We start from the raw sequence: 55676 nt of genomic DNA on the forward strand, positions 1-55676 counted from the left end.
GAAACTTCCGTTGCTCACTTAGCTTCCACTAAGCTCCGCTACTCAGTTTCTAGCTTCATGCCATCTTCTTGGCACTGAAAACCGGACTTTTTGAACTTGATTTGAAGCGGAGGTTCAAAAAGTCCGCTTTCCATTGCTGGTCATGACTAGTGTCATGGCGGGCGGCGAATATGGCATTCAGCCGAAACACGGAATTGACTTCTTGCGGACATCCGTGACCTTTAGGAGTCTCTTTTTGCGGAATATCATTTTGTAAAGGACAATGGCGTCCGTTAAACCCAATATTTGCGCCCGAATGCGCAATTTTGGAGCGATAAAGGACAGCGGTGTCCGCTACACAAGTCAAATCCAGCTATTTCGGTCTGTGACGGTCATCCATGACCGTTAAATAATCATTAACTCATTCATCACTCTTTGCTTCCGTAATAATATTTTTCATTAAATTGTACGCTGGGGTGGCCAGGGTTATAGCTTTTGGCCTGCTCATGATGGTGCAGGGCGTTTTTTTTGTCGCCCAGGCGGTCGTAGCATACCGTCAGTTGAAGATGGGGCAGCCAGGTCGAGGTTGCACGGTCCGAAAAACCCATATGCTGGGCTGGACGCTCCACCGAAATCGCTTGCTGGAACCAGTAGATGGCCTGCTGATATTGCTTTCGGTTGATAAACACGGCGCCTATCTCGCAGCAAAATTCTGGCCGCGGCGTATCGTAGCTCAAGGTTCTCAGAATCGAAGTCATCTGCTTATCATGCTGGAGAAGACGGCCGTAGCAATCCCCCTGCTTCAGGCAGGCGTTAATTTCATCCTCTACCCAGCCTTTGCCGGAGTTCAGAAACGTTTCGTACCACTCAGCCGCTTCGGAAAAACGGCCGTTGTCGCGCAGTTCATTGGCGAAGTAGTATTGATCGCGAGGCGAAAAGGTTTCGCCGCTTGCCTGCCGCTTGAGATAGATGCGCAAATTGCGGTCGGTATGCTGCCGCTCCTTGCGATGGGTGACGGCAACATCGCTGTGATGAGTATGACCGGATACCGCAAGATATTCATGCACAGGCCCAATCCACTGGAAGTTGCGGCTTCGGCGCACCAAGCGGTTTCGCCGCAGGCTGAATACAGGATTCCCCTTATGGTCAAAGGTTAGATGGTAGTTCATAGTGACACTGTCAAAAGGGAAAGGATTAACCTCCTTTAATGCTTTAAGCTTCCGCAAATCATCGGGTTCTATCACATCATCGGCGTCCAGCCACAGAATAAATTCTTTTGTCGCTTGCCGGAAGCAGAAATTGCGCGCCGCCGCAAAGTCGTCAATCCATTCAAAGTCATGAATAACAGCGCCAAATGACTCTGCGATTTCTTTCGTTTTATCCGTTGAACCGGTATCGGTAATGACAATTTCATCAACAGCGTCGGCTACGGATGCCAGACATCTGCCGAGGCTTTCCTCTTCATTGCGCACGATCATGCACAAGCTGATGGATATCATGGATGATCTTCCTTTCGCCTTTTCATTGGTACCATACTATTAAGCAAAAGAGCTCTTGGTGCGATGAGGCGCCGTTTTGGAAGCATACATTTTGAACGTAAACAGTTTGGAGACAAAAATAATGAAGCAAACCTTGCTCCTGTCAAAATTAAACTGGCATTCCTCCGCATATTTGCTATAATGATGAATGATTGATCAAGCCTATATTGCACCGGGGAGCTGGATTAGCTGGCTGAGAGGGAATGAAGCATCGTTCCGACCCGTATACCTGAACCGGATAATGCCGGCGTAGGAAGGAAAGCTACCTTTTTCAAAAGAGTGATTGCGTTTTTTGGCGTATGCCGGAAATGGGTCGCGTTATGGAAAAATTGGCGGCGAATGTTAGCGTCCTTCGTATGGAGGACGTTTTTTTGTTTTTTCCAGGGTATTCAGGGTATAAAGCTTAGGATGATCGGTCTAAAACGAAGACGATACAGAGAAGGAGAGATCGGCATGACGAAGCAAGGAAATACGAAGCGCAGCCGCTGGACGCTGGCGCTGATGGCAGTGACGGCAATTGCGCTGACACTGGCAGGCTGCGGGGGCAAAGCGGTTAACAACACAAGCAAAGAGGGACAGGAGACGGGGGAAAAGGGGGAAGTGTTGCAGAAGGTGCAGGTTGTATTGGACTGGTCCCCTAACACGAATCACACCGGCCTTTATGTAGCCAGGGATTTGGGTTATTTCAAGGAGCATGGGATGGATGTTGAAATTGTGCAGCCGGGTCAGGACGGCCCGGACGCAATGGTGGCTTCCGGCGCCGCAGAGTTTGGCGTTAGCTACCAGGAGTCGGTCACCATGGCCAAAATCGCCGGGGTGCCGCTTGTTTCGCTTGCTGCCGTTATTCAGCATAATACCTCGGGTTTTGCATCGCTTAAAGAACAAGGCATTGATTCTCCTAAAAAATTTGAAGGGAAACGTTACGGCGGCTGGGGCGCTCCAGTTGAGGAGGCCGTCATTAAGGCTTTAATGCTTACAGAGGATGCCGATGTCAGCAAGGTGGATATTATGAGCATCGGAGACAGCGACTTTTTTTCGGCCGTTGAGCGCGATATTGATTTTGCCTGGATCTATTATGCCTGGACCGGCATTGAGGCCGAGCTTCGCGGCGAGCCAATTAACATGGTATATTTGACCGATTATAGCGACAAGCTGGATTATTATACGCCGGTGCTGATTACAACCGAAGAGATGGTCAGCGGCTCCCCGGAGCTGGTAAGGGCCTTTACCGAGGCAGCGGCGCAGGGCTACCAATATGCAATTGAACATCCTGAGGAAGCGGCGGATGTGCTGATTAAGGCTGAGCCGGATTTGAACCCGGAGCAAGTAAAAGCAAGCCAGAAGTGGCTGAGCAGCCGTTATCAGGACGACGCTCCGCGTTGGGGCGAGCAAAAGCTGAGCGTATGGCAGAACTATGCCGACTGGATGTTTGAAAACGGATTGCTGGAGGGCAAGCTGGACGCGGAAGCGGTCTTTACTAACGAATTTCTTCCGAAATCATAATCCAAAATCCTACTACTATAATTAAGGAGATGAATACGATGGCAAACGCATTGGTCAGCATTCAAATTTTGCCCAGCACGCCTGGAGGAGCCAGCGTTCTTCCTTTTGTAGACGCCGCGATTGATGTTATTAAAGCCTCTGGCGTAGCTTATCGCGTAGCGCCGCTGGAAACGACAATGGAGGGGGAGCTTTCCCGGCTGCTGGAGGTTGTTCAGGATATGAATACCGCTATGACAGATATGGGCTGTGCCTCCGTTATTTCGCAAATCAAAATTTACTATAACCCGCAAAACGGGGCTTCGATGGACCGTCTGCTGGAGAAATACCCTGATGGGCAATAAAAAAAATAGCAGCTGGAGCGCGATTTGGCCTCCCGCTGCCGTGCTTGCGGCGCTTTTGCTTTTCTGGCAAAGCGCCGTCAGTCTGGGCTGGGTGCAGGCCTGGCGCATTCCGGCGCCGATAGCGGTGGTGCAGGAGGCAATCGCTATCTGGCCCAGGCTGATGATGCATGCAGGCTACACGCTTCAGCTGACCTTGATCGGCTTTGGCGGCGGCGCGGCGGCGGGTTTTGTGCTCGCCGCCTTGCTGCATTTGCTGCCTGGCGTGCGCCGCGGCGTATATCCCCTGTTCGTTCTGTCGCAAAATGTGCCAATTGTTATTTTGGGGCCTATTATGACGATGCTGTTTGGCTATGGCCTGCTGCCAAAGGTGCTGCTTGTCATCATGGTTTGCTTTTTTCCCGTTGTGGTGGCGATGTTAAGCGGTTTGTCGCATGCCGATCCCGCGCTTAGACATTATTTGCAGATGATCGGGGCGGGCAAATGGACTTTATTCTGGCGTTTGGAGCTGCCGGGCTCGCTGGTGCATTTATTTTCCGGCTTGAAAATAGCCGTTTCCTACAGTGTAGTAAGCGCCGTATTTGCCGAGCTGCTGGCTCCCAAAAACGGCCTGGGCGGCTTTATGGTGCTGTCGTCGAGAGGTTTTATGCCGGAGCGCTCCTTTGCTGCGGCTCTGCTTATTATTATAGTCAGCCTGCTGTTGTTTGGTTTGATCGTTTGGTGCGAGCGTTTTGTTGTGAAATGGCGGCCAAAAGCGGAGGGAGGAAGCAGTCATGCTTGACGTTAAAGGGATAAGTAAATCCTTTGGCGCTGGAAGCACCGCCAAGGAAGTATTGAGCGGTCTCTCGCTTTCCGTTGCCGATGGCGAATTTGTTTCGCTCATCGGGCCGTCCGGCAGCGGCAAATCGACCTTGTTCAGCCTGATCGGGGGATTGCAAACTCCATCAAGCGGGCGCATTGCGGTAGGCGGAGAGGACATTACGGGCAAAACCGGCCATATTGCCTATATGCCTCAGCAGGCCTCGCTGCTGCCCTGGAGGACGGTATCAGGCAATATTGAGCTTGCTTTGCGGATTGCGGGCCATGGCGACAAAGCCTCCATTAAAGCTACAGCGCAGAAATGGCTGGAGGCGGTTGGGCTCGGCGAATACTGCAACGCTTATCCGCATGTGCTTTCCGGCGGCATGGCGCAGCGCGTCTCCTTTCTGCGGGCGCTTCTGTCGCCTCAGCCGTTAATGCTGCTGGATGAGCCCTTTGGCGCGCTGGATGCGCTGACACGCCTTCAGATGCAGCAATGGCTGCTGTCCATTTGGGAAAAGCATCGGCGTTCGGTATTGCTCATTACGCACAGTATAGAAGAGGCGCTGCAATTGTCGGATCGTGTACTTGTTTTGTCGGCATCCCCAGGAACAATAGTTGATGAAATCATCGTGCCTTTTGAACGCCCGCGCCGGGAGGACTTATGGACCGATAACCGCTGGAGCGAGCTGAAGGGACGGATTTACAACGGGCTTCAAGGCGCTGGAGGGGGAGTGTAAGATGGGCGGTCAAAATGATAGGGACGAAAATGTTGCCGCTTTGGAAGAGATGTCAGTCTCAGATAGGGCTTCTGCCACGACTGATGCACACGCACTTCGCAGGTTTCCCCAGTGGGGAGCGGCAGCAGACTTGCGGTGCATAGACGCACATCTGCATGCCGATCAATACAGCGAAGAGGAACGACATGGTCTGCTGGAGCAAGCATTTGAGGGAGGCGTGGAGGCTGTTGTCGCTGTCTCGATGGGTCTGCGGTCCAGTCAGGAAAACCGCCGTCTTGCAGAGCGTTATCCCGGCCGAGTTATGCCTGCATACGGCTGGCATCCCGAACAAGATCCGCTTAATCCGTCAGACAGAGACGAGCTGATCCGGTGGATTAAAGCGAGACATGAGGCAGGCGAAAGCTTTGCGATTGGAGAGGTTGGGCTGCCTTATTACAGGCGAACCGAGGCGGAGTCAAACAGTGAAGCCTTCGATGAAGGTCCGTATTTGGAAAATCTGGAGGTGTTTATTTCACTAGCGGCAGAGCTTGATCGTCCTTTGGCTCTGCATGCCGTTTACGAGGATGCCGACAAGGTGATGCGGCTGCTTTTGGCCAACGGCGTCACAAAAGCCCATTTTCATTGGTTTAAAGGAAGCGCAGATACGATAAAAGCTATGGCTGCTGCCGGATATATGATCTCCATTACGCCGGATGTAGCTTATGAGGAGGAAATTCAAAGCTTGGTGAAGGCGTATCCTCTGGAGCTGCTGATGGCGGAAACGGATGGCCCCTGGCCCTTTGAGGGACCTTACTCCGGGCACGCAACTGTGCCTTCCATGACGCGCGGCGTTATCCGTGATATCGCCGTCATCAAAGGGGTGGACGAGCGCCTTGCCGCGGAAACGCTCCTGTCCAACACCAGAAGATTTTATGACATCGCCAGCGAGAAATAAAGCTGGCGATTGTTTTATTTTTGCCGCTTTATTGCAGCCCTTCGCGTACCGTTTTTCTCCATTTGACGGCTGCGCTTATTTTTATGGTAGAGGAGCCCTCCGAGCCGTGAATCATCTCCAGCAGCTCCTTTGCCGCCAAATACCCGCTTTCGTAACGAGGGATGGAAATGGTCGTTAAGCCGGCCAGCGCCGCAGTATCGGAATCGTCAAATCCCGTTACGGAAACCTGCTCCGGCACCTTGACGCCCCGCTCCTCTAACGCCTTGATCGCTCCTATCGCCATATTGTCATTGGCGCAAACGAGCACCTCCGGCAGGTCATTTCCAAGAAACATCAGCTTGCCCGCCTGATAGCCGCTTTTCTCCCGATAATTGCCGTGATAATAATTTTTCTGGTCAAACAGGATGCCGTTTTTCTGAAGCGTGTCGGCAAAGCCGGCGAAACGCTCCTGGTTATCCAGCGTATGACTCAGTCCTCCTAAAAAGCCGAATTTACGAAACCCCCTGTCCACCAGCGCTTGCACCAGCTCGCACATGGCGGGGTAATTGTCGACAATGACGCTTCTTGCGTTGGCATGCCCCTTGTCGACGATTCTGTCCATCAGCACAACGGGAAATTCCGGTTTGGCAACGGTGTGCAGGAACTCATCCGTCAAGCTGCCGTCCAGACTGATTGTACCCCGGGCAAAGCTGCTGCGCAGAAAGCTGTCGCTGGATTTATTAGTACAAATGACAAGGTCATAGCCGTTTTCAGTCAGGCATGTGCTGACGCCTTCAATAATTTTCAAATAAAAGTCGCGGTCAAAGTCGCTGAAAATAAACACAATCCGCCTGGTGCGCTCCAGCGGTTTCTTTTTGCCTGCCGCTTCGTGAACATACCCCTGCTCCTCACAGCATTTCAATATGCGGTCCCGCGTTTCCTGCGAAACGTTTTTTCGTCCATTTAGAACGTTGGATACGGTTGATACGGAAACGCCGGTCATTTCCGCAATTTCCTTCAAGCCAATCATTGCTGCAGCCTCCCCCGCTTTCTTTTGTAAAATGATTATATCACTTTACCAGGTATTTTACTAAAGATATCTTTCATTTACAAAACCATCTCAAAAAAATAAAAGAGTTTTGGAGAGACTGATTCAAAATGTGTCAATTGTCTTAATACTATAGGGAGGAACCGGGCATAGTTTGTTGCTAAAAAGGAAAATTAGTAAAAGTGTTGGTTTTATATGAAAATAGTTTAGTATAATACTTAATTTTATTTAGGTTTTTTATTGACTTTGTAAGAGCTTTCATTATAAAATCAACATGAATAAAACCTAGGGGGCGTTACAATGAAGAGAGCAATACGCATTGCAAGCATTCTGACGACAGCGGCGCTTATGACAGCTTCGCTGGCGGCATGCGGAGGCAGCGGCGACGGAGGCGGTTCCGGTAGCGGAGAAGGCAAGCTGGCGAAAATTTCACTGTTTCAATCCAAGGTTGAAATTGCCGGACCGTTAGAGGCTCTTGCTAAAAAATATACTGAAGAAACGGGTAATGAGGTTGATGTGTGGGGCTCGGCTGGCGATAATTACATTTCACAGCTGCAAGCCAAGCTGAATGCAGGCGAAGGACCAACTATCTTCAGTGTTCAGCCTGGGGCGGAGGCTCAAAAATATGCTTCCTATTATGTCGATTTGAGCAACGAGGATTACGTCAAAAATATTGCGCCTGGACTAAGCACCGAAATCGATGGCAAAACCGTCGGCGTTCCCATTGGCGTGGAAGGCTTTGGACTTGTCTATAACAAGGATCTGGTGCGGCCGGACGAGGTGACGGATCTGGAGTCCTTTACTTCTGTCCTTCAAAAGTTTAAAGGCGAGGGCAAAAACGGCATAAGCCTGTCGCAGGAAGCCTACTTTCTGATCGGGCATATCATCAATACGCCTTTTTCTGTCCAGGATGACCCTAAAGGCTTTGTGGAGAAGGTGAATAGCGGCGAGGTAAAAATGGCGGATACGCCGGCCTTCCAGGAATTTGCCCGGTTTATGGAAACCATCCGCGAAAATTCCGTTAATCCGCTTGAAGTGACCTACGATTCCCAAATGGGCGATCTGGCGGCTGGCAAGTCGGCTATGGTTCATCAGGGGAACTGGAGCTACGGCATGTTGTCTGAATTCGGCGACCTGAATGTAAGCATGATGCCGCTGCCGTTGGGTGGAAACGATAAGCTGGCCGTTGATTTGCCTGCCATGTGGGTGATCAACAACAAGGCGACGGAGGCGCAAATTGAAGCAGCCCATGCCTTCATTGACTGGGTATTCAATAGCGAAACCGGTAAAAACGCCATTGTCAACGAGTTCAAGTTTATTCCGTCCATGACTAATATTGAAGCTCCTAATCTTGATCCGCTGTCGCAAGCGGTGTTTGAGGCAACGCAAAGCGGCAAAACCATTCCGTGGGCGCTGAACTATTTTCCGCAAGGCATCATCATTAATGATCTGGCCCCTATTACGCAGGAGTTTTTCCTGGATGGCAGCATAACCGGCGAGCAGTATTTGCAAAAGCTGGACGAAGCTTGGGCGAAAGCTCCTAAATAAGGAGTCCCGGCACGGCAAAAAAAAGCCTAACTTCCTGAAATACGGCGTTAGGCTTTCTCCATTTCAGGGATGCCGACAGCTTTATATTTTAACCGGAAATGAGTGATTCGACATGAACAAGTGGAAAAACAAAGCGTGGTTTGTCCTGTTTACGGTGCCATTGCTGCTTGTGTTTACAACGGTCGTTATTATTCCGTTTATCATCGGCATTGTCTACTCCTTTATCAAATGGGACGGAATAGCGGCCAATGCCAAGCAGTTTGTTGGCTTTAGCAATTACGTTCAGGTTTTTCAGGATGACCGCTTTATGCACTCTGCCTGGATTACGATCCAGTTTACGCTGATGGCGCTGGTGCTCGTTAATGTGGCCGGGCTTGGCTTATCGCTTCTGGTAACCTCAAAGCTGAAAAGCAGCAATCTGGCGCGCACGCTCTTTTTTATGCCGAATTTGATCGGCGGCTTGATTTTGGGCTACATCTGGAAATTTATTTTTACCGACGCGTTTAAATACATTGGCGAAAATGTCGGGGCCGAAAATATCTTTTTCAACTGGCTGCTCAATCCCCAATATGCGCTGTATGCCATCGTTGTTGTATTTGCCTGGCAGATGGCGGGTTATACGATGATTATTTATATCGCCGGTTTGCAGGGCATTCCGGATGATCTGATGGAAGCGGCGCAGGTTGATGGAGCGGGTCCTTGGCATCGCTTGACCAAAATCGTGTTCCCTCTGCTTATGCCGTCGTTTACGATTTGTTTGTTCCTGACTCTGTCTGGCGCTTTCAAAATCTTCGACGTAAACCTTTCCCTTACCGGAGGGGGGCCGGTTAATAGCACGGAGATGTTTGCGATGAATATTTTTAATGAAATATTCGGTTATAGCCGGTATGGCATCGGGCAGGCAAAAGCGATTATTTTCTTTGTTGTTGTCGCTGCGATTACGCTTGTCCAGGTATACATCACGAAGAAGAGGGAGGTGCAGATGTGATGAACAGAGTCAACAAATGGATAGCGGAGATTCTGCTTGTCGCTCTTGCGCTGGTCTTCCTTTCTCCCATTTATATCATGCTGGTCAACTCCTTTAAGGACCGGTCGGAGCTATATAACAACGCCTTGGCTCTGCCGACGTCGTTCAGCTTCACTTATTACGCCCAGGCGCTGGAAAAAATGAATTTCCTGACGGCGTTTGGCAACTCGCTATACGTTACGATTGTATCCGTCGTTATTGTCGTAGTGCTGGCGTCTATGACGGCATGGATGCTGGTGCGCACAAACAACCGGCTGAGTCAGGTTATTTTTATGGTATTTGTCGCTACGATGCTGATTCCGTTCCAGACGCTGATGATGCCGCTGATGCAAACGATGGGCTGGATTAGGACCAATCTCGGCATCCCTATGCTGAATACGCATGAAGGCTTGATTTTTATGAACGTTGGTTTTCATGCCAGCCTTGCGGTGTTTCTGTATCACGGCTTCATGAAGTCGATTCCTATAGCGCTGGAGGAGGCGGCCACGCTGGACGGCTGCAGCAAGTTTGGCGTATTTTGGCGCATCGTCTTTCCAATGCTCAAAACGATCACGATTACAATCGCCATTCTGGATGTTATCGCCATGTGGAACGACTACCTGCTTCCGTCGCTGACCTTGTCCGACAAAGGGCTGCGGACGATTCCGCTCTCCACCTTCTATTTCTTCGGCGAGTTTACGATTGTATGGAATCTGGCAATGGCCGGCCTGACCTTAACGATCATTCCTGTCGTCATCTTTTATTTCACGGCGCAAAAACATATCATTAAGGGCATTGCCGAAGGAGCGGTCAAATGAAAAAAACATGGTGGAAGGAGGCTGTCGTGTATCAGGTTTATTGGCGCAGCTTCTATGACAGCAACGGCGACGGATACGGCGATCTGGACGGCGTTATTGAAAAGTTGGATTATATCGCTAAGCTTGGAGCGGACGTTGTTTGGCTTAATCCTTGCTACGGCTCTCCAGACGTGGACAACGGGTACGACATTTCCGATTATCGGTCCATTATGCCCAAAGCAGGGGATATGGAGAGCTTCGAACGGCTGCTGGCTGCTGTGCACAAACGGGGCATGAAGCTGATTATGGATCTGGTTGTCAATCATACCTCGGATCAGCATGAATGGTTTCGGCAAGCCCGCTCCTCCAGGGATAATCCGTACCGCGACTATTACATTTGGCGGAAGGAGCCGAACAACTGGCGTTCCTATTTCGAGCCGTCAGCCTGGACGTATGATGAAGGGAGCGGGGAATATTATTTTCATTCCTTTGCCTCCCAGCAGCCGGATTTGAACTGGGCAAACAAAGCAGTGAGGGAAGAAATTTACGACATGATGCGGTTTTGGCTGGATAAAGGGATAAACGGATTCCGCATGGACGTTATTAATTTACTGGCGAAGCAAGAAGGGTTTCCCGACTCCGAAAATCCGAGGGATATTTCGTATCTGGGCAACAATCCCGGCATTCATGATTACTTGAGGGAAATGCATGATGAGGTGCTGCGCCATTATGATGTGTTTACAGTTGGCGAAATCCCTTTTGTGACGCCGGAGGATGGCGTATTGTATGTAGGGGAGAACCGGGGCGAGCTGAATACGCTGTTTCATTTTGAAGTATGCGACGATATGCCTTATTGGGATTTGGCCCGGTTCAAGGAAATTCAGCAGCGCTGGTACGATGGCTTGTGGGGCAGGGGATGGAATTCGCAATTTCTTAATAATCATGATCATACCCGCGTCGTGACGAGGTTTGGCAATGATGCCGATCTGCGGGTGGAATCCGCAACCTGCTTCGCAACGCTGCTGCATACGCTCCCCGGGATGCCTTATATTTTCCAGGGAGAAGAAATCGGCATGACGGGCATCAAGCTGCCCTCCATAGAGGATTACGATGATATCGCAATGAAAAATAAATTTGCGGAGCAGGTCGCTTTGGGCAGAGAGCCGGAGGCGGTATTAGCCGAGTTGCAGCATCTTGCGCGGGATAACTCCAGAACGCCGATGCAATGGAATAGCGGCCATCAGGCCGGATTTACAAGCGGACAGCCGTGGTTGAACGTCAATCCGAACTATAAGGAGATTAATGTCGAGCAAGCTTTGAGCGACCCCGATTCCATCTTTTATTATTATCAGAAGCTGATTGCGCTGCGCCGCAAGCACGAAGTTATGGTGTATGGGGACTTCCATATGCTGCTGGAGGAGCATCATCAGATTTTTGCTTATACCCGAACCTTGCCCGAGGAAAGCTGGCTTGTTTTGCTGAATCTTTCCGGCGAACCGGCAGCCTGTATGCTGCCCCCGGAGATCGGGAATGTGGTTGGCGAGCTGGTCATTGGAAATGGCAGCTTAGGTAGTTGCAATAGAAGACTTGACGAGAGTGAAGGCAGCACGCGCGGAGAGGGAAAAAGCGTATACAGTGCGGGCGCATTCAGCGTACCAGAAGGAGCTTTGCTGGAGCTGAAGCCTTATGAAGCGGCGGTTTATCGGCTGTGCGTCTAATGACTTGATCGCGAAAGGCTGGCTTTTCGAGATCCGTCTATTTTGACAAAAACATAAAGAACAGCCCGCGAAACGGTCTTTTGCCTTGCCTGGCAAAGGACCGTTTCGCTATGCCAAGCCCTTGCATATACCGTAATATAACGCATGCTTTCATGCAGCGCGCAAGGAGAGTGACAACATGGCAAAGCTGACGAGAGTCCAGTTTTTTGCTGCAATTGCTCCAGCCGTTTTGTTTGTCCGGGATGAAGGCTCCCGAATGTTTCCTTCATTGCGAATGGCGCAAAGCTTGCTTGAATCCGGCGGGGAGCTCCATCCCTGGAACAATCTTGGCGGTATTAAGGTGGGAGGCGGAAAAATCAATGCTTATTGGCAGGGTGAAGCCGTCATAAAAGGCACATGGGAATATATCGATGGAAAAACAATTACCGCCCGAGCCGCTTTTCGCGCCTATAAAAGCATCTATCATTTCTACAAGGATTTGGACCTGCTGCTTGCAACGCCGCGTTATGAGCGAGTCAGGGCCGCCGGAACAGCGGAGAGGCAAGCAGAGATGCTGTATGCATGCGGTTATGCAACAGATCCCGCATATCCGGCCAAGCTCATAAGTTTAATAAAGCAATATAAGCTTCAAGCCTATGATATGACCCGTTATGCTCCTGCACCGCCTACGAGAAATTTGCAGGAGGCTTCCCGCGTTGCAGTTGTACATCAGGGACAGCTCATCGGGCCCGGCTATTTGCAAAATGGCACAACGTGGATCCCCGCGCGATTAATTGGCGAAGCCTTGGGCGCAAAAATAGGGTGGACGGGGTCGCAGGCGACGGTCAACGGCATAGAAAGGGAGACCCTTTTGTCTGATTCCACGGGATATATAAAGGTTCGCGACTTGGCGGAGGTGCTGGATGTAAAGGTGGAATGGGATGGGCTTGCCCGGGCTGTTTTGCTGGGCCAATGACATACGAGCCCTCCCCTAGTCCCTTTTGGCGGCACAGATTATAGGGAAAAGCTATTTTCGGTACAAGGGGGTGAGTGATGTTTCCCTATATTATTGATCATATCCCGGTAGCAACGCCACATAACCGCCGCCCTGGTCTAGCCATTGGGGCAACCTCGATAACGATCCACAACACGGCCAATCCTTCCAGTACAGCCCGCAATGAAAGAAACTGGCTGACCAATCCATCCAATACGGCAACAGCGTCTTTTCATATCGTTATCGACCAAAAGGAAGCTATCGAATGTATCCCGTTAACCGAAATCGCTTGGCATGCGGGAGACGGCAATACGGCAGGCAGCGGCAATCGGACCTCCATCGGCATCGAAATTTGCGAAAGCGGCAATTACGACGTTACGCTTCGCAATGCAGCGGAGCTTGTTGCAGGAATGCTGCAGCAGCGGGGCTGGGACACAGACAGGCTTCGCAGACATTATGACTGGAGCGGCAAAAACTGCCCTCGCCTGATGAATAGCGATGGTCAATGGAAGGGCTGGTTAGATTTTGTCGGAATGGTAAAAGAAAAGCTTGATGGAAGCGGTGAAGAAGGAGGGGGTGAGAAGGTGTTAAAGCCGGAGGATGCCAACAACATTATCCGTTTTTTGAGCGCGGCCTATATGGCAACCGATTCGCCAGATGCCCGAAAAGAATTTAACCGTTTGGCCAACGAGCTTCGCCGCGTGAGCGGTCAGCCGCCTCAGCCTTAACAGGATAAGTACAATTAAAAGAGCAAAAAAAAATCGAGGTCCCCTTTCGGGGACCTCTTTCATGGGAGAGGAGAAACCGGACGAAGAGCTTATGGGGAACGTAAGTCTTCTCCGCGGTTGTCTACGGCATTTCGCAACGCCGATGATTTTATTGTGTCCGCATTCATTGCGAATATACACATTACGGAAAATAAATTCGCCATTTGAGTTCGCAAACGATTAAAAAGCCAGCATAGAAAAGGCATAATGCTTATTGTTCAACGACAAAAGCGTCAATAATATTTTTCATCTCCGAGGATGGAAGGTTTCCGGAAATGATATAAAGCAAATGATCGTGTACAAAAACGGCAAGCTTCTCTGTAATGCTTCCTGCTGCATACATTAATAGACTGCTCTCATCAGATGTGGCTTGGAACGTGTCTTTTAAAAGGTAAGCTGTAATGCCATTTATAGGGCTTATATATTTTTCTTCATAATTGTAAGTATCCAGGTTGTCCATCTCATACTCTGCGCCTTTTCCGGTGAAAAATGAAACCTTCATGTCTAAAGGAGACTTATAGACGGTTTCCTGATCTGAGCTGTAGCTTTGTCGTCTATCGCCGTTTTCCAAAATGATTTCCGTGAAGTTTTTCAAATCACCAATGAAAAAATGACGCAATATGAGCTCGGCCCTGTTTTCTTTTTCAAAGAATAAAAAGTTAAGCACAGATTCGTTGCTCCTAGCGTTGTGCAGCAGCTTGATCTTAAGCTCATCTTGTGCGGCATGGATATTGGTATAAGACTTATGTCCAACCCGGTTTGGCTGTTTGCCCACCCATTCGAGACCCTCCACCTCAATCGGTATCCTGTATACATTGTTGTCGATGACCAAGGTTTCGTTATAGAGGGATAGCTTAATGCTCCTGTACATCGTTTCTGCCATAGTGGCAATCTGTTGAAATTGAGCAGTACCTATAATGACAACCAGCAGGACGATTGCTGCGGAGATCAGCATGTGCCGTCTGCGATTTTGTCTGCGATTTCGGATTTGCTCCAAAACATGCTGCTTGAAGCGCATTTCCGGGGGAGTAATTTCCTCCAATTGCTTTCGGATGAGCTCCATATTCATTGCACCCACTCCTCTTTTGCATACGTTTCCCTGTGCCTAGCCTCTTTGGCCAGTCTGCTTCTCAGCCGTTCGAATCGTTTTCGAAGCGTTGATTCTGATGCGTTTAATATTTGTGACAGCTCTTGGTATGACCGTTCATCCAAAACTCTGCCGTAAAGCAATGCTCTGTCTGCCACTGACAAAGACGATAATAGACTGTAAAGAGGTTCAGATATGTAGTTTTCCTGAGCGGGGCTTATGTCTTTGCTTGCTTTCCAGAGCCTGAATCTGAGCCTGCGTCTTCTTACCGCACTGATTGCCGTCGTATACGCAATACGATATAACCAAGCATTCAATGATGTACCTGGCTGATAATGCCTTCTTTTTTCGTATGCTTTAATAAAGGTTTCTTGCAAAACATCCTTGGCCTCTTCAACATCACACAAAATGGAGATGCAGTATCGAAGAAGTGACTTGCTATACCTGTCTATTATTGCTTCAAGCGCTCTCTCGTCTCCATTAACAAAAGCGTGCAACGTTTCCTGTTCCAGCAGCTTTACACCTCCCTCAAACTTGTATTTACTTCTATAACGCTTCATCTGCGCTAATTGTGACATCGTTAAGAGAAACAATATTCCTGTTTGGAACGTTTAGATTAGTAGCTGGTTGTATTAGGGCGTGTCTGAAAACCCGCTTGAGGTCATCTTGCACCGCTTTTTCGCCCCCTGCTGCGTCCGTTTTTTTTGACTTACCCCCGGTAAGCCTGCACAAACCTTCCTTGCATGGGACGAGAAAGAGGTATTACCCATCGGAGTATTCAGCCACGCCCTAGAAATGGGGGAGTATTTTAAATGAATAAGGTTGGCCATGTTTCGCTTGGCTGGGCCGGTGCAGCAGCGGGTTTATTTTTGCTGCCAACAACGCTATCTGGTGGAGAAGCGGCTGTTTATATTGGAGCTGCCACGATAGCCAGCCTGCTGCCGGATCTGGACCACAAAACAAGCACGGCAAGCAATATGGTCCAATTGCCGACGAAATACCGGAAGCTTGCCAACCGCTTGGGATGGGGGCTGATTGTTTGCTCTCCAATAGGCTTGTTATGGAGCATCATAGCGAGCCTCATTCTTTTTGCTGGGGGAATATTTGCTTTTGGAATTGCACGTTTGAGGAATCTGATTTTTATTGCGATAGGGCTGGCCGGTATTTTGGCCTACTGGCATTTCAGTCTGCATTGGGTGATAGCTTTGGTTGGCTTGGGCTTTATCCTTTTGCCAACCGTAAAGCACCGGGGGATGATTCATTCTCCCGAATTTGCCATCCTGTTAAGTGTTGGTTTGGTGCTAAGCATCGCTGCGCAGCCGGTTTTGATTCAGGCTGCTGTGTATGGCGTCATCGCGGGCTGGTGGTCGCATCTGGCGGGAGACGTCTTTGGCAGGGAAGGCATTGGCTTGCTTGTCTGGCCGAAGCTGCGCCTGGCGCTGCGCCTTTTCAGAAATGGCGGCCGGACCGAGCGCATGCTTGCAGCGGCATGCAGTTTCCTTAGCATAACGATGATTGCGTTTTATTTTGTGTATAATAGCTTTAATCTACAATGAATCTGAAAACGTATCTGAGGCTCCTATCTGCCAGGATGGGAGTTTTTGTAATGCTCAAAAAAAGCCTGATTTTGCAATTTTGAACATATGATCCTGCCAGAAATTATGTTCTTGCAAGCCCTTTCATAATGTAGTATGATGATTCCAGAACAAATATTCAAACAAGAAATAATGTTCAGGGAGAGGGGGATAAGACCCATTGTGAATGATGTAAGCCAAGAAAAAACGAGGTTGTTGGTCAAGGTCAGCACGATGTATTACTTGGACGGAATGAACCAGCAGGAAATATCCGAGCGGCTGGGCATCTCTCGTCCGCAGGTAAGCAGAATGCTTGCAGCAGCCAAGTCGGAGGGGATTGTGCAGATAAGTATACGCAATCCATATTCGGAGGAGCAGGCCTATGAGAGAGCCATTGCGGAGACGTTTGGCATCCACGATGTCATCGTTGTTCATGTGCCGGGCGCTGATCGTCAAATGATTGACCTGCATGTCGCTCGAGCCGCTTCGGCGCTGCTTGAGAGTTCGATCAAGGATCGGGACGTCGTTGGTATAATGGCCGGGCGCACGATTGCGTCGGTCGGCAAGGAAATGCATTATGCCGACCGGAAGGACGTTCAATTTGTTCCAATGATCGGCGGTTTCGGATCGGACGGCGGAACCTGGCACGCCAATTCGAATGCGCGCGTGTTCGCGGAACGTTTTAAATCCCGCCATCTGCTTCTTAATGCGCCCGCCGTTGTTGCGTCACCTCAGGCCAGAGATTTTTTTCTGAATGAATCAGAAATTTCCGACGTGCTTGAAGCCGCCGGTAAAGTATCGCTTGCGCTGATCGGCATTGGACAGGTGTCGGATCAGGCGACGATTGTTCGTTCCGGATATTTCAGCGACGAAGAGATGCAAGACATGCGAACGAAAGGCGCGGTTTGCAATATTTCTACATCGTTTCTGGATGGAAGCGGGGAAAGAGTACATTATGATGGAGAAGCTCGTATGATCGGGCTTACTATTGACGAAATTAAAGCGATCCCGAATGTGATCGCGATCGCCTCCGGCGAAGACAAAGTCGAAGCGATTGTTTCCGCTCTGAGGGGCAAGTGCATGGACGTGCTCGTCACGGATATGGATACGGCCAAGCAGCTGCTGGATTGGCAGCGTAAACACCCTGCCCGGTAAACCCGGGCAGCCGCACTGCGGCGATTAAAAACAACGGATCTTTCCACAATTATAAGGGGGCGTCACGTAAATGAAAAAAGGAACTTTGATTTTGATAGCGCTTTTAATGGTAATGGCGTTGACTGCATGCGGAGGGAAATCCGAAGGGAAAAGCGGCTCCAAGACGATTTCCATCATGACGCCTTACCTATCGTCTGTTACAACAAACGAGATGGTCGAATCGCTTAAGAAACAAGCGGCCGATAAAGGGTGGAAAGCGACCGTAGTTGATTCCAAAGGCGACATGGGACAGCTTGCGAGCCGTATGGAAGATGTCATCGCTTCCAAAACCGATGCAATCGTGCTTGTAAGCACCGATCCCAACCAACTGAAAAGCCAGATCAAACGCGCCAAGGAAAAAAACATTCCGGTGTTCGGCGCTGACTCCGGTTATATCGACGGGATGGTCATGAACGCAACGAGCAACAATAATGAAATGTCCAAGATGATTTCCGAGCATCTGTTCAAAACAATTGGCGATCAAGGCAAACTGGTCATTCTGACGCATCGCCCGCATCCCGGCGTTTTGGCTCGTACGGTACAGCTGGACGAGCTGCTGAAGACTAAACCGGACATCTCCGTGGCGACGGAGCAGCAAGTCGAGGTTCCGGGACCAATCGAAAATGCCAGGAAGCAGATGGAAAGCCTGCTGTTGTCCAACAAGGCCGAAGGGTCCATCACTGCAGTATGGGCGGGCTGGGATGAAGCGGCAATTGGTGCGGCGCAAGCAATCGAAGCAGCCGGACGCAAAGATATCATCGTCACTGGCATTGACGGAAACAGCCAGGCGGTGGAAATGATAAAAAAAGGCTCTCCGCTCGTAGCTACGGTTAAACAAAACTTTACAGGCATGACGGAGATTGTTGTTAAGCAAATTGAGCTGGTATTTGAAGGCAAGCCGGCTGAAGGTACCGAGCTTTATGCTCCGGCCAGCCTTATCACGAAAGACAGCGAATAATTACCCGAAGGAGGATTCCCAATTGACCCTACTGAAAGTCGAAGGACTGAACAAAGTGTTCGGGCAGCATTATGCGCTTTCCGGGGTTGGCTTAGAGGTCAAGCCCGGGGAGGTTCATGCGCTCGTTGGTGAAAACGGGGCGGGCAAATCAACATTCATCAAAATCATGACCGGCGTCTATACGTTGGATGCAGGTACCATTCAATGGAAAGGCGCGAAGGTCGATATTCCAGACCCTGTGGCCTCCAGACGGCTCGGCATTAATGTCGTGCACCAGGACCGGCATCTCGTTCCTTCTTTTACCGGGTATGAAAACCTGTTTCTGGGGCTCGACTATCCAGCAAACCAAGCGCGAATCGGCGTGAACTGGAAGGCGATGAAGCAGCAGGCGGAAAAACTCCGGAACGATTTGGGCGTCGATATTGACTTGAATAAAACCGCAGACCGGATGTTCCCTCCCGAAAAAACGATGCTGGAGATTTTGCGGGCCATGATGCTGGAGTGCCAGCTGCTTATTCTAGATGAGCCGACGGCTTCGCTTACGGACCAGGAGGCGGAGAAACTATTCGCTCTCATTAAGAGATTGACCGAGCAGGGGACGGCGATTCTGTACGTTTCCCATCGCATGGACGAGATTTTCCGGCTGTCCGACCGCATTACGGTTTTTCGCAATGGCCAGCGGGTTGCGACCGTTAATACCTCCGAAACGGACAAAGACGGCTTGGTCCGGCTAATGAGCAATGCCGAAGTGAAGAAATCTCAGAAGAGGACGGGGATTTCGGCAACGGAAGAAAACGTGCTTGAATTGAAAGGCCTGTCTACGAAAGATGGAAAAGTAAAAGAGGTCAGTCTCAGCGTCCGTAAGGGAGAGATTGTTGGCATTTTTGGTTTGGCTGGCGCAGGCCGCACGGAATTGCTGGAAACAATCTACGGGCTGCGCGAACCTGCGGGCGGAAGCATTCAGCTTGCGGGACGCAGGGTGGCCGCGCCTACTCCGAAACGATCTCTTGAGAATGGAGTTGTACTCATTCCCGAAGAACGCAAGCGCGATGCACTCATTCTAGGCATGTCGATACGTGAAAACATGACACTGCCGGTTTTAAAACGGTTTTCGGGCCTGCTGAAGCTTCGGTCCCGGGCCGAACGGACGGAAGTCAACGCCTGGATGCAGGAAATGAACGTAAAAGCGGCAGGCTCCGAGCAAATGATCGGCCAGCTGAGCGGGGGCAATCAACAGAAGGTCGTCTTTGCTAAGGCTCTGCTCTCAAATCCGGTATTGTTTCTGTGTGACGAGCCGACCCAAGCGGTCGATGTTATGACGCGTGAAGAAATCCACCGTCTGCTGAAGGCGCAAGCCGATAAAGGCTGCGGGGTTCTGTTCGTGTCGTCTGATCTTCAAGAAGTATTGGATATCTCCGATCGCCTGTATGTCCTTCATGACAGCCATTTCGTGGCTGAACTGGACAATGACGGCGTGACCTCCGAGCAAGTGCTCGGCTACTGCTACAGTCACGGAAAAGGAAGTGAACATCATGGTTGAAGCGCGCGCGGGAATTCCGTATGTAAGGCTTATTCGCACCTATGGCACAGTTGCCGCAGGAATTCTGATTATATTGGCTTTTTCTCTTCTCAGCCCGGATTCATTCGCAACAATTGATAACGCTATCAATATTAGCCGGCAAATATCGTTCCTCGTGATTATCGCGCTTGGAGCCACGCTTGTTATGGCCGTTGGGGAGTTTGATTTGTCCGTCGGCGCAGTCGCCAGCTTTGGGGGCGTATTCGCGGCGCAGATGGCCGTTTCAGGTTATCCGATCTGGCTCACATTTCTGGCCCCTATGGCCGCCGCGTTCATTATTGGTTTCGTGAACGGCTGGATTGTTACGCGGTTCCGAGTGCTCTCTTTTATTACAACGCTAGCGATGGGTACGATTCTTGGCGGTATTAACTTCCGTCTCACCGGCGGGGCCACTGTATTTGAGAATATACCGGACGGGTTCCGTTATTTGGGTCAATCCGAATGGATGGGCATTCCGGTGTTATCCTTTATTATGCTGTTTGTAACGCTTATTTTCTGGTACGTGATGTCGCATATGCCCTTCGGTCGCAAGCTGTACGCAATCGGAGGCAACGAATCCGCTTCCCGCGTCGCGGGAGTCAGGGTTGCGTTTAACAAAAACATGGCGTTTGCCTTGTGTGCAATGCTGGCTGCATTGACAGGCATCCTGATGGCATCCCGGCTTGGTTCCGCGCATCCGACAGGCGGAGACGGCTTATTTCTATCCGCGTACGCGGCGGCTTTTCTGGGTATGACTTCCTTTAAAGAAGGCGTTCCGAACATCTGGGGCACGTTCGTGGGCGCAGCAATTATTGGCATTTTGGCTAACGGCTTGACGATTCTGGAAGTACCTACGTTTATGCAGGACGTCATTACGGGCTGTATCGTCATCGCGGCTGTTCTCATGCAGAAGCTTGGACGTGGGAAATCATGATATTGAAAAAGATGCATAGCCCTCTAAACGTAGACATTTATCGAGCAGCCCAAGAGAGAGGAGAAGCTTTGCTCATTGGTTATTTGGTAGCGGGCGATCCCGCAATCGACGAGTCTTTCGAAATGATACAAGCCAGTGCGCAGGCAGGGATTGATATTATCGAGCTTGGCGTCCCAAGTCTCTATCCAATAGCTGACGGTCAAATTATCCAGCGCGCGCACAAGCGGGCGCTGGATGCGGGCGCCTCCCCCTCGGACGGGCTGCTTGGCCTTTGGCGCAAAGTCCGTCGCGAGGTGGCCCGCCCGATTTGGGCAATGGGTTATAAGCGCGAACTTATTGATGAAGGCCTGTACCGCCAATTAATGGAGGAAAAGCTGATTGACGCGCTTGTGCTGCCTGACTGCTCGCTGGAAGAGCAGATTAGCTTGCAGCGCGAAGTCGGAGCGGCGGGTATCGACGTTATTCGTTTTGTTAATAGCGCAATGGACGAGTCTGAGATTCGCCGGGTTTGCGATGGCGCTACGGTCATCTATGCCCAATCCTATTCAGGCGTAACGGGTGATCCGATGGCCAGCGTTCAAGGCTTGGCGGAGCTGTGCCAACGGATTCGCCCTCATTTGCCGGAGGGGCTGCTCGTCGCCGGGTTTGGTCTTCGTTCGCCGGATCTGGTTGGTCAAGCTGTGCAAGGAGGCTTCGATGGCGCGGTTGTTGGTTCGGTGCTTGTCAGATGCTGCGAGAACCTGGAGAAGGACTACTTATACCGGCTGGTTGCGGAAATGAAGCTGGAAACCATAGACTCCACGGCAAGGGGTGAGTAGATGAAATATATAGCTTCATTCGATATTGGTACCACAAACGTGAAGGGAATGCTTGTGACTTCGGAGGCCGGTATTTTTCTGGAAAAAAATATGGAGCTTACGGTATTGCGCCGCGGCGAATACATCGAGCAGGAGCCTGCGCAATGGTATGAAGCGGTTAAACGAATTGCCGCTTCCTGGTTCAAAGTCGGCATCAAGCCTGAGGCGGTTGCCGCGCTGACCTTCAGCGGCCAGATGCAGGACTGCATCCCGGTGGGGGATGATCTTGAGCCGCTTTGCCCCGCAATTCTATATGCGGACGGCCGATCGACAGAGCAATCCGCGCGTTTGCTTGCAGAGCTTGGTGAGGAGCATATCCACGAACGGACAGAAAACCATATGGACGGGACGTTAACCTTCCCCAAAATGTTGTGGCTGAAAGAAAACGAGGAAGAGTTGTTTCGCGATACGAGAAGCTTCCTCGTAAGCTCCAAGGACTACGTTGTGGCAAGGCTTACGGGCGTCTGTGCAACGGATCCAACATCGGCCGCTACGACCGGCTGTATGGATGCGAGAACCCGGACATGGGTTGGCGCGTGGCTGGACCAATATGGAGTGCCGTCGGGCAAAATGCCCCAAATAATGGCTTCCGATAGCGTTGTTGGAACGGTTACTGCAGCCGGGGCCGCAGAGTCGGGCTTTGCGGAAGGGACGCCGGTATTGTGCGGCATCGGCGATGCAGGGGCGGCAACTCTTGGCGCAGGCGTCTACGAAGATGGCGAGGTTTACGCTTATGTGGGTACGACCGGCTGGGTGGCGAGCGCAACCTCCAATTATATCGACGTAAACAGCGGCGCGTTTAATCTGGCTTATGTCGATAACGGCCGTCAAATCGCGATTGCGCCGCTCTCCAACGCGGGTAACGCTCACCAATGGGCTGTTAGCGCGTTTGGAGGAGGGGGGACGGGCGACCTGTTATCGTATCAGCTGTTCGAAAAGACGGTAGACCAGACGGAGCGCGGAAGCGACAACGTATTGTTTTTGCCTTATTTGAACGGGGAGCGCTGCCCGGTACAGGACGTTAACGCTTCAGGTTGCTTTATTGGCTTAAAGCCAACGACGACAAAAGAGCGGATGGGAACCGCCGTGCTGGAAGGCGTCGCTTATGCGATGCGCCAAGCGCTTGACTTGGTGACAGAGCGGCAGCCGGGCAAGAAGCAACGCGTTACACTAATCGGCGGCGGAGCAAAAAGCAAAGTGTGGTGCCAAATTATGGCGGACATTCTGGGATGCGAGCTTATCGTTCCGAGGGACGCGCAATATTTGCCATCGCTCGGCGCAGCCGCGCTGGGGTTCCGGCAGGCAGGCTGGTGCTCGGACTATGCGGAGGTTTGCCGCATGTTTAAAAGCATTGGTTCAGCTGTGACCTATGCGCCTAACGAAAGGCTGCTGTCCTATTACGACAAGCAATATGCGAGGTTTAAGCGGATTTACCCCGCCGTGGCTCCGCTATTTGCTGAATAGACTTACAGTGGGGCGAGCCGTCAAGGCTTGCTCTTTTTTTGTCTTTAAAGGGCAAAAGTTGAAAATAAAGAAAAAATCATATATAATAGCAAATTGTAACAATATATCAAAAATTTATTAGGAGGTATTATTCGTGAAAAAAATGATTGTTGGCATTATAATTGGGGCATTTCTTGCAACAGCGATTCCTGTAGCTGCTGAACAGGTGAATAAAAAAGTTACTGCAACGATAAGGAATGATTTTACCCTTCAGGTTGATGGGGTTAATGTCAATTTGGATAATTCCCCGCTTGCTTTTGAAGGGAAATCATATTTGCCGGTTGCCGAGGTGGCAAGAGCTGTAGGGAAGGAGGTTGGATTTAAGGATGGTGTGATAAAATTGGACACCGTTAAAAATGAAGAAGCTGAGTCCAACACTCCCGGTAAACCGGATGCCAATGTAAATGAGGTTGACATTAACAATATCAAATCCAAAGAGGACTTTGATAAAGCCATTAGTAAGTATTCAATTGAATTAACATCATTCCAAAATGTCGTGGAAAGCAACAAAGCTGGAATGGAACAAATGAAAAAACAATTGCCCAACACACCAAAAATACAAGAAACTCTTGAAATAATGAGTAATCAAGAAAAAGGATTTCAAGCTAAAATAGATGAATTAAAGCGCTCCATTGAAGAACTAAAAGCCAAATACCCGGAGTATGCAAACGAAAATTAATCCGGTTCTAATGAATCTAAAGCATTTTGTATCCGCTTGTAATTTTATCTATCCTCTCCCATGAAACGAGGCCCTCGAAAAGGGCCTCATTTTTGTTGAACAGATTTTGTTTGTTTAATTTGATTATCACGGGACAGGCTTCCAAATCATAAGAACCATAGAGGCCAGCGGCGTAACCGTCGCCAATATTCCATAAGATTTCCAAATGATGCCGACAATATAAATAGCCCATAAGAAATGCCAAGCCAGCTCTAGGGTAAATCCACCTTGATTATAACTTAGACGATAATGAATATAATGAAACGTTCCAAATTCATAATCGTTTATCCTCGTATGTATTCCTCGACGGTGGGGGTATTTTTATTTTTATCATCGCCATGGTCATCATCTTCTTCTTTTTCTTGCTTCTCCTCATGAAACTCAACTTGGGAATGGGCCGTGATGTAGTCAAACGGAGTATAATGATTGCTGGGAAGTTTTCTTGTAACGAATACCTTAACAATGATGATTGCTAATGCAATAAAGAAAGTGGCGCTTACTCCACCTGCAATGTAGACTACATAATTCATGCTAGACACCACCTCTGCCATTGTGTTTTGGTCATAGTTCCGTCTCCTGGACAAGCAATAATTCTGAATCGGTACTAATTTAAAATAGCAATGACCCTGAGAACAAAGCGATAACGAGAATGACGAGGGCTAGGATGCTGCCGATTCTGCTCATAGCGAGATAAGCATCGCTTGGTTCGGATTCGCCTTTTACCATCCAGCCATATCTAAGGTACCAGCCAAAGGCTGGATAAATAATATTAACGATTGACAGAATGATGAAAATGATGATGATGAAAATGGCCATAGTCATTAACTCCTTTTTTATTTTAGACGGAAAAGCGGCAGAAATGTTTCACAGATAAGGAATGAATTTTCCATATAACCAACCCCAATAGTGAAAAGGTTAGGCAAGGATTTTAACTTGGTATCTCCATCTCTTTTTTGTAACCTTTTATTTAATTGGGACACTAATCATAAAACAGGCGGGCAAGAGGTGATGGAGTGAAAGAAATCGAGCAATTGTATGTCGATTACAATAAAGACATACATCGTTTTCTGCTCAAAATAAGCGGTTACGATTTTTTTGTAGCCGAAGAATTGACTCAGGAAACGTTTTATCAAGCATTTAAATCATTGGGCAAATTTCAAGGGAGATGCCATATTAAAACGTGGTTGTGTCAAATTGCCAAAAACAGCTATTATCAGCATCTCAAAAAAAACAAAAAGCAGCATATGGCTGTAAAAAGGGCTAGTTATGAAAATGAAAACAAAACAAATACGAACCTGGAAAGCAGGGTGGAGGACGAGGAGCTTATCCAACATGTTTTAGAGCTTATAAATGATCTGGATGATCGGACGAGGGACGTTATGCTATACAGGCTTTATTCCGAATTGCCGTATGCTCAAATCGCTCTCCTCTTGGGGATTAGCGAGGGTTCGGCCAAAGTTATCTTTTTTCGCGGGAAAGCTTTTCTTCAAACAAAATTAAGGGAGGATCATGGATGATGAAATCGGATTGCGAGCTTATTAGGGATTTATTGCCGCTTTATCAGGATGGTGTGGCAAGCGAGGCTAGCCGCAATGCAGTGGATGAGCATTTATTGTCCTGCCAACAATGCCGAAGCTATAAAAAGGGGCTGGATTCAGAGCATTTCTTGCAGACGGAAGTAGCGGCAGACGACGAAACGATCGCATATGCAAGAGTTGCTAAACGCATCAAAAAGAGAAAAATGTACCTTTCGGCGTGTCTGGCTTTATTCGTTATCATCGTTTTCTTTTTTGCTCAGGCCTATGCCGTTGGAAAAAGAATAGATTCTTTCGCTGCTGCTCAAAACAGCCGCTGGATTGACGAGGAATCGGTTTTGTTAGATGAACTGGATATGTATCCTTATCATATTTATTTCTATGAAAACGAGGACAAGTACAGGACAATCGTAACCCATTATGCGTTTCCTTTCTGGGAGCCTGGCGGCAGCTCATGGGCCAACAAAACAGACGATGTGATCAAATTAGTTGGCTGGTACAGCGGCGGCACCAACGGTAAAGGAGTTACAGTTGTCCCTATCGAAAGCTTTGATGAGAAGGTTGCATACATTGAAATGGGTTCGACTGACCGCCTGCGTAAAGAGGTTAGACCTGGTCAAATTATGGTCTTTTCATGGTCTAGCGTTATGCGATGGAACGAGCTGGATGGCATTGCCTATTCTGAAGCCGGCGAACCCCTTTATAAGCTGGGGTATGAAACCTCAGGCCAAACGATAAAAACAGACGAACTTCGGTGGCTTCCCGTTAGCGAATAAAAGAATGCGAATCGGGCAAGACAATCTAAACATCCCTAAACGCAAGTCTCAACAACACGGCGTAAAAGCCAAATAACGTGGCATGAGCAACGACCATACTTGGTGTTGTTTCCAAAAAAATGCAACATTATTTGGCTTGATTCCGTTATATTTACATTATGAAGCAGTTGATTGAGCAAATGTTGAAGGGAGTTTTTTCAATGGTTCATGTCACAAAAGCAGGTCATGTTTCCAAGTGGGACATTTACGAAATTGTGCTGGAGGGCGGACCTTCGAAAGGAAACCCTTTTTGCGACATCAAATTGGAAGCGCTTTTTTCGTTGGGTAAACGAAGTAGCTGCGTATCGGGCTTTTATGATGGAAATGGAGTTTATCGCATTCGATTTATGCCGGATGCCGAAGGCGAGTGGTCGTTTAAAACCGCAAGCCCGGAAGCGTCGCTAGACGGGATAGAAGGGGTGTTTCAGTGCCAGGGGGCAAGAGGGGGCAATCATGGACCTGTCCGTGTACGAAACACCTTTCATTTTGCCTATGAGGATGGAACGCCGTATATTCCTGTAGGAACAACCTGTTATGCATGGAGTCATCAAGGCGAGGAGATGGAGCGGCAAACCTTGGAAACGTTGAAAACGGCTCCATTCAACAAGCTGAGGATGTGCGTTTTCCCAAAATCGTACCTGTACAACGTTAATGAGCCCCCGTTTTATCCTTTTGAGGGGACGGTAGCGGACGGTTGGGATTATAGCCGGTTTAATCCGGCGTTTTTTGGACATTTGGAGAAGCGGATTGCCGAGCTTGGGGAAATGGGCATTGAAGTGGATCTAATCCTGTTTCATCCTTATGACCGATGGGGCTTTGCCCATATGAAGCCGGAATATGACGACCTGTATTTGCGATACATCGTAGCCCGATTGTCCCCGTATCGGCACATTTGGTGGTCGCTTGCCAATGAATATGATTTTATGAGGAACAAAACGCCGGAGGATTGGGAGCGGTACGGCGGAATCGTGACGGAATATGATCCTTACCGTCATTTGATTTCCAATCATAACGGCTTAGCCTTCTATGATTTTGACAAGCCTTGGGTAACTCATTGCAGCATTCAGCGCGTGGACGTCTATAAAACCTCCGAAAATACGGATGAATGGCGAAAAAAGTGGAATAAACCAGTCGTTATTGACGAATGCGCGTATGAAGGCAATGCGGAATATGGCTGGGGAAATATTACGGGGGAGGAAATGGTGCGGCGCTTCTGGGAAGGCTTTGTTCGCGGTGGATACGTGGGGCATGGCGAGACCTATATGCATCCCGAGGACAAAATCTGGTGGGCCAAAGGCGGCTTGCTATATGGCACAAGCCCTGAACGCATCGCGTTTTTACGCCGCGTTGTTGAAGAAGGTCCGGCAGGCGGCCTTGACCCGCTGCCCTCCGACTGGGACTTGCCTTGTGCGGGCGTGGAGGACTTCTATTATTTGTTTTATTTTGGCTTCAACCAGCCCAAGTCCCGTGAGTTCAGAATGAAGCCCGGAATCCGTTACCAGGTCGAGCTGCTTGATATGTGGAACATGAAGGTGGAAAAGCTGCCGGGCAGCTACGAAGGCGCCTTCCGAATTGAGCTGCCAAGCCGGATGTATATGGCCGTTCGAATGACAGCAATGCCTGAATAATATCAGTTAGTCCGGGCTTTAGTTAGACCAGTCGTTTGATCAAGTCCGCGTTGTCGATTCGGCTGTTGCCGACCGCTTGATTGACAGGATAAGCCTCCATAAGCCGGTCGGGATATGGGCGCAGCAGCTGTTGCAGCTGGGAAGATTGGCTGTTGCGATCCAGCCAAATACGTTCATCTCCCGGCTGCAAAATAACGGGCATCCGATCATGGATGACGCTCATGAGCTCGTTTGGCTCGGTGGTCAGAATCGTGCAGGTGCTTAGCTTGTTGCCTTCTTTGTCCATCCATATTTCGTAAAGGCCGGCAAACGCAAAGAGGCCTTCCTCCCGCATCACGATGCGATAAGGCTGCTTGGTGCCATCGGATCGGCGCTGCCACTCATAAAAGCCGTCAGCCGGTATGAGACATCGCCGCGACTTGAAGGCGGCTCGGAAGGCGGGCTTGTCCGCCACGGTTTCGGCGCGGGCATTAATAAGCTTGAACGACTCCTTGTCCGATTGGGCCCAGCTTGGCACAAGCCCCCACTTAAGCTGGCCGATGATATGGCTCCGGCCACCGTTGACGATAGCCGGAACCCATTGACCGGGAGCGATATTGTAACGGGGCGAATAAGTGTGCAGCCGTTCATTTTCCAGCATAAAATGCTTCATTAATTCCTCGAGCGTTACTACCAGCGTATATCGGCCGCACATTTTTATTCCTCCTCGTTTTTAAGGGCGAATCGTTACTCTTGTCCCGATCGGGACCATTGCCTGAAGGGCCAGCACATCTTCGTTGTGCATTCGGATACAGCCGTGGGACACCTCATGTCCGATAGATGACGGGTCGTTAGTGCCGTGAATGCCGTAGGAGGGCTTGGATAACCCCATCCAAAAAGCGCCGAAAGGTCCTCCGGGGTTTGGCTGCTTGTTAATAATGGTAAACTCGCCGGTAGGCGTTCTGGTCACCATCTTGCCTACTCCCACGGGAAAGCTGCGCACAACGACGTTTCCATCAAGCAGATGCAGCATTTTATCCGACAAATCAACAATAATCCGGTAGCTGGGCATATTGAGCCTCCTTTATTATATCTTATGGACGGGGTGAAATGGAGGACCGGGATAACAGCCCTTTTTGTTTTGTGTATTCGTTAACCTTATGTGAATGAAGCAAACATTCGATGAAGCGGGAGGTAGAAGTATGGTTAAAAAACGAATGTTATTGCTCCTATTGCTAGTGCTGATCACAGCTTGCTCCAGCAATGGCGATATTGGCGGTTCAGAGGGCGCCAAAATCGTTAACGGAGATTGTCCTTACAACGGCGCTGTCGTTGAAGTGAATTATTCAACAAAGATTCCGTTTGAAAAAATAGAAAAAATCTGGTCTGACAACGGCTGGCAGATTGCTAATCCAGAGGCGGACGGACATACCATGGTTGGAGTGATATCCGGCTCGTTTGAGGGAGAGCAATGGGTGACAGCAAGCGTGTATCAAACGGAGGAGTCGACGCTTGTTTCCATCTGGGTAAACGAGGAAGCCGATGAAAGCATGCATGATAAACAAATTTCAAAAGCCAGCTTATTGTTAGACCAAATGGAAGCCGTACTTGATAAGGACTACCCGACGAAGGGAGAACGAACCTCGGGTCCAAGATCGGGCTGTATACAAGATTAAAGCTGGCGAGGCTGCTGCATTACACCTATTAATTACACCTGTTTTTCCGCTTGTTATGGGCAAAAAAACGTGCCGTTAAACGCAACCGCTCATCTTCGATCGCCGAGGGGAGCGGTTTTCTCAGTGGAGTTGCGGCGTATTCTTTATTAATAAATACAATTTGTGGTACGATAGGCGGTAGGCGTAATGTAGCGTGAAAGGGGTAATTGCAGTGAGAGTCATAGCGGGCACGGCACGCGGGCGCGCGCTCAAGGCTGTTCCGGGGAATGGGACAAGACCAACGACGGATAAAGTGAAAGAAGCTATTTTTAGCATGATTGGCCCCTATTTTGATGGGGGAACGGCGCTTGATCTTTATGCGGGCACGGGAGGCTTGGCTATTGAAGCCTGGAGCAGAGGGATAGAAAAGCTGGTTCTGGTGGATAAGGAAAAAGCAAGCATCGATATTATTCGCCTTAATCTACAGGCCGTCGGAGCAATAGATGCCGCCGAGCTGTACCGTAACGACGCGGAGCGGGCAGTGAAAGCGTTGGCAAAGCGGGGATTGAAATTCCGGCTCGTATTCCTTGATCCGCCATACCGGATGACCGGCATGGATAAGCAGATGGAGGAGCTGGCGCTAAAGGAGATGCTGGAGCCAGACGCCCTTATTGTGGTGGAGCATGATTCGGCGGTCCATTATGCCAAAGAGATTACAGGCTTCCAGCAAATCCGGGAGGCCAAATATGGCGATACGATCGTCAGCATATACCGTTTTGAAGGAATAGACAGCAGCGATAGGAGCGAGGAATATGCCACAATCGATGAATCCTGATCATCAAAATAATAAAGAGACAACTCCAAAGGTTAGAATAGCGGCTTATCCGGGGAGCTTCGATCCGGTTACATGCGGCCATCTGGATATTATCCGCCGGTCTGCAAAGCAATTTGACCGGCTGGTGGTAGCCGTCTTGAACAATACCAGCAAAAACCCGCTGTTTTCGGTGGAGGAACGCAAGGAGCTGCTTCGCGAAGCGACAAAGGATCTTCCCAATGTCGAAATTGACAGCTTCCGCGATTTGACGGTCCGGTTTATGCGGTCCAAGGGGGCGGATGTGATCGTTCGCGGTATTCGCTCGGTCACTGATTTTGAATACGAGCTGATGCTGGCTTCAACCAACCACCAGCTGGATAAGGATATTGAAACCGTCTTTATGATGACCAACCCTAAATATTCTTATTTAAGCTCCAGCATTGTTAAAGAAATTGCGCAATTCGACGGCGAGGTGCATGATTTGGTGCCGCCAGGCGTGGAAATCGCATTGAAAGAGAAATACCGCGAGCGCAAGGCACAGCAATAAGGCGAAAGCGGTTATATTTCAGTGCGGCCAACAGGGCGCCATTTGAACAGGAAATACAGACTGCACAACAGTACGGCCCCGCCAACAAAAATAGCGGCGGAATAAGGCCATAGCGTAGGCATATTGACGGCTGTAAAGGCTTGAGCCTCCGACAGCGGACCATGGGACGACAGACGGGTTGTTCCTTCCGCCAAAACAGGAAAGCCGCCGTCCGGAGCCAGCATGGAAAAAAGCTTCCCGGCCGGACCCCATAGGAGCAGGGTAACAAGAAACGCGTGTACGGCATGATTCAACCGGTACATCATAAACGGAAAAAGCTTTAGTCCGGTGCCGCCGATGGAATAGCCTGCTTGTAAAATGCCGCTTATTCCAGTCCATGAGACGGCTGCGGCAATGGCGGCGCAAATGAGCGGCAATCCCGCTCCGGGAAGATTCCACAGCGATGCGGCATACGCCCCTAAATGGCCTTCAAATAAAACCTGGCCGACAAACGGAAATCCCATGTTGCTAAGCGGGAGCAGCAATGGCTCCGCCAGCCTCGCAAGCACGGAAGCCACGATCATGAACCCGCCAACGATCATGAGCCGCTGCACGCTTGCCGTTACGGATTCTCCCAGCACTCTGCCAAAGCTTCTTCCGTCGCTTTCCCGGCCTGCCTTCATGGCGAAGGCAGCAGCGGCAAGCAATCCATGCCGAGGGTGCGGGCGAGCGGGAGCTGGCTGCTGATTATGCGGATTGCCATGCGGGAATTGCGGCCATATCGAGGAGAGAAGCAGCAGCCACAGGGCGGATAACCAGACCCCGGCGGCTACGATCAGCCCGGCAGTTGGCGTTTGCAGAAATGACGCGCCAACAATAACGATCATAAACAAGGGGTTGGGCATGTGGGACAAGGCCAGCAGATGCTGGCCTTGACTGTTGTTCAGCCGCCCTTCTCTGCACAGCCGCGCAACCTGCTCGGCTCCTGCGGGATATCCGCCCATCCAGCCTGCCGCAAGTCCGATCACCGCTTCACCGGGCATGCGAAGCAGACGCGAAGCCACTGGCTGTAGCAGAGCGCCTAATCCGTGGGCCAGGCCGAAGGCAAGCATGATTTCATATAGGACAAAATAAGGAAGCAGCCCCGGGAACACAATGTCCCACCAGATCGATAATCCTTTTAAGGAAGCCTGAAAGGAAACATCGGGCTGCAAAATGATACAACATACCAGAAGAATGGACAATATTGCAAGCATTACCGTTTTTGCCATGGGAGTCAGCTCCTATGTCTTCGTGGACAACCTGATCTTACATATGTACGCTATATTTTTCAGGTTAGACCAGGACGCAGCGACGATGCTTGCAAATGGCCGCTTCAAGCAGGTGAATGCCGATATGGGACGTAATGGATCCCCATGGAAAAAAATGATATATTCAGCAGCCGGTACAGCTCTGTTCATGTGGCTGCTGCTGTATGCGCCAACGCCTTTTGTCCTATTTCAGCCCGGCATTGCGATATCTGTGGAGCCGATGATTACATTGGAGGAATTGGATGAAAATTCCGTTCCCGCTGACAATGGAATAACAGAGACCGCTCCTCACGAAGACAAAAGCGAAGGCGAATTTTTATTGACGGCTGTCAAGCTGACGGAGCCTAACTTCTGGAACGTGGCAAAGGCGGCTTTTCAACGGGATTATGATCTTATGCGAAAGCGGGACGTTTACGGCGATGCAAGCCGCAGCCAGTATGTCCGGCAGCTGGCCGTAGTGATGCAGAATTCCCAGAGTAATGCCGTGGAAGCGGTATACCGTCATCTTTCCGTAACTTATACGCATCGGGTCTCTGCTATCGTTGTAACCGGGATTGTTCCAGGCGAAGGCTCTCAGATGCTGGAGCAGGGAGACCTTTTAATCGGCGCAGAAGGGGAGGAGCCGTTCCGCGACATAAAGGATGCCGTAAGCCGGTGGCAGCTGAACCGCCAGACGAACGAGGCATGGAAGCTTGTTATTGATCGCGGAGGCGAGCGCATGGTGTTGGAATTGGAGAAGTCGTCAGATGCGGCAGGAAATGCCCTCAAATACTCAGAAAATGAGCGTTTGGAGCAATTTGCTGCGTGGCTTGGCGTTGCCGGGTTTGCGGAGAAGCAAGAGCTTGTCCCGGAGAAAACTCCTCATAAGCTGAATATTTCCGCCAATAACATCGGCGGGCCGTCCGCCGGCCTCGTGTTTGCGCTGCAAGGCGTCGATTTGCTGACGCCGGGAGATTTGACTGGCGGCCGCCGGATAGCAGCGACCGGGACGATTAGCCCTGACGGCGCCGTGGGGGATATTGGAGGCATCTCGCAAAAGGTCGTATCGACCAGCTCCGAAGGAGCCGAGCTGTTTCTGGTTCCGCTCGGGAATGAGGCGGACGCCCGCAAAAAAGCAGCCGCGCTTCATTCGCCGATGAAAATCGCCGGAGTGAGAACTCTTCAAGAGGCGCTGGATGTCATTGAGGATTTCATTCGGGAGCCAGCATAACGGGCTTGTCCCGGAAATCCCGCAGCATGGCGGAGGGCAAATCCGCTCCCGGCATGCCTAGCATATAAGCGCCTGTAGCCGCGATATCAAGCTCCAGATAGCGGTTTGTCTCCGCCAGCCGCGAGGCGTTAAGCAGGACGGGAAGAGCGGCGGAGCGTCGCATCTCCGCCAGCAGCTCCTGACCCTTGGGCGAAAAGCCCAATACGCGTATATAGCGAACGCCCTCCTCCAGCTTTTCGCGGGTGAAGTCGCTTTTGGCATGTCCGAGCAGGATGGAAAGCAAGGCGCGCTGCAGCTTGGTTCGCGTGTACCGCTTCGTTTTGAGCGCGTTCAGCAGATGCTCCATATCAAAACCTTGCATAACGGCTAACGACTTGACGATACGGTGCTCCAGCCCTTCTGTCATGTCGCGAAGCTCGCGCAGGCCGGCAGCCCCGCTTGTTGCAATGACATGCATAAGCTGAGGCAGAAAGGTGTTCCAGCCGATAGGAGGAATGCCGTTTTTCCTGGCTTCGGTCAAAATATGTAGCGTTGAAGCCGGTACATAAGGCTTAATATCCTCAAGCCTTCCGCCCTCCGACAACAGCTTTCGCAGCGCTGTGGCGCTGGCGATCGGACCGTCGTCTATGGAGGTGTCGCCATATTGCGCGCCTTGGCGGGCAATGGTGTAAGGCCGCAAGCCGCCGCCAAGCCGGTTCAGGGCAATGAGATAATGCAGGCCTAACGTATGGTTGGGCTGGCTGAACGGAAATGAAGCGGCCTCCGGAAGTCCCAGCTCATTCAAATAGGACGCGATGGCGGAGCTATAGGCGGAGGGATAAGGCACTCCTTGATTTAATTGCTGCTTCAGCAAATCCTTAAAGGCTTGCGGCTCAAACGCCGCTGCATCCGCGGCGGCAAGCAGGGGGGCCAGGCTCCCGCTTTCCGTCCCGAAGCAAAAAGCGTCAACGACGCCGGTGGCCTTAAGCAGCTTGACGGCTCCGTAGGCGAACCATTCCGCCGGCTGGGTGGCGTAAGCGACGGGGAGCTCGATAACGAGGTCACAGCCGCCCTCAAGCGCCATACGCGTCCTCAGCCACTTGTCCGCCATCGCGGGTTCGCCGCGCTGAAGGAAATGGCCGCTCATGACGGCGACTACGGCGTCAGCTCCTGTTATTTTACGGGATTGCTGCAAATGATAACGATGACCGTTGTGAAACGGATTGTATTCCACGATCAGTCCAACTGTCGTCATATTTTTTTCCCCTCTTGCGGAAATAGTGGTTTGGCTCTACTATAGCATAGCAAGCCGCTCTGTACAGCATGGGATAGGGCTTGCCTTATGTTGGTTTCGGTCTGCGCAGGAAAATCGCAATGTGAAATTGTTGACAAAAGCCTATTTAAATCGCTATAATAATCTTTGTTTGTTTGGAGTGATGAATATGCAGTTTCATATGCAAGAGATGATGTCCAAGGGGCTTAAGGCGGACATTAAGGAAACGCTGGATGTCAGCAGTCTCTTCAAAGGCAAGCCCGATGTGCTTGGCGCGGGACCGCTTCATGTAGACATTCATGTAGAGGGACATGCTGGCTTTATCGCCGCTAACGGGCAGCTGGAGATTGATCTGGAGATGGCGTGCTCGCGTTGTCTTGATCCCGTAAGCGCACATACGGTCATTCCTTTCTCGGAGCAGTTCAAGCAGGTTTCGGGCGATGAGCCTGACGAAGAGGAAGGCGAAGGCGAAGAATCCGATTTTGCAGAGGTTCCGGGAGAGAGACTGGATCTGAAGCCGTTTCTGGAGGAAGCTCTTCTGCTATACATTCCCTTTGCTCCGCTTTGCAGCGAACAGTGCAAGGGACTTTGCCAGCAATGCGGGCAAAATCTCAACGAGCGGAAGTGCGGGTGCAGCAATGAGGTTTTAGATCCTCGATTTGCAGCGCTCAAGGATCTTTTTAAGGACTAGCGTATTTTTGAATCTGTGAAGGAGGTGGGAAAGATGGCAGTACCTCAACGTAGAACATCCAAAACTCGCCGCGACAAACGTCGCACGCATTTTAAACTTGCAGTACCGGGCATGGTAAAATGTGAGCAATGCGGAGAGCTGAAATTGGCTCACCACGTATGCAAAGTATGCGGATATTACAAAACAAAGGAAATCATTTCCCAATAGGATATGGCTTCGGCGATAGCACTTCATCTTGCGGTGAGGTGCTATTTTTATGACTACATAAGAATGTCCGGCTGGATGGTTGGCATACCCTCTTGATAGAGGGAGTTGGTTGCGCACGGCGGACTTTTTTTATATACTTGTTTAGTACCAGGTGATAACATGTACTCCTAAACATAAATAGAGAGAATTATCTTTAAACCCTAGAGCGGAGGCGATGCCGGAAATGGAACGGATGCCCAAACGGCAGCGGCATCAGCAGCTTGCCCAATACATTGATGACAACCCTTTTATAACGGATAGAGAGTTGACGCGCCTGCTTAAAGTAAGCATTCAGACGATTCGGCTGGACCGGATGGAGCTAGGCATTCCCGAGCTCAGAGAACGGATGAAGCTGATGGCGGAGCGTTCCTACGATTCTGTCCGTTCCTTGCCTCTGCACGAAGTGATCGGGGAAATCGTGGATTTGGAGCTGGACAAGTCCGGCATCTCCATTTTTGAAATTACGGAGGAGCACGTTTTCTCTCGAACAAACATTGCGCGCGGCCATCATGTTTTTGCTCAGGCCAATTCGCTTGCAGTTGCCGTTATCGACGACGCCATCGCTTTGACGGTAACGGCGGATATCCGCTTTATCCGTCCTGTCAAGCTGGGCGAAAAATGCATTGCGAAGGCGTATGTCCGTTCAATCTCCGGGGAACGCAGTAAATCGAAGGTGGAGCTGTTCACCTATGTAGGCGACGAGATGGTGTTTCAAGGCAATTTCGTCATTTACAGATCGACGGGAGAGCAGATTTTGGAGGAGGAATAAACTATGCGGATCGCCATTGACGCTATGGGCGGGGACCACGCTCCAGAGCTGATTGTGCAAGGCGCATTGCAGGCGGCGGCCGAATGGCCGGATACGGAATTGCTGCTGGTTGGAAACGCGTCGGCGATCGAGCCGCTGCTCGCTGGCGGCATACCGTCAAACGTAAAGCTTCATCATGCCGAGGATGTAATCGCCGGCGATGAGGAGCCGGTCAAAGCCGTCAGACGAAAAAAAGATTCGTCGATGGTGGTGGCGGGAACACTTGTGAAAGAAAAACAGGCGGATGCGATGTTGTCTGCGGGCAATACGGGCGCGCTGATGGCAACGGGACTGCTGGTCGTAGGACGCATGTCTGGGATTGAACGCCCGGCACTGGCACCTATGCTTCCTACACAGGACGACATGGGCGTGCTTGCGCTGGATCTTGGCGCCAATATGGATGCCAAGCCGGAGCATTTGCTGCAATACGCAATTATGGGCAGCGTATACCGCGCCAAGGTGCATGGCTTATCGCAGCCTCGGGTCGGCTTGCTTAACGTAGGCACGGAGGCCAAAAAAGGCAGCGAGCTTACGAAGGCGGCGTTTGAGCTGCTGGAGCAGGCTCCCGTTAACTTCATCGGCAACGTGGAGGCCAGAGACGTGCTGAGCCGCAATTGCGACGTGCTTGTTTGCGACGGCTTCTCCGGCAACATTTTGCTGAAGTCGATGGAAGGTGCGGCGGGCATGATTTTTTCATCGCTCAAGGATGCATTTGGCCATTCCCTTCTGACCAAAGCAGCCGCAGCGATCATGCTTCCGCGCTTGCGCCATCTGAAGAAAAAAATGGACTACAAGGAGCATGGCGGCGCTCCTCTGCTGGGGTTAAACGGCCTGGTCGTGAAATGTCACGGCTCATCCGACGCCCTTGCGGTCAAAAATGCCGTCGGCAAAGCCAGAATCGCCCTGCAAGGCGAATTGATATCATCCATCTCCGCAGAAATTAACGGGAAGTGAGTGTGTAGCATGAGTTTGCATCCTGTCGGTATTATTGGAACGGGCAAATATACGCCTGAACGAATTTTGAGCAATCAAGAGCTGGAACGCATGGTGGAAACCAATGATGAATGGATTGTAACGCGGACTGGCATTAAAGAGCGCCGCATCGCTGCGGAATCGGAAGCAACCTCCGATTTGGCCTACCAGGCGGCACTAAAGGCACTGGAGGCGGCCAATTTGAAGGCGGCTGATCTGGATCTCATTATCGTCGCAACAATTACGCCGGATATGTTTTTCCCTTCGACGGCCTGCCTGCTGCAAAACAAGCTGGGCGCAGCAAAAGCGGCCGCTTTTGATCTCTCCGCCGCATGCTCGGGCTTTATTTACGGGTTGGCTACGGCGTCCAACATGATCGCAACAGGCATGTACAAAAATGCGCTTGTAATCGGCGCGGAGACATTGTCCCGAATTACGGATTATACGGACCGCAATACATGCATCCTGTTTGGCGACGGAGCTGGCGCTGTTGTGCTTGGCGAAGTGCCGGAAGGACGGGGCTTCCGTTCCTTTGAATTGGGCGCTGACGGAAGCGGCGGCGAGCTGCTGAAGATCAGCGGCGGCGGCTCGCGCATTCCGGCTTCGCAGCAAAGTCTGGAAGACAAGAAGCATTTTATCCATATGGCGGGCAATGATGTATTTAAATTTGCTGTACGCATCATGGGCGGCGCTGCCGAGGAAGCATTGTCGAAAGCCGGCATGACCAAAGCCGATGTTGATCTTCTGGTGCCGCATCAAGCCAATATCCGCATTATCCAGTCGGCGCTGAATCGCCTGGACTTGCCGGAAGAAAAAGCTATGATCAACCTGAACAAATACGGGAATATGTCGGCGGCTTCCATTCCGGTTGCGCTCGCAGAAGCTGTGGAGCAGGACCGAGTGAAGGAAGGCGACTGTGTTGTATTCGTAGGTTTCGGCGGCGGCTTGACATGGGGCGCGTCCGTTCTGGTTTGGTAAAGGTTAAGCTTGGGGGGAGAAAGCGTAGATGAGCAAAACGGCATTTGTGTTTCCTGGGCAAGGCGCTCAGGCGGTTGGCATGGGCAGAGACGCATACGAGTCCAACCCAAAGGCTAAAGCCATATTTGAGGAAGCGGACGCCGTATTGGGGTTTCAGCTGAGCGATATCATTTTTAACGGGCCGGAAGAAGCGTTGAAGCAAACGGCCAACACCCAGCCTGCCTTGCTGACCGTTAGCGCGGCATTGCTGGAGCTGCTGGCGGACAGCGGGCTCAAGCCGGATTATGTCGCGGGCCACAGCCTTGGCGAATATAGCGCGCTTGTTGCCGCAGGCGTTATAAGCTTCCGCGATGCGGTGGCAACGGTACGCGCGCGCGGCGAATATATGGAGCAGGCCGTTCCGGGCGGACAAGGCGCAATGGCGGCCGTGCTTGGAGCCGAGCGCGAAGCTCTTGGCGAGCTGTGCCAGGCGGTTTCCGCAGAAGGCAGCGTTGTGGAGCTTGCCAACGTAAATTCGCCGGGTCAAATTGTCGTTTCCGGAAGCACGGCCGGTGTGCAAAGCATCGTTGCCCGCGGCAAGGAAATTGGCGCCAAACGCGTCATTCCGCTGGAGGTTAGCGGCCCGTTCCATTCATCGCTGATGAAGCCTGCCGCAGAGCGGCTTGGGGAAACACTGGCGAAGGTCGAGCTAAACGATGCAAAGGTGCCGCTTATTGCTAACGTGACGGCGCGCGAGGCTGTTCAAGGGGAGGAAATTCGGCGCTTGCTGGTGGAGCAGGTGTATTCCCCGGTGTTATGGGAAGACAGCATCCGCTATTTGATTGAACAAGGCGTGGATACTTTTGTAGAAATTGGCTCAGGGTCCGTGCTTGCAGGCCTCATTAAAAAAATAGATAAAAATGTCCGTATCATTTCGGTTAATTCGGTGACGGCGCTGGAAGCGCTGCAAGTAAACTAGCAGCAAAGCAATCAAGGAGGCTGATCTTTATGTTTGCAGGTCTTGAAGGCAAAACGGCGCTTGTAACCGGCGCTTCGCGGGGCATCGGCCGCGCCATCGCTATCGCGCTGGCGGAAGCCGGGGCGGATGTTGCCGTCAATTATGCCGGCAGCGAAGCCGCTGCTGCGGAAACAGCCCAAGCGATTGAGGCGCTGGGCCGCCGCGCCATAGTGCTTAAAGGCAATGTCGGCAAAAGCGAAGAGTTTGAAGCCATGGTTAAAGAAACGATTGGCCAGCTTGGCGGTCTGGACATCCTGGTGAATAACGCGGGCATTACAAGAGATAATTTAATTATGCGCATGAAGGAAGAAGAGTTCGACGAAGTAATCGAGACTAATCTGAAGGGCGTATTCAACGGCATCAAGGCCGTAACCCGCCATATGATGAAGCAGCGCTCCGGCCGAATTATTAATATTTCTTCCGTTGTTGGCGTGCTGGGCAATCCGGGTCAGACCAACTACGTCGCAGCCAAAGCCGGCGTCATCGGTCTGACCAAGGCCAGCGCGCGGGAATTGGCATCGCGCGGCATTACCGTCAATTGCGTCGCTCCCGGCTTTATTGCGACGGATATGACGGATAAGCTGCCGCAGGATATGAAGGAAGCGCTGATGACTCAAATTCCGCTGGCGAAGCTTGGCTCAGCCGGGGATATCGCGTCCGCTGTACGTTTTTTAGCCTCCGAAGCCGCGTCGTATATGACAGGTCAAACGATCCATGTAGACGGCGGTATGTACATGTAGGTTTTGAAAAGGTAAAGATGGCATTTTGACGTCAATTCTCGTATAATACGGTGGAGGAGGTGAACCGGATGTCCGAAGTAGTGGATCGCGTAAAACGTATTGTCATCGACCGCCTTGGCGTAGACGAAGCAGAGGTAACGCTCGAAGCTTCCTTCAAAGATGACCTCGGCGCTGACTCTCTTGACGTAGTAGAATTGGTCATGGAGCTGGAAGACGAGTTTGATATGGAAATCTCTGATGAAGATGCAGAGAAAATCACGACGGTGGGAGAAGTTGTGTCTTACATACAATCTCATACCTAAGGATTGGACAAGTCCCGTTAACCATTACGGGACTTCTCTCCATACAGGCCATGTTTGCCGATGAATGGATTTATGAATAAACGAATTTATAGCAGTTTGCTATTTATATAGTGCGTGTTCAAAAAGTCTGGTTATTAGTGTCGATGGGAAGCGGACTTTTTGAACATCCTCATATAGAAGGATAACGGTTTCGTTATCTATAATGCGGGTCAGAGGTGAATGCAATGAAACAAAGAGTTGTCGTAACGGGCATGGGGGTCATGACCTCGCTTGGTTCCGATTTGGAGCAGTTCTGGAACAACCTGCTTGAAGGAAAGTCAGGCGTTTCCGTCGTGGAGGCATTTGATTTTTCAACATACACTACGCGCATCGCTGCCGAAATCAAAAACTTTAATCCCGAGGATTATGGTTTAGATAAAAAGGAAGCGCGCCGGATGGACCGGTTTGTGCAGTTTGCGGCCGTGGCAAGCAAGCTTGCCATTGAAGACGCGGAGCTGAATATTGGCGAAAATGCGGACCCTGAACGGGTTGGCGTCATGATCGGTTCGGGAATCGGCGGACTTGGCACTTGGGAGGATCAGCATAATATCCTTCTGGAGAAGGGGCCAAAACGCGTCAGCCCGTTTTTTATCCCGATGATGATTGCCAATATGGCTTCGGGCCAAGTGTCCATGCTGACTGGCGCCAAGGGACCTAACAGCACAGCGGTAACCGCTTGCGCTACAGGCACGCATTCCATTGGCGATTCCTTCAAAATGATTCAGCGCGGCGATGCCGACGTCATGATCGCAGGCGGAGCGGAAGCAACGATTCGCCCGACGGGCATGGCAGGCTTCTGTTCCATGCGCGCCATGTCGGTGCGCAACGACGAGCCTGAAAAAGCAAGCCGGCCGTTCGATATCGACCGCGACGGCTTCGTCATGGGCGAAGGTTCGGGCGTGCTGGTACTGGAATCGCTGGAGCATGCCAAGGCGCGCGGCGCAAAAATTTATGCCGAGGTAATTGGTTACGGCATGAGCGGCGATGCTTATCATATGACGGAGCCCGATCCTGACGGAGCGGCGCGCTGCATGAGCAAAGCGATCAAGGATGCCGGCATCGATCCTTCCGAAATTCAATATATTAACGCGCATGGCACTTCGACGCCAGTTGGCGATCGTTCCGAAACGCTGGCTATCAAAAAAGCATTTGGCGACCATGCCTACAAGCTGGCCGTCAGCTCCACTAAATCCATGACGGGCCATTTGCTTGGCGCCGCAGGCGGCGTGGAGGCCGTTATTCTGGGGCTTACCCTGAAAAACGGCATGATTGCGCCAACGATCAACCTGGACAATCAGGACCCCGAGCTGGATCTGGACTATGTTCCTAATGTGCCGCGTGAAGCCAAGGTGACGACGGCGCTGTCCAATTCGTTTGGTTTTGGCGGTCATAACGCCACGATCGTGATGAAGGCGTATGAGTCATGAAACCTTTGACGAGCTGCAGCAGAAGCTGCAGCTCGATTTTAAACGAACCAAGCTGCTGAAGCAGGCTTTTACGCATACCTCATATGTAAATGAGCATAAGCGGGGTTCAGTTCAAGATAATGAGCGGCTGGAATTTCTTGGCGATGCGGTGCTTCAGCTGCTGGTATCAGAATATTTGTTTGCTACATATCCAAAAAGGCCGGAAGGCGAATTGACCCGGATGCGCGCATCCGTCGTATGCGAACCTTCGCTGGCCTATTTTGCGGAACGGCTGGAGCTTGGAAAACACGTTTTACTTGGTCGGGGCGAGGAGCAGCTTGGCGGTCGTAATCGTCAGGCGCTGCTGGCCGATTTGTTTGAATCCTTGGTCGGCGCCATCTATCTGGATGCCGGAATCGAGCGGACGCGCAGGTTTCTTCAGGAGCATATGTTTCCGTTTATCGAATCCAACGATTTTGGCCTGCTGATGAAGGATGCCAAGTCAAAGCTTCAGGAGCGGGTTCAGCATCTTGGACTAGGTCCGGTGGAATACCGCATCATGGAAGAGCGTGGTCCCGCGCATGACCGGGAGTTTGTTGTTGAGGTTTTGCTGGGCGAAAATCATTCCGGTTTAGGCGCAGGCCGAACAAAAAAAGAAGCCGAGCAACGCGCGGCAGCGGAAGCATGGAGCAAGCTGGCGCAGGAATAACGATTGACAACAGATAAGTGAAAGCAACTGTTTAAGGAAGCCTTTTAAGCCTACTGCAGGCCGGAGAGGCTTTTTTGTTGCTTGCCGCAGGCTTTAAAGCCCCTCCTTGGCCGAAGCCTCCTTCATCAGCTCATAAATTTTGCGCGTTGTATTGACGTTGCGAATCGTGACGTTGCTATAAAGCTTGGTTCCGATAATTTTGGACAAGCCGCTTTTGGCAGCTGACGCCCGGCTGACCGACCATAAGACGGCTCCCGGCGTATAAAGGACGGTTTCGATTTCCGGCTTGAAAATCAGCCCGTCCAGCACGCTTTCCTGATCAAACGCCTCCCATAAAAACAGAACATCGCTTCTCATTTCATCGTTATTTAGCCAACTGTCCGGCAGAGCCTTCATCATGGAATGATAATCCGGCAAGCTGCGAATCAGCACCTTGATATCCAGTCCAAACGTTTCGCTTATAATCGCTTCTACCCTTTTTGCCAAGTCATGTTTGTCGCCTTGAGAGCTTGTAAAAACAATATTGCCGGAGTTAATGTAAGTGACAACATGATTTAACCCGGCTGCCTCCATGGACACTTTCAGCGTTTTCATATCCACCTTATTGTTTCCTCCAACATTAATGCCTCTGAGCAATGCAACGTAAACCATGTCATTTCTCCTTTTTTGAAGTCGTTTTAGCGTTTTTTTACGGCAAGGCAGAATCTATTATTTCTTGTCGCTATTTTTACATCGGGTTTGTTTCTCTCATTGTAGCATTTCTTACCTGCATTTGACGGAAGGTTTTATCGTATGTGGTAATATAAGAAGAGGCAGAAGATGAGGAGGAGATGCAAGGCCATGAACAATAACGTGCTGCAAGGCTTTGCGTCCCACCGTCCCTTGCAGGCTCCTTTGCTTGAGAAGCAAAGAAGCGGTTACCGCTATAGGGAATATATGCCCGATCCCAAGCTGGCCTCCCATGTGGCTTGCTTTTGGACGCTGGAGGTGGATGGCGGGGGAGAGGGGCAGCTTCATCGAATATTGCCGGACGGCTGTGTTGATCTTATTATCAATGGCAAGGCGTCGAACTTCCGCTCAGCGGCATTTTTTTCAGGTCTGATGACCCATTATGCTGTGATGGCTATTGAAGAACCCGAATTTTCATTCGGAATACGTATGTTTGCGGGGAATGCACAGCCTTTTTTAAAGCAGCCCCCTGGACAGCTGAAGGACACACATCTTTTTATAGAGGACATTTGGGGCGCGGATGGGCTGCTTGTAGCTGAAAAGCTGTTAACCTCCGGCGCCGCCGCCGTTAACGCCATGATTGCCGTTGCGGAGGAATGGATGCTTGGCATTTTGGCCAGGGAGGAGCTTTCTGCTGGCGGCCCCGGCTCTGCGTCCCTTTTGGTGCAAAAGGCTTTAATGGCCATTTATGATCGCAACGGTGTTTTTTCGGTAGAGGAGATGGCGGCCGAGCTTGCCTTTAGTCAGCGTCATGTGCGGCGAGCGTTTCGCGATATATTAGGAGCAAGCCCTAAATCCATTACGGAAATTATCCGTTTTCAAAGCATTCTTCGGTTATTGGAACGCTCTCCATCCATGCCCCTTGCGGAGCTGGCCCAAACGTTCGGGTATTATGATCAGTCGCATTTTGTTAAAAGCTTCAAAGGGCTTTACGGCTTGCCGCCAGGACAGATGGGCATGATTATAAAAAAAGCCGGTGTCCATTAAAATAAACGCTGCCATGCAACAACATGTCCGTTTTTTCCTATAACAGCAGGTTGCGGGACGATAAACTAATAACAGAACGATTGATGAACTGCTAACAACGCAAAGGGGCTGAATATAATGGGAATCAAGCTGGATATGATTGGTATTGTGGTTAAGGATATGAAAAAGGCGCTGGATTTTTATCGTCTGCTTGGTTTGGACATTCCTGCGGAGGCGGATGGGGAAAAGCATGTTGAGGTTGAGCAAGGCAGCCTCCGCCTGGCCTTTGACCAGCAGGAGGTTATCAAGGACGTCTACGGAGCCTGGGAGGAGCCGGCGGGACACCGGATCGAGCTGGCTTTTCTATGCGACAGCGGGGCGGCGGTGGACGAGCTGTATCGTAAAATAACGGAAACAGGCGAAGGCGGGTTTCGCGAGCCATGGGATGCCTTTTGGGGACAACGATATGCGATTGTGCGGGACCCCGACGGAAACCGGATCAGCTTGTTTGCTTGATTGATGTGCCTGAAATGAATAAACTTTATATCCGAAAAGGGATAGACGCAGCTTAATCCATCTCGTAATTTTCTTCGGCAACACCGCATACAAGCGGTGTTTTTGCCTTTTTCGGCGTTTTTGTGATGCAATAGAAAATCGTAATGAGAGATAATCGGGAATCACTTCGTTGTTTATAGTGTAAGAGCTCTTACCACTACAAGAAGGGAATACGGAGCAATGAAAGCAAACGAAACCAATTTTGTCAGACGTCTGCAAAAGCATAAGGAAGATGCTCTGGATTATGTCGTGGATACGTATTTGCCTCTGGTCAAAGGCACAATTGCAAAGGTGCTGATCCCGCTGCAAAACAATGGACTAATCGAGGAATGCATAAACGACACGTTTCTGGCGGTTTGGCATCATGGGGACCAATTCAGCGGCGCGCCTGAAGACTTTCGCAAATGGATTTATGCTATAGCCAGATCCAAAGCGATCGACAGCTATCGCAAGGAGATGCGCCAGCGTGAACGGATTACGGCGGAGGAGCCGGACTTCAATGCCCAATTGACGCAATCGGCGGAGGATGAGCTGTTTCTGGCTGAGGAGCAGGCTGAAATCAAGGGATTGCTGAATCAGCTTGAGGCGACGGATCGGGAAATTTTTATAATGAAGTATATGCTGGGTATGCGGAGCGATGAAATTGCAGACCGATTAGGGTTGACGCGAACGGCTGTAGACAACCGGATTTTTCGCGGGAAAAAAAAGCTGAAGGAAAAAGCAGCACATATAAAGCTGGGAGGAAATTTGGCATGAATAATGATTATCGGATGTTAAACGGAATTAAAATAGCTGAAAACGAAATGGTGGAAGCCGAGGTAACGGATATCGAGCGCGCTGCTTTAAAGCGGACCTTGCGCTCAAAGCTGAACCGCCGGGGCAAGAAGGGAGGACACTGGCAGCGCAATGCGGCAGCAGCGGCTGTGCTGCTTGGCGTTGGCGCGGTGGCGTTAGGGCTGACATTCCCTGCATACGCAACAAGCGTCCCTTTTGTGGGCGATATCTTCAAGCTTATTGACAAAGGGAGCTCGGGTAGCGGGCTTTATGACAGCTATAAAGAAAATTCTACTGAAATCAACATAAGCAAAACGAGTCAGGATGTCACGATTACGCTGAACGATGCCATTTTTGACGGCAAAACAACAACGATCACGTTTTCAATCAAAAGCGAAACAGATTTAGGAGAAAATCTCACGCTTAAAGGATACCCAACGGCCCAAAAAACGTCTGGCGCTAGCGGCTCGCAGAAGATTATCAAAGTGGATGAAGGGCGCTACGTCGGCATTATAACGGCAACTAGCTTTGACCACAACGGCGCAGACTCCATCAAAATGAACTGGGATATTGACAGCATCGTTCAAATGGACGGCGACTCTATGCGAGAGATGAAAGGAACATGGAATTTTGCTCTGGAGCTTGCATCAACGGAACAAACGGTCCAACTGGTCGGGGAATCCACGGAGCACGGGGAGGCAACTTTGGCTATAGAAAAAATCATCTATTCTCCAATGTCCTTTACTGTTTATTACGGGTATGATATTTCGAAAGAAGTTGCGCAGGAATGGAATGACCCTGATATTGAGCTGAGTATCGTTGACAATTTGGGTAATGTATATAACGGGCAAGGCAATGGCGGTCGTGGAATAAAGGAGAATTCCGGGATGAAATGGAGCATGACCAAAACGTTCCAGCAGCTCCAACCGGATGCATCGGAATTAATCATAACGCCAACCATTGTGAAGCCGGGTGAAGATGGCCAAACGGTTGTGCTGGATGAGATAGTAATTCCGATAAAGAAATAAACAAAGTTGATTGAAACGCAGAGTAGGGAGCAGTCCGCAGGAGTGGGGCTGCTCTTTTTTTATTGTTTTTTTTAATGCGATACTTATTGATATTATTGGAAAATAGATGTATTGTATAGGCCTAGGTAACTACATATGCGTCTATAGAACTGCTTTGGGGGCACAAAAAATGAGCTTTCTTAAAAACTTAATTTCTTTTGGGGCACATGGGCGAATTGAGCGCAAAGTGGAGGAATTCGAAGATTTAAAAGAGCAATACAATGCTTTGTATTTACAAATGGAAACTAGGCGCGAACAAGTGAATCACGTTTTGGAGAATGTTATTCAAGTCAAGCTTAGTGCCGTAAAGAGTCTTGAGAAAATTAATAGCATAGCCAAAAATATTAAGAGCAAAGATCGGGAGTTTATTTATCGACAACTTGGAAATCAGTACGAGTCTGTAGATTTTAAGCATATTGACGCAACTATTACAGCCGGACAGACGGCTGCATCGGCAACAAAAGGGCTTTCTGCGGGAGTCAGTACTGCATTAGGAGCATGGGCGCTTGCCAGCACGTTAGGCTCAGCTTCTACTGGCGCAGCTATTGCTTCATTGTCTGGGGCAGCTGCCACCAATGCAACGCTTGCCTGGTTTGGGGGAGGCGCACTAGCAGCCGGGGGCGGTGGAATTGCTGCTGGGACGGCTGTCCTTGGCGGACTTGTTGCCATCCCCGCTTTAGCAGTTATGGGAGTGTTCAGCCATTTAAGCGCTAACAAGAAAATCAACCAAATTGAAAGAGAAATGAACAAGGCACTTGAACATATTGACCTGATTGAAGCGAATTTGCTTCAACTTCAGCTTATTGAGAAACGCTCTGATGAATTGACTAATGCAATTAGGAAAGCACAGCAAGTATTTGAGCATGAATTAAAGCAGACGTTACTTTCTTTGAATAAATGGAAGATTTTTTCCACGATGATACGATGGGTAAGGAAAACGATACTAAGACGTGATTTTTACTCTGAGAAGGATTTGCAACATATTGCTTACATTGGCGGTATTGCATCCGATTTTGCTGTGTTAATCGATACGCCGGTTTTTGATGAATCGTCAGAGAGGGGATTTATGTAATGTTTAGAAAAGAAAATCAACTGCAAAAATCAGCTCAAAAGCTTGGGGAAGCCGCAAAAATAATTCCTGCTCCCAATGTTCTTGAATTTTTCAAGGTGCTGGCGGATGCCTATAAGGAAAATCAGCATGCTCAATTAGAGCTGGCTAAGCTAGAAGCCCAGAAGGAGATTGTTCTTTCGGAAATAAAAAACAAATATGAGTTGTATTACAAAGTATTCGATGCCATTTTTGACGAGCGCAAAACAGCAATTCATAAGTCATTTGAAATTATTGACCGTGGCTTGGCGTCAAATAATAAGGAAATGATTGGAATGGGACTCCAAGGTCTCAGCAAAATAGTTTCAAGCAGCCCGTTTTCTAATATTCATGAACTGACTGGCCTTATGGAAGGTAGAAAAATTATTGAAATATAGTGTTGCGCCGAATTACTTGCACCTTATATCCGCCCTCAAATCTATGCTACAATGGAGGGTGAGGTGAAACCCAGACCATGTTTCTGAAACGGATCGAATTATCAGGTTTCAAATCGTTCGCCGACAGGACCGAACTTGAATTTGTAACCGGCATTACCGCAGTGGTCGGACCCAACGGCTCCGGCAAAAGCAATATCTCCGACGGCATTCGCTGGGTGCTTGGCGAGCAAAGCGCCAAAAGTCTGCGCGGCGGCAAAATGGAGGATATTATCTTTGCTGGCAGCGATGCCCGCAAAGCGGTCAACTACGGCGAGGTTTCGCTGACGCTCGACAATTCCGACAATGCGCTGCCGCTGGAATACAACGAGGTGACGGTGACAAGACGTGTTCATCGCAGCGGCGACAGCGAATATATGATCAACAAACAGCCATGCCGGCTCAAGGACATTACGGAGCTGTTTATGGATACCGGCATCGGCAAAGAGGCTTATTCCATCATAGGACAAGGCCGAATCGAGGAAATATTGAGCACCCGCTCGGAGGACCGGCGGGGTATTTTTGAGGAAGCCTCCGGCATTGTTAAATATAAATCCCGCAAGCGCGAGGCTCAGAAAAAGCTGGATGAAACAGAAGGCAACCTGCTGCGCATCCACGATCTGGTGACGGAGCTTGAGGATCAGGTGGAGCCGCTGCGGAAGCAGTCGGAAAAAGCCATTTATTTTAAAGAGCTGCGTGAAGAGCTGAAAAGCAAGGAAATATCGCTCTACGTACATAATATCGAAAACGTCCACGCCTCCTGGTCGGAAGCGACCGGCAAGCTGGAGAAGCTTCAGGAGGAGCAGCTGCAGCTTTCGACCGTCGTCAGCAAGCACGATGCGCTGCTGGAGCATGAGCGTCAGCAGCTTCGCGAGCTGGAGCAGCGTCTGGACGAGCTTCACGCTGCCATGCTGGGCATCAGCGAGGAGGCCGAAAAATGCGAGGGCTATGGCGAGGTGCTCAAGGAACGCAAGCGCAACCTTGAAGCCAACAAGGCCCAGCTGGAGGAATCCATTGCTGCGCAGGACGAGCGTATTGCGGCGCTTACGGCAGAGGAAGCGGAGTTTCGCAGCAAAGCAGCCGCCATCGAGCTGGAGCTGGCGGAGCTTAAGAGCAAGCTCGCCGCAGAGGAAGCCGAGCTGCAGGGCATTGCGGGCGGCACGGTGGCCGATGCGGAAGAACGGTTGAAGGGCGAGCTGCTTGACGTTTTAAACGGCATGGCTCAGCTTCGCAATGAAATCCGCTACAGCATTCAGCAGCAGGAAGCGCTGCAGCGGCGAATGGAACGAATCAATGACGATGAATCCAAACGCGCGGAGCAGCAAAATACGCTTACGATGAAAAAAAACGAGCTGGATGAACAGCTGGCGATTTGCTTGAAAGCATTGGAAAACGCAAGAAACCGGATGCTGGAGGAAGGCGAAAGAAGCAAAAAGACAGTTTCTTCATTAGAAGAAGCGACTTCGGCGATCCGCAAATGGGAGCAGCGGCTGGACAGCCATATTTCCAGACGGGATACGATGAAAGAAATGCAGGATGCGCTTGACGGCTTTATGCAAGGCGTCAAGGAAGTGCTCAAAGCCTCGCGCAGAAGCAGCGGCGGCATTTCTGGCGTACACGGCGCTGTGGCGGAGCTGCTTCGCGTGCCGCAACGAATCGAGGTAGCTGTAGAGACGGCTCTTGGCGGAGCGCTGCAGCATATCGTTATGGAAAATGAAGCAACGGCTCGCGCCGCGATAAGCTTTTTGAAATCGCGCCAGTTGGGACGAGCCACCTTTCTGCCGCTGGATGTTATTCGCGGCCGGATGGTGCCGGAAAACGATAAAAAAGTTGCGGCGGGCATCGAAGGGTTTGTTGGCGTCGCCGCAGAGCTTGTGGATTGCGACGAGCGCTACAGCGCTATCGCTCATAATTTGCTTGGCAACGTACTGCTTGCCGAAACGCTGGAGCAGGCAAACCGGATTGCTTCACGGTGCAACTATCGTTACCGCGTTGTGACGCTGGAGGGAGACGTTGTGAACGCCGGCGGCTCCATGACGGGCGGCAGCTTGCAGAAAAAAGGAGCCAGCTTGCTTGGACGCAGCCGGCAGATCGAAGCGTTGGACGGTGAAATTAAAGAGGTCCAGGCGACGCTGGAGCATTTGCGGTCCAAGCTGAGCGATCTGCGGAAGGAACAATCCATCGCCTCGCAAAATGTGGAGGAGCTTCGCGGCGAAGCCGAACGCTGCCGCATTCAGGAGCAGGGACTCCGTTCAGAGCTGCAAAGTCTCAGGTCAGAAGAAAAGCACCTGACCGACCAGCGCGAGCTGGGCTCCACGGATTTGACGGCGCTTGCGCAAGAGATGGAGAGTTACCAGAAGAGCGCCGCAGCGGCTGAAGTCCGGCTGGAGGAGCTTACGGCAGATGAGGCAAGGCTTCAGGAGGCGATTACGCTTGCGGAGGAACGCCGCAAAGCCAGCGAATCCGCCAAGGAGGAGCTGCAGGGCCAGCTTACGGATTTGAAAATTGCGGTGGCCAAGCGGAGCCAGGAGAAGCAAAGCTTCGAGGACCAGGCCTTCCGGGTACGCAGCGATATCCAGCGCGGCAAAACCGAGCTTACGCATTTGCGAAACCTGCTGACGCAGCAGGAGGAGGAAATGGTTCGCCACGGCGAAGAGAGCGTTAGCCAGATTGAGCAGCTGAATCAGCTGCGCATCAAAAAGAGCCAATGCTCTGAAGAAACGGATATGAAGCGCGCGACAAGAGCCAACTTGATCTCCGAGCTCGACAAGGGCGAAAGCGAAACGAAGGAGCAGCGCTCCGCGCTCCGCCTGGTGGAGGATCAGATGCGCCAGACGGAAATTGCGCTTAACCGTCAGGATGTGGAGCTGGACAACCTGCTGCGCAAGCTTAGCGAGGAATATGGGCTCAGCTATGAGCTTGCTAAAGAGCAATATCCGCTGCCTGAAGACGTAACGGTTGCCGGGAATGAGGTCCGGGAGCTTAAACGCAAAATAACGGCTCTTGGCGAGGTAAATCTTGGCGCAATTGAAGAATATGAGCGGGTCAAGGAACGTTATGAGTTTTTGGCGGAGCAAAAAAATGATCTTATGGAAGCCAAAGCAACCCTCTATCATGTCATAAAAGAAATGGACGACGAGATGTCGAAGCGCTTCCGTTCCACCTTCGAAGCGATCAGAGGCCACTTTGTTGTTGTGTTTGCGAAGCTGTTCGGCGGCGGTCGCGCCGACCTTATTTTGGTGGAGCCGGATCGCGTGCTGGATACTGGCATCGACATCGTAGCGCAGCCGCCCGGTAAAAAGCTGCAAAATCTTCAGCTGCTCTCCGGCGGAGAACGGGCGCTCACCGCGATTGCGCTGCTGTTTGCCATCCTTCAGGTGAAACCTGTGCCGTTTTGCGTGCTGGATGAGGTTGAGGCCGCGCTTGACGAAGCCAACGTATCGCGGTTTGCCCAATATTTACGGGAATTTTCGGAGCTTACTCAATTTATCGTTGTCACGCATCGCAAAGGCACGATGGAAGAGGCCGATGTATTGTATGGCGTAACGATGGAGGAAGGCGGCGTATCCAAGCTGGTATCCGTTCGCCTGGAGGAAGAAGAGCCGGTATCGGCATAAGAGATGAGTCATGATGGAGGAAAGAAAACATGAGTTTTTTCAAAAAGCTGAAGGAAAGCATCGCTTCAAAAGCCGAGGCGGTCACAAACGTATTTAAAGAAGGCTTGACCAAAACACGGACAGCCTTTGTTGAAGCGGTGGAGGAGCTTATTACGCGCCGCAAAAAAATCGATGAGGATTTTTACGAGGAGCTGGAGGAGATTCTGATTGGCGCCGATGTTGGCGTCAATACGGTCATGACGCTGATCGACGATCTGCGCGCAGAAGTGAAAAAACGCAAGATCGAAGACGCGGCGGAGCTTCAGCCGGTGCTCTCGGAGAAGCTTGTGGAGCTCCTGAAGGGAGACGACCATGCGGAGCTGACCATGGCGCCGCCGGGAGAAACAACCGTTATTTTGTTTGTTGGCGTTAACGGCGTTGGCAAAACAACAACGATCGGCAAGCTGGCCCATCGCTTCAAAAGCGAAGGGAAAAGCGTATTGCTCGCTGCGGGCGACACCTTCCGTGCAGGAGCGATCGAGCAATTGGAGGTTTGGGGCCAGCGCGTTGGCGTCGAGGTGATCAGACAAGCCTCCGGCTCCGATCCTGCGGCCGTTATGTTCGACGCCGTTCAGGCGGCGAAGCAGCGTAATGTGGATGTGCTGCTGTGCGATACGGCGGGACGTCTGCAGAACAAAACAAATCTGATGGAAGAGCTGAATAAAATATTCCGCGTAATTAAACGCGAAATGCCGAATGCGCCCCACGAGGTGCTGATGGTGCTGGATGCAACAACCGGACAAAATGCGCTAAGCCAGGCCAGGCTTTTTGGAGAAAAAAGCGGCGTGACGGGCCTTGTTTTGACCAAGCTGGACGGCACGGCCAAAGGCGGCATCGTTGTTGCGATTCGGAACGAGTTGAATTTGCCCGTCAAGCTGGTTGGTCTGGGTGAAGGCATGAACGATTTGCAGACCTTTGATTCGGTTCAATTCGTGCATGCCTTGTTTGCCGGCCTGATCAAGCGCGAGGAAGAGGAGCAGGAATCCGCCCAGGGCTGATCCCCGCGAAACGAAAGAGCTAACCTGCGAAATGAACGAATAACCCGCAAAGACGCTGCCCGCCAGCGAAACTTGCGGGTTTTTTATTGATGTTTGGTTGAAGATTGGGGATATGGGTTAAATCCTGATATAATGGTTAGAGGGCAGCGTGAGCAATTCAAGACAAGTGGAGGAACGCAAATGAGAAAAAGCAAGCTTTTGTTCATTGCAACTGCGGTGTCCATCATGTGGATGGGATTGGCGGCGACCTTATACGGGAGCGGAGCGGGAACTAACAAATCGTTTGAGCTTGGCTCCAGCGCTTCCGGGTACAAGTTGACGGTTTTCGGCTATATCGAGACGACTGTAGTTGAAGGAATTGGCGGGAACGGAAAGCCGTTTCGCACAACAGCGGTCGTGATGGACAAGCCAAAGCGGGAAAGCGATGGGACCTACACCTTGTTTGAAGTTCAGACCTCCGACAAAAACGCCTATACGCTGGACGCTTATCCCGGCTTATTCGGCGAAGGGCAAATTTCATCCTTTACGCGGAGCTTTGAAGACGGCAAGGTGACGTACTCCATTACCGACAAGGTTATGGAGGAGATCCAGGACAACATATTTACATTCCCATTTATGGTGCTGGACAAGCAAGGGGGCTACATCAATGACTTTTCGGATATCCGGGCCGTATTTTCCGGGAGCGAAGCGTTGAAGTACCGTCCGCCTGCGGCCGTTGTTGCAGCCAAGCCGGCAACGGCTGAAATGACAGTCGACGGCAGCAATGTCCAATTTCAAGCCTATTTGATTCAAGGAAGCCATTATTTCAAGCTGCGGGATTTGGCGAAGGCGCTTAACGGCTCCGATAAGCAATTTCAGGTCAAATGGGATGAAGGGCTTGAACGGGTTGATCTGCAGCGGGGCAAAGCGTATACGCCGGTAGGAGGCGAGCTGGCGGTATCCGGGGAAAGCGCGGGGGCCCAAGGCAAACTGGCCCAAACCTCCATTTTTGTGGATGGGGAGAAAGCATCGTTTACTTCCTACAAAATCGGGGGCAGCCACTATATAAAGCTGAGAGATATTGCCGCGGCAGTAGACTTTTCCGTCACTTGGGATTCAAGCTCCAACACAGTTGGAATGGATACCTCTTCCGGCTACACACCGCAATAATACACTATAAAAAGTGACAAGGCCAAAAGCTTGACAGAGTTGCAGCTCATGATGTAAGATAGATTTCGTTGCTTAAGTGTCAAGTGAATGTCCTTGACGGGGCATTTGCGGCAGCAGTAAAGGAGGCGGTAGCGTTGAACAGTCAGGATATGGATGCCTTGACCCGGACAACGAGAATTAACCTGCTGCTGGATTTTTACGAAAGCCTGCTTACCGACAAACAGCGTTCTATGCTGATTTATTATTATCACGATGATTTTTCGCTGGGGGAAATTGCCTCGGAGCTTGGGGTAAGCCGCCAAGCGGTATACGATAACTTGAAACGCGCGGAAAGCGCGCTTGAACATTATGAAAGCAAGCTTCGGCTGCTGGCAAGGCATGAGCGTTTGCAAAGCTTTGCGGAGCGGCTGGAAGCCGGAATCGCCTCCGCCAGTATGGAGAAGAGCGACAGGGAAATGCTATTGGAAACAATCGGAGGTTTTCGCCGCGCGGAAGGCGTTGCCGGACCTAAATCGGTGGAATGAAATTGCGATAGAAGGAGGCGAAGGTTCATGGCAGCATTTGAAAGCTTGAGCAGCAGGCTGCAAAATGTGTTCAGCAAGCTCAAAGGCAAAGGCAAGGTTTCGGAAGCCGATGTCACGGAAGCAATGCGTGAGGTTCGTCTGGCGCTTCTGGAAGCCGATGTTAACTTTAAAGTGGTTAAGGACTTTATTGCTAAAGTCAAGGAGCAGGCGATCGGCCTTGAGGTATCCAAAAGCTTTACGCCCGGCATGGTCATCATTGATATCGTCAATAAGGAATTGACAGAGCTGATGGGCGGAACGCAAGCCAAGCTTGCCAAGGCGAACAAGCCGCCAACCGTTATTATGATGGTTGGTTTGCAGGGGGCCGGTAAAACAACGACTTCCGGCAAGCTGGCGCGGCTGCTTAAAAAAGGCAACCACAAGCCGCTTCTGGTTGCAGGCGATATTTACCGTCCTGCTGCGATCAAGCAGCTGCAGGTGCTTGGAGGCAGCATAGATATTCCGGTATTTTCGATGGGCGATCAGGTATCCCCTGTTGAAATCGCGAAAAACGGCTTACAGCATGCCAAGGACAACGGGCATGACTACGTCATTATCGATACGGCTGGACGTCTGCACATTGACGAAGCGCTGATGGAGGAGCTGAAGCAAATCCATGCAAATGTCAAGCCGGACGAAGTGCTGCTGGTAGTAGACGCCATGACGGGGCAAGACGCCGTTAATGTGGCTCAAAGCTTCCATGAACAGCTGCAGCTGACAGGTGTTGTATTATCCAAGCTGGATGGCGATACCCGTGGCGGTGCGGCGTTGTCCGTCAAGGCTGTAACAGGCCAGCCGATCAAGTTTGCGGCGATGGGTGAAAAAATCGACGCGCTGGAGCCTTTCCATCCTGAGCGCATGGCTTCCCGGATTCTTGGCATGGGCGATATGCTATCGCTGATTGAAAAGGCGCAAGCCGGAATCGATGCGGAAAAAGCTGCGGAGATGGAACGGAAAATGCGTACGGCGGAATTTACGTTCGACGATTTTCTGGAGCAAATGGAGCAGGTGCGGAAGCTTGGTCCGCTGGACCAGCT

At 50.7% G+C, this 55676-nt stretch carries 58 protein-coding genes and 1 riboswitch (1 of these 59 only partly in view); of the genes, 47 read left to right on the forward strand and 11 right to left on the reverse strand.

The window, feature by feature from the left end:
• Window positions 1-407: 407 nt before the first annotated feature.
• Window positions 408-1478: a glycosyltransferase gene (locus A7K91_RS23400; RefSeq protein WP_068686910.1), complete on the reverse strand. Its 1071-nt coding sequence runs from the start codon at window positions 1476-1478 to the stop codon at window positions 408-410.
• A gap of 202 nt (window positions 1479-1680) precedes the next feature.
• A riboswitch (TPP riboswitch) is annotated at window positions 1681-1790 on the forward strand.
• A 180-nt stretch (window positions 1791-1970) separates the two neighbouring features.
• Here A7K91_RS23400 and A7K91_RS23405 point away from each other — a divergent pair.
• From A7K91_RS23405 to A7K91_RS23425, 5 genes are read left to right on the forward strand one after another with little or no spacing between them, the layout of a single operon-like run.
• Window positions 1971-3020, forward strand: a complete 1050-nt coding sequence (locus A7K91_RS23405; RefSeq protein ID WP_068686911.1) for an ABC transporter substrate-binding protein — start codon at window positions 1971-1973, stop codon at window positions 3018-3020.
• A gap of 38 nt (window positions 3021-3058) precedes the next feature.
• Window positions 3059-3361: a thiamine-binding protein gene (locus A7K91_RS23410; protein WP_068686912.1), complete on the forward strand. Its 303-nt coding sequence runs from the start codon at window positions 3059-3061 to the stop codon at window positions 3359-3361.
• Window positions 3351-4139 carry an ABC transporter permease gene (locus tag A7K91_RS23415; protein WP_068686913.1) on the forward strand — a complete coding sequence of 263 codons (789 nt, stop codon included), beginning with the start codon at window positions 3351-3353 and terminating at the stop codon, window positions 4137-4139. The genes A7K91_RS23410 and A7K91_RS23415 overlap by 11 nt, the downstream gene beginning before the upstream one ends.
• Window positions 4132-4896, forward strand: a complete 765-nt coding sequence (locus A7K91_RS23420; protein ID WP_068686914.1) for an ABC transporter ATP-binding protein — start codon at window positions 4132-4134, stop codon at window positions 4894-4896. The genes A7K91_RS23415 and A7K91_RS23420 overlap by 8 nt, the downstream gene beginning before the upstream one ends.
• A gap of 1 nt (window position 4897) precedes the next feature.
• Window positions 4898-5830, forward strand: a complete 933-nt coding sequence (locus A7K91_RS23425; protein ID WP_245697793.1) for a TatD family hydrolase — start codon at window positions 4898-4900, stop codon at window positions 5828-5830.
• A gap of 28 nt (window positions 5831-5858) precedes the next feature.
• Here A7K91_RS23425 and A7K91_RS23430 read toward each other — a convergent pair whose 3' ends face one another.
• Complete coding sequence (locus A7K91_RS23430; protein WP_068686915.1) at window positions 5859-6839, reverse strand: LacI family DNA-binding transcriptional regulator; 981 nt, start codon at window positions 6837-6839, stop codon at window positions 5859-5861.
• A 318-nt stretch (window positions 6840-7157) separates the two neighbouring features.
• Between A7K91_RS23430 and A7K91_RS23435 the strand changes: the two genes are divergently transcribed.
• From A7K91_RS23435 to A7K91_RS23460, 6 genes are all read left to right on the forward strand, one after another.
• On the forward strand, window positions 7158-8405 hold the full coding sequence (locus A7K91_RS23435) for a sugar ABC transporter substrate-binding protein (RefSeq protein ID WP_068686916.1): 1248 nt from the start codon (window positions 7158-7160) through the stop codon (window positions 8403-8405).
• A gap of 112 nt (window positions 8406-8517) precedes the next feature.
• Window positions 8518-9393, forward strand: a complete 876-nt coding sequence (locus A7K91_RS23440) for a carbohydrate ABC transporter permease (protein ID WP_068686917.1) — start codon at window positions 8518-8520, stop codon at window positions 9391-9393.
• Window positions 9393-10229: a carbohydrate ABC transporter permease gene (locus A7K91_RS23445; protein ID WP_068686918.1), complete on the forward strand. Its 837-nt coding sequence runs from the start codon at window positions 9393-9395 to the stop codon at window positions 10227-10229. Before A7K91_RS23440 ends, A7K91_RS23445 begins: the two co-directional genes overlap by 1 nt.
• On the forward strand, window positions 10226-11926 hold the full coding sequence (locus A7K91_RS23450; RefSeq protein ID WP_082967707.1) for a glycoside hydrolase family 13 protein: 1701 nt from the start codon (window positions 10226-10228) through the stop codon (window positions 11924-11926). The genes A7K91_RS23445 and A7K91_RS23450 overlap by 4 nt, the downstream gene beginning before the upstream one ends.
• Before the next feature lie 178 nt (window positions 11927-12104).
• Entirely contained in the window at window positions 12105-12881 is a 777-nt protein-coding gene (locus A7K91_RS23455; RefSeq protein ID WP_068686919.1) for a glucosaminidase domain-containing protein, read from the forward strand.
• A gap of 77 nt (window positions 12882-12958) precedes the next feature.
• Entirely contained in the window at window positions 12959-13627 is a 669-nt protein-coding gene (locus A7K91_RS23460) for a peptidoglycan recognition protein family protein (protein WP_068686920.1), read from the forward strand.
• Window positions 13628-13877: 250 nt separating this feature from the next.
• Here A7K91_RS23460 and A7K91_RS23465 read toward each other — a convergent pair whose 3' ends face one another.
• Both A7K91_RS23465 and A7K91_RS23470 read right to left on the reverse strand, forming a co-directional pair.
• Complete coding sequence (locus tag A7K91_RS23465; protein ID WP_068686921.1) at window positions 13878-14735, reverse strand: hypothetical protein; 858 nt, start codon at window positions 14733-14735, stop codon at window positions 13878-13880.
• On the reverse strand, window positions 14732-15313 hold the full coding sequence (locus A7K91_RS23470) for an RNA polymerase sigma factor (RefSeq protein ID WP_156739780.1): 582 nt from the start codon (window positions 15311-15313) through the stop codon (window positions 14732-14734). Before A7K91_RS23470 ends, A7K91_RS23465 begins: the two co-directional genes overlap by 4 nt.
• A gap of 252 nt (window positions 15314-15565) precedes the next feature.
• On the opposite strand from A7K91_RS23470, the gene A7K91_RS23475 reads away from it, so the two are divergent.
• The 8 genes from A7K91_RS23475 (at window position 15566) to A7K91_RS23510 (ending at window position 24010) form a co-directional block, all read left to right on the forward strand.
• On the forward strand, window positions 15566-16309 hold the full coding sequence (locus tag A7K91_RS23475) for a metal-dependent hydrolase (protein ID WP_068686922.1): 744 nt from the start codon (window positions 15566-15568) through the stop codon (window positions 16307-16309).
• 201 nt (window positions 16310-16510) lie between these two features.
• Window positions 16511-17482 (forward strand): sugar-binding transcriptional regulator, encoded by a 972-nt coding sequence (locus A7K91_RS23480; RefSeq protein ID WP_068686923.1) that lies wholly within the window; start codon window positions 16511-16513, stop codon window positions 17480-17482.
• A 70-nt stretch (window positions 17483-17552) separates the two neighbouring features.
• Window positions 17553-18479, forward strand: coding sequence for a sugar ABC transporter substrate-binding protein (locus tag A7K91_RS23485; RefSeq protein WP_068686924.1), 927 nt, complete (start codon window positions 17553-17555; stop codon window positions 18477-18479).
• Between the two features lie 22 nt (window positions 18480-18501).
• On the forward strand, window positions 18502-20019 hold the full coding sequence (locus A7K91_RS23490) for a sugar ABC transporter ATP-binding protein (protein WP_068686925.1): 1518 nt from the start codon (window positions 18502-18504) through the stop codon (window positions 20017-20019).
• Window positions 20012-20971 (forward strand): ABC transporter permease, encoded by a 960-nt coding sequence (locus tag A7K91_RS23495; RefSeq protein ID WP_068686926.1) that lies wholly within the window; start codon window positions 20012-20014, stop codon window positions 20969-20971. The genes A7K91_RS23490 and A7K91_RS23495 overlap by 8 nt, the downstream gene beginning before the upstream one ends.
• A complete protein-coding gene (gene trpA / locus A7K91_RS23500) occupies window positions 20968-21789 on the forward strand; it encodes a tryptophan synthase subunit alpha (protein WP_082967710.1) in 822 nt (273 codons plus the stop codon). Before A7K91_RS23495 ends, trpA begins: the two co-directional genes overlap by 4 nt.
• Window positions 21790-23292, forward strand: a complete 1503-nt coding sequence (locus tag A7K91_RS23505; RefSeq protein WP_068686928.1) for a xylulokinase — start codon at window positions 21790-21792, stop codon at window positions 23290-23292.
• Window positions 23293-23425: 133 nt separating this feature from the next.
• Window positions 23426-24010: a hypothetical protein gene (locus A7K91_RS23510; protein WP_068686929.1), complete on the forward strand. Its 585-nt coding sequence runs from the start codon at window positions 23426-23428 to the stop codon at window positions 24008-24010.
• Between the two features lie 323 nt (window positions 24011-24333).
• Here A7K91_RS23510 and A7K91_RS23520 read toward each other — a convergent pair whose 3' ends face one another.
• Both A7K91_RS23520 and A7K91_RS23525 read right to left on the reverse strand, forming a co-directional pair.
• The gene (locus tag A7K91_RS23520; RefSeq protein WP_068686931.1) at window positions 24334-24579 is read right to left on the reverse strand and encodes a DUF3951 domain-containing protein; all 246 of its coding nucleotides are present in this window, start codon (window positions 24577-24579) and stop codon (window positions 24334-24336) included.
• Between the two features lie 79 nt (window positions 24580-24658).
• On the reverse strand, window positions 24659-24865 hold the full coding sequence (locus tag A7K91_RS23525; RefSeq protein WP_068686932.1) for a DUF6199 family natural product biosynthesis protein: 207 nt from the start codon (window positions 24863-24865) through the stop codon (window positions 24659-24661).
• Between the two features lie 197 nt (window positions 24866-25062).
• Here A7K91_RS23525 and A7K91_RS23530 point away from each other — a divergent pair, with 197 nt between their 5' ends.
• The 3 genes from A7K91_RS23530 (at window position 25063) to A7K91_RS23540 (ending at window position 28027) form a co-directional block, all read left to right on the forward strand.
• Window positions 25063-25566: an RNA polymerase sigma factor gene (locus A7K91_RS23530; RefSeq protein WP_068686933.1), complete on the forward strand. Its 504-nt coding sequence runs from the start codon at window positions 25063-25065 to the stop codon at window positions 25564-25566.
• Window positions 25563-26360, forward strand: coding sequence for a zf-HC2 domain-containing protein (locus tag A7K91_RS23535; protein ID WP_068686934.1), 798 nt, complete (start codon window positions 25563-25565; stop codon window positions 26358-26360). The genes A7K91_RS23530 and A7K91_RS23535 overlap by 4 nt, the downstream gene beginning before the upstream one ends.
• Before the next feature lie 200 nt (window positions 26361-26560).
• Entirely contained in the window at window positions 26561-28027 is a 1467-nt protein-coding gene (locus A7K91_RS23540) for a DUF5605 domain-containing protein (protein WP_068686935.1), read from the forward strand.
• Window positions 28028-28049: 22 nt separating this feature from the next.
• On the opposite strand, the gene A7K91_RS23545 is transcribed toward A7K91_RS23540, so the two are convergent.
• Both A7K91_RS23545 and A7K91_RS23550 read right to left on the reverse strand, forming a co-directional pair.
• Window positions 28050-28721, reverse strand: coding sequence for an SOS response-associated peptidase (locus tag A7K91_RS23545; RefSeq protein ID WP_068686936.1), 672 nt, complete (start codon window positions 28719-28721; stop codon window positions 28050-28052).
• 18 nt (window positions 28722-28739) lie between these two features.
• Window positions 28740-29078, reverse strand: coding sequence for a L,D-transpeptidase (locus A7K91_RS23550; protein WP_068686937.1), 339 nt, complete (start codon window positions 29076-29078; stop codon window positions 28740-28742).
• Window positions 29079-29208: 130 nt separating this feature from the next.
• On the opposite strand from A7K91_RS23550, the gene A7K91_RS23555 reads away from it, so the two are divergent.
• The 3 genes from A7K91_RS23555 to coaD all read left to right on the forward strand — a co-directional run bounded on the left by A7K91_RS23555 (window position 29209) and on the right by coaD (window position 31022).
• Complete coding sequence (locus A7K91_RS23555; RefSeq protein ID WP_068686938.1) at window positions 29209-29682, forward strand: hypothetical protein; 474 nt, start codon at window positions 29209-29211, stop codon at window positions 29680-29682.
• 193 nt (window positions 29683-29875) lie between these two features.
• Window positions 29876-30496: a 16S rRNA (guanine(966)-N(2))-methyltransferase RsmD gene (gene rsmD, locus A7K91_RS23560; RefSeq protein ID WP_425415672.1), complete on the forward strand. Its 621-nt coding sequence runs from the start codon at window positions 29876-29878 to the stop codon at window positions 30494-30496.
• A complete protein-coding gene (gene coaD, locus A7K91_RS23565; RefSeq protein ID WP_245697794.1) occupies window positions 30474-31022 on the forward strand; it encodes a pantetheine-phosphate adenylyltransferase in 549 nt (182 codons plus the stop codon). Before rsmD ends, coaD begins: the two co-directional genes overlap by 23 nt.
• Window positions 31023-31033: 11 nt before the next feature.
• On the opposite strand, the gene A7K91_RS23570 is transcribed toward coaD, so the two are convergent.
• The gene (locus A7K91_RS23570; protein WP_068686940.1) at window positions 31034-32272 is read right to left on the reverse strand and encodes a hypothetical protein; all 1239 of its coding nucleotides are present in this window, start codon (window positions 32270-32272) and stop codon (window positions 31034-31036) included.
• A gap of 85 nt (window positions 32273-32357) precedes the next feature.
• Here A7K91_RS23570 and A7K91_RS23575 point away from each other — a divergent pair, with 85 nt between their 5' ends.
• On the forward strand, window positions 32358-33521 hold the full coding sequence (locus tag A7K91_RS23575; RefSeq protein WP_169833448.1) for a S16 family serine protease: 1164 nt from the start codon (window positions 32358-32360) through the stop codon (window positions 33519-33521).
• Here the strand turns inward: A7K91_RS23575 and A7K91_RS23580 are convergent.
• Entirely contained in the window at window positions 33502-34755 is a 1254-nt protein-coding gene (locus A7K91_RS23580; protein ID WP_068686942.1) for a nucleotidyltransferase, read from the reverse strand. The two genes, A7K91_RS23575 and A7K91_RS23580, sit on opposite strands and share 20 nt — an antisense overlap.
• A gap of 187 nt (window positions 34756-34942) precedes the next feature.
• Here A7K91_RS23580 and A7K91_RS23585 point away from each other — a divergent pair, with 187 nt between their 5' ends.
• From A7K91_RS23585 to rnc, 10 genes are all read left to right on the forward strand, one after another.
• Complete coding sequence (locus tag A7K91_RS23585) at window positions 34943-35464, forward strand: YceD family protein (RefSeq protein ID WP_068686943.1); 522 nt, start codon at window positions 34943-34945, stop codon at window positions 35462-35464.
• Between the two features lie 33 nt (window positions 35465-35497).
• Complete coding sequence (gene rpmF / locus A7K91_RS23590) at window positions 35498-35671, forward strand: 50S ribosomal protein L32 (RefSeq protein WP_006036546.1); 174 nt, start codon at window positions 35498-35500, stop codon at window positions 35669-35671.
• Between the two features lie 232 nt (window positions 35672-35903).
• The gene (gene fapR / locus A7K91_RS23595) at window positions 35904-36479 is read left to right on the forward strand and encodes a transcription factor FapR (RefSeq protein WP_068686972.1); all 576 of its coding nucleotides are present in this window, start codon (window positions 35904-35906) and stop codon (window positions 36477-36479) included.
• A gap of 3 nt (window positions 36480-36482) precedes the next feature.
• Window positions 36483-37472 carry a phosphate acyltransferase PlsX gene (plsX, locus tag A7K91_RS23600; protein ID WP_068686944.1) on the forward strand — a complete coding sequence of 330 codons (990 nt, stop codon included), beginning with the start codon at window positions 36483-36485 and terminating at the stop codon, window positions 37470-37472.
• Between the two features lie 9 nt (window positions 37473-37481).
• Window positions 37482-38468 (forward strand): beta-ketoacyl-ACP synthase III, encoded by a 987-nt coding sequence (locus A7K91_RS23605; RefSeq protein WP_068686945.1) that lies wholly within the window; start codon window positions 37482-37484, stop codon window positions 38466-38468.
• A gap of 28 nt (window positions 38469-38496) precedes the next feature.
• Window positions 38497-39426 carry an ACP S-malonyltransferase gene (fabD, locus tag A7K91_RS23610; protein WP_068686946.1) on the forward strand — a complete coding sequence of 310 codons (930 nt, stop codon included), beginning with the start codon at window positions 38497-38499 and terminating at the stop codon, window positions 39424-39426.
• Window positions 39427-39455: 29 nt separating this feature from the next.
• Window positions 39456-40205: a 3-oxoacyl-[acyl-carrier-protein] reductase gene (gene fabG, locus A7K91_RS23615; protein WP_068686947.1), complete on the forward strand. Its 750-nt coding sequence runs from the start codon at window positions 39456-39458 to the stop codon at window positions 40203-40205.
• 68 nt (window positions 40206-40273) lie between these two features.
• On the forward strand, window positions 40274-40507 hold the full coding sequence (gene acpP, locus A7K91_RS23620) for an acyl carrier protein (protein WP_068686948.1): 234 nt from the start codon (window positions 40274-40276) through the stop codon (window positions 40505-40507).
• Window positions 40508-40731: 224 nt separating this feature from the next.
• Window positions 40732-41973, forward strand: a complete 1242-nt coding sequence (gene fabF, locus A7K91_RS23625; RefSeq protein ID WP_068686949.1) for a beta-ketoacyl-ACP synthase II — start codon at window positions 40732-40734, stop codon at window positions 41971-41973.
• Complete coding sequence (gene rnc, locus A7K91_RS23630; RefSeq protein ID WP_068686950.1) at window positions 41963-42661, forward strand: ribonuclease III; 699 nt, start codon at window positions 41963-41965, stop codon at window positions 42659-42661. The genes fabF and rnc overlap by 11 nt, the downstream gene beginning before the upstream one ends.
• A 93-nt stretch (window positions 42662-42754) precedes the next feature.
• Here the strand turns inward: rnc and A7K91_RS23635 are convergent, their stop codons facing one another.
• Window positions 42755-43312: a DUF1697 domain-containing protein gene (locus A7K91_RS23635; protein ID WP_068686951.1), complete on the reverse strand. Its 558-nt coding sequence runs from the start codon at window positions 43310-43312 to the stop codon at window positions 42755-42757.
• Between the two features lie 189 nt (window positions 43313-43501).
• On the opposite strand from A7K91_RS23635, the gene A7K91_RS23640 reads away from it, so the two are divergent.
• The 11 genes from A7K91_RS23640 to ffh form a co-directional block, all read left to right on the forward strand.
• The gene (locus tag A7K91_RS23640; protein WP_068686952.1) at window positions 43502-44377 is read left to right on the forward strand and encodes an AraC family transcriptional regulator; all 876 of its coding nucleotides are present in this window, start codon (window positions 43502-43504) and stop codon (window positions 44375-44377) included.
• A 117-nt stretch (window positions 44378-44494) separates the two neighbouring features.
• Entirely contained in the window at window positions 44495-44872 is a 378-nt protein-coding gene (locus A7K91_RS23645; RefSeq protein ID WP_068686953.1) for a VOC family protein, read from the forward strand.
• Between the two features lie 219 nt (window positions 44873-45091).
• Window positions 45092-45667: a sigma-70 family RNA polymerase sigma factor gene (locus A7K91_RS23650; protein ID WP_068686954.1), complete on the forward strand. Its 576-nt coding sequence runs from the start codon at window positions 45092-45094 to the stop codon at window positions 45665-45667.
• Window positions 45664-46713 (forward strand): DUF4179 domain-containing protein, encoded by a 1050-nt coding sequence (locus A7K91_RS23655; RefSeq protein ID WP_068686955.1) that lies wholly within the window; start codon window positions 45664-45666, stop codon window positions 46711-46713. The genes A7K91_RS23650 and A7K91_RS23655 overlap by 4 nt, the downstream gene beginning before the upstream one ends.
• 169 nt (window positions 46714-46882) lie before the next feature.
• Window positions 46883-47824 carry a hypothetical protein gene (locus A7K91_RS23660; protein ID WP_068686956.1) on the forward strand — a complete coding sequence of 314 codons (942 nt, stop codon included), beginning with the start codon at window positions 46883-46885 and terminating at the stop codon, window positions 47822-47824.
• Window positions 47824-48237 carry a hypothetical protein gene (locus A7K91_RS23665; RefSeq protein WP_068686957.1) on the forward strand — a complete coding sequence of 138 codons (414 nt, stop codon included), beginning with the start codon at window positions 47824-47826 and terminating at the stop codon, window positions 48235-48237. Before A7K91_RS23660 ends, A7K91_RS23665 begins: the two co-directional genes overlap by 1 nt.
• A 77-nt stretch (window positions 48238-48314) precedes the next feature.
• The gene (smc, locus tag A7K91_RS23670; protein WP_068686958.1) at window positions 48315-51890 is read left to right on the forward strand and encodes a chromosome segregation protein SMC; all 3576 of its coding nucleotides are present in this window, start codon (window positions 48315-48317) and stop codon (window positions 51888-51890) included.
• Between the two features lie 29 nt (window positions 51891-51919).
• Window positions 51920-52927 (forward strand): signal recognition particle-docking protein FtsY, encoded by a 1008-nt coding sequence (gene ftsY / locus A7K91_RS23675; protein ID WP_068686959.1) that lies wholly within the window; start codon window positions 51920-51922, stop codon window positions 52925-52927.
• 180 nt (window positions 52928-53107) lie between these two features.
• Window positions 53108-54076, forward strand: a complete 969-nt coding sequence (locus A7K91_RS23680; protein WP_068686960.1) for a stalk domain-containing protein — start codon at window positions 53108-53110, stop codon at window positions 54074-54076.
• A gap of 149 nt (window positions 54077-54225) precedes the next feature.
• On the forward strand, window positions 54226-54600 hold the full coding sequence (gene ylxM / locus A7K91_RS23685) for a YlxM family DNA-binding protein (RefSeq protein WP_068686973.1): 375 nt from the start codon (window positions 54226-54228) through the stop codon (window positions 54598-54600).
• A 27-nt stretch (window positions 54601-54627) separates the two neighbouring features.
• A protein-coding gene (gene ffh / locus A7K91_RS23690; RefSeq protein WP_068686961.1) for a signal recognition particle protein crosses the window boundary here: on the forward strand, window positions 54628-55676 show its 5' portion. It continues 340 nt past the right edge of the window; only the first 1049 of its 1389 coding nucleotides appear in the window; its start codon is at window positions 54628-54630; its stop codon lies off the right edge, out of view.

It is taken from the genome of Paenibacillus oryzae (genome assembly GCF_001675045.1).
GTDB lineage: Bacteria > Bacillota > Bacilli > Paenibacillales > Paenibacillaceae > Pristimantibacillus > Pristimantibacillus oryzae.

What these genes read in the sequence shown, in the direction of transcription:
- A7K91_RS23470 (WP_156739780.1), bottom strand. Translation starts at nt 15,313, where the DNA reads ATGAAGCGTTATAGAAGTAAATACAAGTTTGAGGGAGGTGTAAAGCTG.
- A7K91_RS23450 (WP_082967707.1), top strand. Translation starts at nt 10,226, where the DNA reads ATGAAAAAAACATGGTGGAAGGAGGCTGTCGTGTATCAGGTTTATTGG.
- A7K91_RS23635 (WP_068686951.1), bottom strand. Translation starts at nt 43,312, where the DNA reads ATGGTTTACGTTGCATTGCTCAGAGGCATTAATGTTGGAGGAAACAAT.
- A7K91_RS23445 (WP_068686918.1), top strand. Translation starts at nt 9,393, where the DNA reads ATGAACAGAGTCAACAAATGGATAGCGGAGATTCTGCTTGTCGCTCTT.
- A7K91_RS23540 (WP_068686935.1), top strand. Translation starts at nt 26,561, where the DNA reads ATGGTTCATGTCACAAAAGCAGGTCATGTTTCCAAGTGGGACATTTAC.
- A7K91_RS23520 (WP_068686931.1), bottom strand. Translation starts at nt 24,579, where the DNA reads ATGAATTATGTAGTCTACATTGCAGGTGGAGTAAGCGCCACTTTCTTT.
- A7K91_RS23580 (WP_068686942.1), bottom strand. Translation starts at nt 34,755, where the DNA reads ATGACGACAGTTGGACTGATCGTGGAATACAATCCGTTTCACAACGGT.
- A7K91_RS23465 (WP_068686921.1), bottom strand. Translation starts at nt 14,735, where the DNA reads ATGAATATGGAGCTCATCCGAAAGCAATTGGAGGAAATTACTCCCCCG.
- A7K91_RS23455 (WP_068686919.1), top strand. Translation starts at nt 12,105, where the DNA reads ATGGCAAAGCTGACGAGAGTCCAGTTTTTTGCTGCAATTGCTCCAGCC.
- A7K91_RS23680 (WP_068686960.1), top strand. Translation starts at nt 53,108, where the DNA reads ATGAGAAAAAGCAAGCTTTTGTTCATTGCAACTGCGGTGTCCATCATG.
- smc (WP_068686958.1), top strand. Translation starts at nt 48,315, where the DNA reads ATGTTTCTGAAACGGATCGAATTATCAGGTTTCAAATCGTTCGCCGAC.
- coaD (WP_245697794.1), top strand. Translation starts at nt 30,474, where the DNA reads ATGCCACAATCGATGAATCCTGATCATCAAAATAATAAAGAGACAACT.
- A7K91_RS23655 (WP_068686955.1), top strand. Translation starts at nt 45,664, where the DNA reads ATGAATAATGATTATCGGATGTTAAACGGAATTAAAATAGCTGAAAAC.
- A7K91_RS23420 (WP_068686914.1), top strand. Translation starts at nt 4,132, where the DNA reads ATGCTTGACGTTAAAGGGATAAGTAAATCCTTTGGCGCTGGAAGCACC.
- A7K91_RS23525 (WP_068686932.1), bottom strand. Translation starts at nt 24,865, where the DNA reads ATGGCCATTTTCATCATCATCATTTTCATCATTCTGTCAATCGTTAAT.
- A7K91_RS23415 (WP_068686913.1), top strand. Translation starts at nt 3,351, where the DNA reads ATGGGCAATAAAAAAAATAGCAGCTGGAGCGCGATTTGGCCTCCCGCT.
- A7K91_RS23535 (WP_068686934.1), top strand. Translation starts at nt 25,563, where the DNA reads ATGATGAAATCGGATTGCGAGCTTATTAGGGATTTATTGCCGCTTTAT.
- A7K91_RS23405 (WP_068686911.1), top strand. Translation starts at nt 1,971, where the DNA reads ATGACGAAGCAAGGAAATACGAAGCGCAGCCGCTGGACGCTGGCGCTG.
- A7K91_RS23400 (WP_068686910.1), bottom strand. Translation starts at nt 1,478, where the DNA reads ATGATATCCATCAGCTTGTGCATGATCGTGCGCAATGAAGAGGAAAGC.
- fabG (WP_068686947.1), top strand. Translation starts at nt 39,456, where the DNA reads ATGTTTGCAGGTCTTGAAGGCAAAACGGCGCTTGTAACCGGCGCTTCG.
- A7K91_RS23495 (WP_068686926.1), top strand. Translation starts at nt 20,012, where the DNA reads ATGGTTGAAGCGCGCGCGGGAATTCCGTATGTAAGGCTTATTCGCACC.
- rnc (WP_068686950.1), top strand. Translation starts at nt 41,963, where the DNA reads ATGAGTCATGAAACCTTTGACGAGCTGCAGCAGAAGCTGCAGCTCGAT.
- A7K91_RS23570 (WP_068686940.1), bottom strand. Translation starts at nt 32,272, where the DNA reads ATGGCAAAAACGGTAATGCTTGCAATATTGTCCATTCTTCTGGTATGT.
- A7K91_RS23485 (WP_068686924.1), top strand. Translation starts at nt 17,553, where the DNA reads ATGAAAAAAGGAACTTTGATTTTGATAGCGCTTTTAATGGTAATGGCG.
- rpmF (WP_006036546.1), top strand. Translation starts at nt 35,498, where the DNA reads ATGGCAGTACCTCAACGTAGAACATCCAAAACTCGCCGCGACAAACGT.
- A7K91_RS23410 (WP_068686912.1), top strand. Translation starts at nt 3,059, where the DNA reads ATGGCAAACGCATTGGTCAGCATTCAAATTTTGCCCAGCACGCCTGGA.
- A7K91_RS23665 (WP_068686957.1), top strand. Translation starts at nt 47,824, where the DNA reads ATGTTTAGAAAAGAAAATCAACTGCAAAAATCAGCTCAAAAGCTTGGG.
- A7K91_RS23640 (WP_068686952.1), top strand. Translation starts at nt 43,502, where the DNA reads ATGAACAATAACGTGCTGCAAGGCTTTGCGTCCCACCGTCCCTTGCAG.
- acpP (WP_068686948.1), top strand. Translation starts at nt 40,274, where the DNA reads ATGTCCGAAGTAGTGGATCGCGTAAAACGTATTGTCATCGACCGCCTT.
- A7K91_RS23435 (WP_068686916.1), top strand. Translation starts at nt 7,158, where the DNA reads ATGAAGAGAGCAATACGCATTGCAAGCATTCTGACGACAGCGGCGCTT.
- A7K91_RS23645 (WP_068686953.1), top strand. Translation starts at nt 44,495, where the DNA reads ATGGGAATCAAGCTGGATATGATTGGTATTGTGGTTAAGGATATGAAA.
- trpA (WP_082967710.1), top strand. Translation starts at nt 20,968, where the DNA reads ATGATATTGAAAAAGATGCATAGCCCTCTAAACGTAGACATTTATCGA.
- A7K91_RS23440 (WP_068686917.1), top strand. Translation starts at nt 8,518, where the DNA reads ATGAACAAGTGGAAAAACAAAGCGTGGTTTGTCCTGTTTACGGTGCCA.
- A7K91_RS23550 (WP_068686937.1), bottom strand. Translation starts at nt 29,078, where the DNA reads ATGCCCAGCTACCGGATTATTGTTGATTTGTCGGATAAAATGCTGCAT.
- ftsY (WP_068686959.1), top strand. Translation starts at nt 51,920, where the DNA reads ATGAGTTTTTTCAAAAAGCTGAAGGAAAGCATCGCTTCAAAAGCCGAG.
- fapR (WP_068686972.1), top strand. Translation starts at nt 35,904, where the DNA reads ATGCCCAAACGGCAGCGGCATCAGCAGCTTGCCCAATACATTGATGAC.
- A7K91_RS23425 (WP_245697793.1), top strand. Translation starts at nt 4,898, where the DNA reads ATGGGCGGTCAAAATGATAGGGACGAAAATGTTGCCGCTTTGGAAGAG.
- A7K91_RS23475 (WP_068686922.1), top strand. Translation starts at nt 15,566, where the DNA reads ATGAATAAGGTTGGCCATGTTTCGCTTGGCTGGGCCGGTGCAGCAGCG.
- A7K91_RS23575 (WP_169833448.1), top strand. Translation starts at nt 32,358, where the DNA reads ATGCTTGCAAATGGCCGCTTCAAGCAGGTGAATGCCGATATGGGACGT.
- plsX (WP_068686944.1), top strand. Translation starts at nt 36,483, where the DNA reads ATGCGGATCGCCATTGACGCTATGGGCGGGGACCACGCTCCAGAGCTG.
- A7K91_RS23555 (WP_068686938.1), top strand. Translation starts at nt 29,209, where the DNA reads ATGGTTAAAAAACGAATGTTATTGCTCCTATTGCTAGTGCTGATCACA.
- A7K91_RS23505 (WP_068686928.1), top strand. Translation starts at nt 21,790, where the DNA reads ATGAAATATATAGCTTCATTCGATATTGGTACCACAAACGTGAAGGGA.
- fabF (WP_068686949.1), top strand. Translation starts at nt 40,732, where the DNA reads ATGAAACAAAGAGTTGTCGTAACGGGCATGGGGGTCATGACCTCGCTT.
- A7K91_RS23430 (WP_068686915.1), bottom strand. Translation starts at nt 6,839, where the DNA reads ATGATTGGCTTGAAGGAAATTGCGGAAATGACCGGCGTTTCCGTATCA.
- A7K91_RS23545 (WP_068686936.1), bottom strand. Translation starts at nt 28,721, where the DNA reads ATGTGCGGCCGATATACGCTGGTAGTAACGCTCGAGGAATTAATGAAG.
- A7K91_RS23460 (WP_068686920.1), top strand. Translation starts at nt 12,959, where the DNA reads ATGTTTCCCTATATTATTGATCATATCCCGGTAGCAACGCCACATAAC.
- A7K91_RS23605 (WP_068686945.1), top strand. Translation starts at nt 37,482, where the DNA reads ATGAGTTTGCATCCTGTCGGTATTATTGGAACGGGCAAATATACGCCT.
- A7K91_RS23585 (WP_068686943.1), top strand. Translation starts at nt 34,943, where the DNA reads ATGCAGTTTCATATGCAAGAGATGATGTCCAAGGGGCTTAAGGCGGAC.
- A7K91_RS23650 (WP_068686954.1), top strand. Translation starts at nt 45,092, where the DNA reads ATGAAAGCAAACGAAACCAATTTTGTCAGACGTCTGCAAAAGCATAAG.
- fabD (WP_068686946.1), top strand. Translation starts at nt 38,497, where the DNA reads ATGAGCAAAACGGCATTTGTGTTTCCTGGGCAAGGCGCTCAGGCGGTT.
- A7K91_RS23660 (WP_068686956.1), top strand. Translation starts at nt 46,883, where the DNA reads ATGAGCTTTCTTAAAAACTTAATTTCTTTTGGGGCACATGGGCGAATT.
- ylxM (WP_068686973.1), top strand. Translation starts at nt 54,226, where the DNA reads ATGGATGCCTTGACCCGGACAACGAGAATTAACCTGCTGCTGGATTTT.